The sequence below is a fragment of the Shewanella sp. H8 genome (genome assembly GCF_040285065.1).
Classification (GTDB): domain Bacteria; phylum Pseudomonadota; class Gammaproteobacteria; order Enterobacterales; family Shewanellaceae; genus Shewanella; species Shewanella polaris.
The window spans coordinates 3,863,984-3,921,654 of record NZ_CP157213.1 but is presented as its reverse complement, the minus strand read 5'-3'; the positions used below and the strand labels follow the sequence as shown (position 1 = coordinate 3,921,654).

Below are 57,671 nucleotides of genomic sequence, written 5' to 3'. Positions count from 1 at the left end.
AAATGCTAACGCTTCCGATGGTACATCCTGTACCCCGAAAGCTAGCCTGACATTCATGTCAGGATTCACGCTATTTTCTTCAACGCCCTCTAGTTCAGGGTTGAACCGGTCCATTTTCAAGTCAATAAATCTAACTTGTTTTTGCCCCAAACCTTGTTAGTCATATAATAAACTACGTTGTGTCGCTTCGCCCCTAATCTTTTGCAAAAAGTGATGAGAGGAAAACAACAGTATTTCCCTTTTCGGTTAACTTTTTGAGAATCTTGCTGCCCTTGTAAAATAGCTCTTACAATGTGAACTAGTCTCAAGCTTTAGATCAAAATAGCTTTACACATTCGTTCACTTCAAACGGAGATCTTCGAGTCAGCAGTTTTTTGTATAGCTAAATAAAAAGCCACTCTTGTATACATTTGAATACTCTATTTGAATAGATGTAAGAAAGAAGTCGTGAGTTTGGCTTGCAATCGAGGACAAGGGTTACCAAGGAGATGTTCACTTGTAAGTATTTTGAACAAAAATAGAATACAATGGACTAAAAGAAGACATGTAATTTTAAAATGGAGTTTAAGTTGCTAAAAATCAGATCATTAATCCTCGTGAGTGTGTTTATTGTTATTTCTACATTTCGCCCAGATGCTATTGCTGATCCTAGCCAGTTTGACATTGATAGTATTTTTTCCGAATGGGAACAAGTTGACCAGCCAGGCGGCACTGTAGCAGTTATTAAAGAAGGTAAACTCATTTTCAGTAAAGGATATGGCTTAGCAAATATCGAGCACTCAGTCCCTAATACTCCAACCACCGTTTTTAGAATTGCATCTACCTCAAAACAATTCACAGCAGCGACTATTCTCCTATTAGTTCAGCAACAAAATTTGAATTTAAACGATTCGCTCTACTCTTTCTTTCCAGATTTTCCAGATTATGCAAAAGACATCACCATAAGACATTTGCTCCACCACACTAGTGGGGTTAGAGATTATTTTAACCTTAAAGAGTTAAAAGGTTTTCGAACTGATGATTACTATGATGATGCAGAGGTCATGGGGTGGTTGACCGCTCAACCATCACTTAATTTCAACCCTGGGGAGGAGTTTTTATACAGTAATTCAGGTTATTGGTTACTTGCACAAATAGTGCAAAAGGTAACGGGAGTTTCAATGGCCTCATTCGCTGACAATGAAATCTTTAAGCCTCTGAAGATGCACAATACGCGGTTTCATAATAATCATAACCGTATTGTGAAAAATAAAGCCTATGGATATACCCCCTTCTCTGGACCTGAATTCGAAATTAACATGCCAACATTAGATCTTATTGGTGATGGCGGCATTTTAACTACTGTAGAAGATTTAAAAAAATGGGACGATGAGTTTTATCAACAAAAAGTGTTTGATAAAAACTTTTGGGAAAAAATGACAACCGTTGGAACGCTCAATAACGGTGAGCAACTTGATTATGCTTCTGGGCTTCGTATAAGTGATTATAAAGGGCTTAAACAGATAGACCACGCCGGGTGGTTTGGCGGTTTTAAGTCGAATCTGATTAGATTTCCAGAGCAAAAATTTTCAGTCATTGTCCTAGCGAACAGAGAGGATGCTTATTCAACTGGTTTAGCACGCCAAGTTGCTGATCTATATTTAAATCAGTTCTACAAAAAAGAAGTTGAAAGTGCGCCGCAGTTTATTGAACTTAACGCAGATCAGTTAAAGAATTTTTCTGGTCACTATTGGAGTGAAGATAGAAGTGATTCACGTCATGTGTATATTAAACAGGGAAAGTTAAAGCTATCACCAGCCCCCGAACGAGAATATGATTTAGCCCCTCTTTCCGAAAAGCAGTTCAAGCTAATGGGTGTGTCTGCTAACGTCATTATGACTTTTATGCCTAAAAGTAATCAAATGTCAGTCTCGGTAAATGGTCGGGATCCCTTTATATGTGATGAGTACACACCAGCCAATTACAACGGCGACCAATTAGCCCAATTTACGGGAAATTTTTACAGTGAAGCATTAATGGTCAATTACCACATCAAGATAATTGACGGTGAGCTACAGCTTCATATAGGTAACAGTCTGGTATCTAAGCTTGATGCAGTGCAACAAGATATGCTGGTCAGTCGCAACCTTGGTATCATCCATATAGAAAGAAACACCGAAAGCGTAATTACTGGGTTCAAGATGTCCTCAAATCGAGTTAAACATGTCCAGTATAAAAAAGTGTTGGCTGAATAGTCGAGCTCAATGCTTATAATAGTAAAAGCATCTAATAATCAATTACTTACAGCGCGACCTAAAAGTGCTTTTTTACTTTCAGGAAGAAAGATTGCTAGTACTGAGTAGCCCTATAACCTAGGGTTACTTTTTAAGTAGTGACTTTAAATAGTCTAATTAATGTGGAGATAATCTCAATAGCTTCTTAAGTATTTCAGAACTTAGCCATACTTATCATCATCTGAACTTAAGACTTAAGACTTAAGACTTTAGTGCTTCAGTTCTAACAAGCTTTGGTTAAAGTACGTCTGAGGGGATCAACCTAAGACGTTTCTGTCCAAAAATGAGTTAAACGTCTGGTTTGCAAATGCCTAAATTCAACTCTGAACTTGAGGCCGTTGAAGAAAATGACGTGAGTCCAGACATGGCCTTTCTCGCACATCTGACCGATAAGGATATTGGAAATGTCATTATGATGTCGGGAACATCATTGACCATGTGCTTCAAGGCATTCAGGCATCCTGCCTATAAGAGCTGGCTAGCTTTGGAGGGGAAGGCTCGCCCCATCTGAAGCGTTAGCATTTTCATTCTTTACTATAAAGAGGTGGCCGAAGCCGACTCAATACGCGGCCAAAAGCTGGATTAATTTCCGTCGCAATTTTTTCGCTGCAGTTGTTTGGTTAAACAGCGAAAATGTTGCCGGAACGGCATGGGCTAATTCTTTTATAAAAAGTAAAGAGGGGATTGCTGTTGATCCCCTTTTGGCCTGTGCCGGGTGGAACCTTGCGATCTTAATTCAAACGAAGTTTGATAAATCTGGTGTGGGCGAAGCGCCACGACGTTAGTGGCCGCAGGCCATAAAGTACAAAAAATACAAAAGCACAAAGAATACACCTGGATCCCCGATAAAAGCACTCGAGGATGACGGCGTAGAGCTGGATTCTTCCCGGTAACGTCCTTGAACCGGGTCTTAGCATTGCCGGAATGACGGAGTCAGAGCATGCCTAAATCAGGGAACGACGGTGAACTCAATTATGCCATCGCGGCATTTGTGAATCCTTTCACATCAGACAGCCTTTCTATTTACTCTTCTTGGCTCAAAATAAAATTGCTGATCGCTTTTGAGATCAGATCTTTCTTCATCGTGGTGCGTGACACTTTTTGATCAAACCAAAAGCTCATGGGTTGGTCGAAGCCGATGCCATGCATATAGTTGTATAGTGCTTTGCGCAGCCCTTCGCCGAGCATGTCATGATCGGTACCGGTGGGGTCGGTGAAATCAACATCATTTTCAGCGAACATAATCTCAGGGCGATCGCCAAGCGTGATGCCAAATTGTTCAGGGTTTAAGCCAATAGGACTGTGAATTGTAGCCACAAAACGATGCCAGTAAGCTGATTGGAAACAACCTTGTTGCATCAACTGTCGCACCATTTCTAACGAATCAATGGTTTCTTGCTCGGTTTGAGTGGGAAAGCCATACATCAAATAAGCATGCACCAATATACCTGCGTCACTAAACGCCTTAGTGACTTGGGCGACGCGCTCAACACTCACGCCTTTTTTCATTAGCTTTAATAGACGATCTGAAGCAACCTCAAGGCCGCCGCTAATCGCGATACAACCCGAATCAGCCAGTAACTGACAACGTGCTGGGCTAAAGGTACGCTCAAAGCGAATATTGCCCCACCAGCTGATCACCACGTTACGTTCAATCAATCGTTTGGCGAATGCAAATAAGGTTTTTGGCGGTAAGGCTTCATCAACAAAATGGAAACCGGTTTGCCCGGTTTCGGCGACAAGCGCCTCGATGCGATCGACCAGAACATCTGCGCCTGCGGTATCGTAGCGGTCGATATAATCTAAGCTGACATCGCAAAAGCTGCATTTACGCCAGTAGCATCCGTGGGCGATGGTTAATTTATTCCAGCGGCCGTCACTCCAAATGCGGTGCATTGGGTTGAGCATTTCACATAACGACAGGTATTCGGTTAATGGCAGACCATCGTAAATTGGTGCGCCAACCTCAGATTGGGGAATGTCGTGTAGCTCAGTATTTTGATTAAGATGAACGTAAGGTTCACCGTTTTCATCTTCTGCCAAAAAGTAAGTGCGTACTAACTCTTCAATGTCGCGCTTACCTTCAAAATACTCTAGCAAGGTAATTAGCGGACGTTCGCCGTCGTCTAAACAAATAAAGTCGATAAATTCAAAGACCCGCGGGTCTTTCAGCGCACGTAGTTCGGTATTCACAAAGCCACCACCCATTACGATAGGTAGCTCAGGATTGATGGCTTTACAGGTTTGCGCTATGCGCAAAGCGCCAAGCATATTGCCGGGAAACGGTACGGTTAACGCGACTACGCTAGGCTGGGTTTCTTCTAAATATTGCTCAACCAACTGCTCTAAAATGTCTGAGCTGAAGCTAGGTTCGCCCATTAAGGTGTCGTATAGGTTGTCGAAGCTTGGGTTGGCTGCGGCTAAGCGCTCGCCATAACGGCTGACTTCAAAGTAAGGATCAACCCCTTGGGTGATCACGTTCGACAGATCGTTAATGAATAAAGTGGCGAGGTATTTGGCTTTATCTTGTACGCCTAAATTGCCAAAGGCAGCTTGCAGTACGTCGCCTGACACGGCTTCCATCTGGGCGATAGCTTCAAATGCTGGGCCTTCGGGTAAAAAACGACGCGAGTTAATTCGCATGGCTAGGCTTGGGTCTTTGCCTTGTAAAAAGCGAATGGCAGGTTCAACGGTGCTATGGTAACGTTCAAATTCAGCTAGAAAATCAAACACTACATCAGGCAGCTCATCGTCTTCAAAGTGTTCGAAGTTTTCTTCTACATGTTGACGGATCACCTCCAGCGCGGGCGCTGTCATCATTTCAAGAAACAACTCAATAGCAGGATCTCTCTGAACCGCTTCATAGCCTCGTAAACGTAAAAAACCCGTTAAATAAGCCGTTGCTGGATACGGCGTATTAAGTTGAGTCATTGGAGGTGTCATCAGAAGAACGGTCATAGCCTGCCTTTATCGTAAAGCCAATAGAAATAAGGCTGCATTCTACCAGTAAAAATGGCTCAAATCCCTTTAATTCCGGCTTTCATCAGGCTTGCTGCTTGTCATCATGTTTTCCGGTGTGTGATGACTATTGTCGGGGGGATGTATTTTGTTGAGCAATATTAGTGACTAATTGCTTAACAATGAGCAATGTTGTTCTCATGTCATTATGGGGTTTAGCTCGAGTAGTTATTGCCCTTGGGATAAGGGCGATAACTACTCGTATGACATTGCCGTTAATTGGCCAGAATAGACTTTAGATAGCCAGAGCCAAGTTGGCGCATTTGCTTTTCTCCCCAAGCTACTCTTTGGCGCAGGTATGGGGTTAAATTATTAGGGTTTCGGTTGCGTGGACTCGGCAATAATACCGCTAACCGCGCAGCTTCGTTGTTGGATAGATAACGGGCCGATTTATTATAATAATGCTGGCTAGCCGCTTCTACACCGTAAATGCCTTTACCAAATTCAGCTACGTTTAAGTACACCTCTAAGATACGTTTTTTACCCCAAATAGCTTCGAGGCTCACGGCCAACATGGCTTCTAACCCTTTACGAACAAAACTTCTACCCGGCCAAAGTAACAGATTTTTTGCGGTTTGTTGGCTGATGGTACTGGCACCACGCAGGCCTTCTCCATCGTCGTACTGGTTAAGGGCTTTAGTTATGGAGTTAACATCGACCCCGAAGTGCTGTGGAAACAATTGATCTTCTGCGGCTACTACAGCTAATGGCATGTGCGCTGGCAGCTCATCAATACTTACCCAATGCTGACTTACCGGATAATCGCTTTGCAGCATAAATGACGTAGTGGGTGGCGGCACAAATCTGAGCAACAGCAACAATAGCGTCAGTAAAGCTAAAAAGCGCCATGTTACGTACCAGGTCCAACCGAAAAAACCGCGCTTACGATTTGCCATTCATTGCCTTATGTTAACTTTAAACATCGTTTGTAATGCGTAACAGTAGCGGATATCACAGATTAAAGCGAAACAACCACGCGAGCTTAGACCAAGAATCTAGAACCTAAATCTTAGCCAGTACAACTTGAATCTCTGCCAAGCTGGTTTGCCATTGTAGGTAATCAAGCGTGATGGGATCCGCATGATTATTGGCCACTATTACCAATGATGGAAATCCTTGGATTGGCAGTTTACGGGCAAAGGCTATTTCTTGTTGTAACTGCTGATCAATATTGTCACTGAGTAATTGTTGCTTAAACATCGCGGCATTGATACCTAACGATTCAGCTAATGCACACAGTACCTCAACATCAGATGGGTTTTGTGCCTGTAGGTAATAGGCCTGTTGAATGGCACTGATCATTGCACGTTCTTGACCAAATTGGCGAGCAATAATACAGGCTCGGCAAGCTGGGTAAGTCGAACGTTTTGGCTGACAACGTTGCCAAAAGTCGTGATTAAATTCAGTTCCCAGTTGCTGGGTAATATTTTTCCAGGTTTGTTGTAACATTTGCTGCATCGATTCTGGCATCGGCTCTGCTGAATCGGGAGCTAACCCTCCGACCAAGTACTGTACACTCAATTGCTGTCCAAACTGCTGTTGTAGTTGATCTTGCAATGTATCCCAGGTTGGGCGATAGCCCCAGCACCAGCTACACATTGGATCATGAACATAATACAGTGTCGGCTTAGGTAGGGTTTTCTGAGTTGATTCAGTTGATTCAATTGTCATATAAATTCGCTATTTCATTCATATTCAGTCCGTAGACTATGCCATATAAACAACAAGTGATCATTCTTGATTAACATCAGGGCACTAAACATAAAAATATGGAGCAATGAAATGACAAGGAACAATAGGGCTGTACTGAGCGTGGCGTCGATATTGACGAGTCTATTTTGTTTATCAGCTTGCAATAGCAACGATAGCGATAATACAACGTCGGTAGATATTGATAAAAGTATTAGTGCTCAAGTTGGGCCTAGACCATTGTTTTTAATTGATCAAATGCAAGACAGTGAATTAAAAACTCAATTAGCACTGTGTAAGTCTGGGCCATTTTACAGAACAGATTTTTCGATTGGCCATCGCGGTGCATCGATGCAATTTCCTGAACACACCCAAGAAGCTTATCAAGCTGCTATCGATTCGGGCGCAGGTATTGTTGAATGTGACGTGACGTTTACCGCAGATAAAGAGTTAGTTTGCCGTCACTCGCAATGTGACTTAGCGACTACCACTAATATTTTAACTATTCCTGAACTTGCCAATAAATGTTCAGTGCCTTTTTCACCCGCCGATGCCGCCAATGGCGTTAGCGCGACTGCAACCTGTTGTACCAGCGACATTAGCTTAGCGGAATTTAAAACCTTAAAAGGCAAAATGGATGGATTTAACCCTAACGCGACAACAGTTGCAGAGTTTATGGATGGCACACCCAACTGGCGAACTGACTTGTACGCTGGCAATGGCACATTAATGACTCATGCGGAAAGTATCACGCTGTTTAAAGCGGCAGGGGTGAAGATGACTCCAGAGCTTAAATCAGCCAGTGTTAGCATGCCGTATGATGGTTTTACTCAGCAAGATTACGCGCAAAAGATGTTAGATGAATATGCAGCGGCAGGTGTGGATGCATCGCAGGTATTCCCGCAGTCATTTAATTTAGACGACGTAAAATATTGGATAGCTAATGCGCCTGAATTTGCTGAGCAGGCAGTATATCTTGACGGTCGTGATGGCGAAACTGGATTTGATCCGCAAAATAGCGCCACTTGGTCACCGAGCATGGATACCTTAGTCGCTGATGGCGTAAAAATTATCGCGCCACCGTTATGGATGTTGGTAACCCTAGACGTTAACAATGCCATCGTAGCGTCTGAATATGCCAAAGCGGCCAGTGCCGCAGGACTTAACATAATAACCTGGTCACTTGAGCGTTCAGGTCCACTTAGCGAAGGCGGTGGCGGTTGGTATTATCAAAGTATTGCCGATGCTATTGATAACGAAGGCGACACTTTTGAGCTGTTAGATGTACTGGCTAAAGATGTCGGTGTTATCGGGGTATTTTCAGATTGGCCAGCCACAGTCACTTATTACGCAAACTGCATGGATATATAACAACGCACAATATTTTTCCAGACGATCAGACAAGGAAAAATCAAGCCGTTAAAAAAGGTGCCGACATTGTTGGCACCTTTTTTATGTTAATCACTATACTCAAGTATTAGGCGTATTTATTGTTCACTCAGTGGGTTAAACATTAAACCTATGAGGGCGTTGGTGATGATAAAAGCTAAGGATACTTTTGAGGGTGTTAGCGAAGTCACTGAAATAGTTTGGAAAAAGATATGTTAACGCTGTTATTAGCCTTTAGTCTATATAGATTGCCTAGGATGTCAGTGGTAGTGTAACAACACAATAAAATTCATAATCATATAAAAAATAAGGATATTGTAAATGAAATTAACCAAACGATTTTGCATGATCGGCGCAGCAGCTGTGTTATCTATCAGTACCGCAGTGATGGCAGCACCGACCTTTATTAATATTCTCACTGGTGGCACTAGTGGCGTTTACTATCCTATTGGTGTGGCTTTATCTCAGCTTTACAGTAATGGTATTGAAGGTTCTAAAACATCTGTTCAAGCGACTAAAGCATCGGTGGAAAACCTTAACCTATTACAAGCTGGTCGTGGTGAGTTAGCGCTGGCGTTAGGGGATTCTGTATCGGCTGCATGGAAAGGTGACACAGAGGCTGGTTTTAAAAAGCCGTTAGACAAATTACGTGTTATTGCGGCAACCTATTCTAACTATATTCAAATTGTCGCCAATAAAGATGCCGGTATTAATAGCCTCGCAGATTTAAAAGGCAAACGTATTTCTGTTGGAGCGCCAAAATCAGGAACTGAACTTAACGCGCGTGCCATATTTGCAGCAGCAGGACTCAGTTACGATGATATGGGTAAAGTTGAGTTTTTACCTTATGCCGAATCTGTTGAGCTGATTAAAAACCGCCAATTGGATGCGACTTTACAATCGTCTGGTTTAGGTATGGCAGCCATTCGTGATTTAGCCGCAACAATGGATATCAACTTTGTGGCTATCCCTGCAGATGTTGTCGCTAAAATTAATAATCCTGCTTATCAAGTTGGGGTTATTACAGCTAATACTTATGAAGGCCAAACAGAAGATGTGAGTACTGTTGCGATACAAAACTTATTGGTAAGTCATAGCAAGGTGTCTGATGAAATTGCTTATCAAATGACTAAGCTGATGTTTGAAAACCTGGACCGTTTAGGTACTGCACACTCTGCTGCAAAAGCGATCAGTTTAGACACTGCGGCTAAAAATCTGCCTATCCCATTACACCCTGGTGCAGAACGCTATTACAAAGAAGTGAATGCGCTATAAGTCATAGTATTAAGTTAACAGCGCTTGTTTGGTAAACCCAGCAAGCGCTTTATTTATCTGGTTTTCTCCATATTCATTAGTTTCAACTTTGGGTAATCATTAACGTTATTCAATTGAGGTTATTATTTATTCGTTTACTTTTCTTTTCTCTTTGAGTTGATATTATTTAGCAGTATAAGCGTAGAGGCATACCATGAGCGATCCAACCCAGAACCAGATGAATGAGCCGGAGCAAGGCCTGAGCGCTGATACGCGTAACTGGCCAAAAGCATTGTTTGCTGTGGCACTTATTTTTTCTATTTTCCAAATTACCACAGCGGCATTTCATCCAGTTTCAACCCAAGTGTTACGCGCCGTGCACGTGGGCTTTTTATTATTAGTGGTGTTTATTAGTTATCCAGGTATAGGCAAGAGTCAGCCATGGCAACCTTTGGCATGGATACTCGGTTTAGCCGGTATGGCTACCGCGGTTTATCAGTGGGTATTTGAAGCTGACTTAATTCAACGTTCTGGTGACTTAACCCAAAATGACATGATTATTGGTGTGGTGTTAGTCGCTTTAGTGTTTGAAGCTGCCAGACGAGTGATGGGAATTGCACTGCCGATTATTTGCGGTATGTTTTTAGCCTATGGTTTATTTGGTGAGTATTTACCCGGTGAATTGATGCATCGAGGTTATGGTTTCGACCAAATAGTTAACCAGTTGGCCTTTGGCACCGAAGGCTTATACGGCACACCTACCTACGTATCTGCGACTTATATTTTCTTGTTTATTCTGTTTGGTGCCTTTTTAGAGCAGGCTGGAATGATCCGCTTATTTACCGACTTTGCTATGGGCTTATTTGGCCATAAAGTCGGAGGGCCTGCAAAAGTGTCGGTGGTGTCATCTGCACTCATGGGTACCATTACGGGTTCGGGGGTGGCCAATGTGGTGACAACTGGCCAGTTTACGATTCCATTAATGAAGCGTTTTGGTTATCGCTCTGCTTTTGCGGGTGGGGTAGAAGCCACATCCAGTATGGGCAGCCAAATTATGCCGCCGATTATGGGTGCCGTAGCCTTTATTATGGCTGAAACCATTAACGTTCAATTTATTGAAATTGCTAAAGCGGCGATGATCCCCGCAGTATTGTATTTTTGTTCGGTGTTCTGGATGGTGCATTTAGAGGCTAAACGCGCCAATTTATCTGGCTTACCCAAAGATCAATGTCCTGATCCGTGGGCGGCAATTAAGTTGCGTTGGTACTTACTCATTCCGCTATTTATTTTGATTGGTTTGTTATTTTCCGGTCGTACACCGCTGTTTTCTGGCATGGTTGGTTTAGCACTCACTGCGATTGTGATTTTAGGTTCAGCGATTATCCTTAATCTATCATCAGCCGCAATGCGATTTGCTTTTTGGATAGCGCTAGGGGTCTTATGTGCTGGCTTTTTCCAGTTAGGCATTGGGGTAATGTTTGGCGTTATCGCTATGCTGGTGGTGATTTGTTGGTTTGTTAAAGGTGGTAAAGAAACCCTAACCTTATGTTTGCACGCGTTAGTTGAAGGTGCTCGTCACGCCGTGCCTGTTGGTATTGCGTGTGCATTGGTTGGGGTGATTATTGGGATTGTGTCACTTACGGGTATAGCATCTACGTTTGCAGGTTATATTTTAGCCGTCGGGCAAGATAATTTATTTTTGTCTTTATTGCTGACGATGGTGACGTGTTTGGTATTAGGCATGGGGATCCCAACCATCCCTAATTATATTATTACCAGTTCCATTGCTGCCCCAGCATTATTAGATTTAGGCGTGCCGTTAATCGTGTCGCACATGTTTGTGTTTTATTTTGGCATTATGGCTGACCTTACACCACCAGTAGCATTGGCGTGTTTTGCGGCGGCGCCTATTGCGAAAGAAAAGGGTTTAAAAATAAGTTTATGGGCCATTCGAATTGCCATTGCAGGGTTTATTATTCCGTTTATGGCGGTATACGATCCGGCATTAATGCTTCAAGGTGGTGGCGTACTGGATACCATTTTTGTGGTACTTAAAGCGACGGTTGCGATTGGTATTTGGGGCGTGATATTTACGGGGTATTTATTACAAAACCTTTTTGTGTGGGAGCGTATTTTAGGTTTTATTGCTGGTGGTTGTTTGATTATGGCAACACCGCTAAGTGATGAGTTAGGCTTTAGTTTGGCGCTGGCGTTTATTTTACAGCACGTATGGCGTGCTCGTAAGTTACAACGTTTAGCACAGGGCAAATAATGCTAGGATTATGCTTAGGCCTAGCAGGCACAATATGGGCTCAAGTGCCTGCAGAGCAAATGACATTGTCGTGGACTCATACTATTGAAAAAATTCGTTGGGCGGAAGATTATCGCTTAATTAACGAGGGGTTTATTTTAGAGCAAGCAAGGGTTAAAGGCAGTGGTGCCGGGATGGAAATTCCTGCCGATGCGGTGTTAAAAGACGGCAGCTGGCATTACAAACCGCATTTACCCGTGTTGCCAATGCTAAAGTTAGGCCGCACCCCAGAAGCAGGCGATTATCAGTTATGTGTGTCATCGACTCAGACCGAGCAACTGTGTCATCCAATGAGTTATTGGATTGGCGAGCCAACGGCAAAGCAACCATCAATAGAGCTATGGGGTTGTGATATACCTTAATAATGAACGGTAATGAGACAGATTAATGATTGGTATTAAAGCATAAAAAAGCTGAATCAATTGATTCAGCTTTTTCTTTTTTTCAAGGCGTTCACAACGATTTACTTTGCAAACACATCTTGCAGTGCAGGTACCACTTGTTTTTTACGACTTAGTACGCCGTCTAGCCAAACGCGACCGTTGACAGTCGGTTTACCATAAGCACGCTCAGTTAAGTCTGGTAAATCAGAAACCACTAACATTTCTGAACCTTCTTTCATGATGTCGGTTAGCAGTAATAATACGCTGTGGCGATGACCTTCGACTTTTAATTTAGCAATATCTGCTTCTAAGTCAGCTTTGATGTCGTCAAATACAGACAAATCGATAACTTCTAATTGGCCAATACCGACTAAGTTTCCGTTCATGTTGAAGTCTTTAAAGTCACGCATTACTAGGTCACGCGCAGGCGTGCCTTCAACTGCTGATTTTACTTTAAACATCTCCATACCAAGTGCTTTAAAGTCTTCAATACCAGCAATTTTAGCTAAGGCTTCAACACAGCGAATGTCAGCTGTGGTGCAGGTGGGTGATTTGAAAATAACGGTATCACTTAAAATGGCACACATCATGATACCAGCGATGTTCGCAGGGATTTTTACTTGGTAAAAATCGTACATCATTTTGATGACTGTGTTACTGCAACCTACTGGACGGATCCAACATTCTAGCGGAGTAGAAGTGGTTAAATCGCCTAGTTTATGGTGGTCAACAATGCCCACGATAGTTGCTTGAGCGATATCATCTGGCGCTTGAGTAATTTCTGAATGGTCAACAATATAGACTTCTTCACCCGCGTAACTGGTTTTGTATTCTGGCGCTTCAAAACCAAATTTCTCTAAAATAAATGCGGTTTCTGGTGATAATTCGCCTAAACGGGCCGCTATTGCTGGCTCACCGATTTGGTTTTTTAAATATGCTAATGCTATAGCACCACAAATTGAATCTGAATCAGGGATCTTGTGACCCACTACATACATTGCCATTGAAAGACTCTCCTATAAAGTTGCCCTGATTTTAACAAGGATTGATCTTCATCGCATTAAAAAATACCACTTCAAAGGTTCAACTTACCATATGAGTGTTATCAATGATGATATGTGTCTGTAATTGACAAAAAAAGCCCCGAGCGGAGAGTCTCGGGGTTTTTTCTATTTTACACAGGGTAAGTGTATATTTGTCTTTAGCTTGGGGGCTACAACGCTATTGAATTATCTATTCAGTAGTCTATTGAGTCCATCTTAAACGCTCTATCTTAAGTGCTAATAGCTCTGTATAGGTGTTTATTGTGCTTGAATACCGTGCTCGAATTAACTTTAGTAGGTTTCATTCAAATAGCGATTTTATTGCTCATGAATATTGTTAATGACTTATTGCTAGTGGTTTAGCCTTAGTACTGAATATTTGTCATTGATTAAAATGGCATCGCTATACCCGTACTTTTATCACCACTTTACGAACTTGCTGAGGTTTAGCACTAGTGCCCGGCATATGGATGTCACCAGGAAAAAATAAAGCAAACATGCCCGCTTTTAGAGGAATAAACGCCGCATCATGCCGGTTAGATTCATAGTCGTATTCTGCATAATCATGCTTGTCAAAATAGGGCTTAGAAGGCGTTTGATTAGCTAAGGGCAGATAGCCAAACTCTTCTTCGCCACTCACCACATATTGCACATCAATATATTGTTGATGCACTTCGAATGGCTCTATTTCTTTAGGTTTAGTCTCATAATCATTAACGATAACGAAAATATCTTTACCTTCAAGTGAGTAACTTCCGACTTCAAGCTGGCTAAAGTCTGTGCTCGCGAGATGGGCTAGTGCTTTGGCTAGTCTCGGGCTCAGTTGAGTGTATAAGTGACGATTTGCAAGAGTATCAACAATCATAAAAATTCCGTAAGATAAAAATCATAAAAGCATGCTAGCGTATTAACCCTAAAGCATACCGTTTTACCAAGATAACAGCATTACAAATATAATAAGGATTGTACATTGCCTGCATTACGTTTACTTGCTGGACCAACAGCTTACGAACAACTCGAAGCGAATGGCTTAGACCAATCATTATTTACGCAAATTTTTGCGGCCTCTGGTGGCCCTAAGTGGCTGGCCATCGCAGGCTTAGATAAGTATTTATTCAGTGAATTTTTTCAGGGACGCGAAGACCCACTCTATACCATGGGTGCGTCATCGGGGGCGTGGCGTTTGGCCTGTATGGCGCAACAAGATCCACTCGCGGCTTATGCAAGGTTAGAGCATTTTTATATTCATCAGCGCTACGATAAAAAGCCTTCCCGAGAGCAGGTTAGTGCCCAAGTATTGCAAATTGTGGATGGTATTTTAGGTGAGCAACAAGGTGCGGATATTATTGCTAACCCATTAATTCGTCATCATATGGTGGCTTGTCGTGCCCGCCATTTAAATCGCATTCATGCCAAGTTTGCTTTAATGATGGGCTTGTCGATGGCGGCGATAAGCAATGTGGTAAACCGTAAAAGTTTAGGCTGGCATTTTGAGCGGGTGATATTAAGTCATAAAGACGATGCGTCACCTTTTAGGCGATTGAAAGATTTACCCACTAAACAGGTTAAGTTGACCCAAGACAATATCCGCCATGGTTTATTGGCTAGCGGATCGATCCCGTTATTGCTCGACCCAGTTAACGATCTGCAAGGATCGCCCAAAGGTCAATATTACGATGGGGGAATAACCGATTACCATTTTGATATGCCACTACCAGCCGCGACAGGGTTAAGTTTATATCCACATTTTTATCCTTATATGAGCCCTGGCTGGTTCGATAAATCCTTGTTGTGGCGTAAAGCGAAAGCCAATTACCACAATGGATTAATTTTAGCGCCGAGTAAGCAATTTATTGCCAGCTTACCCTTTGGTAAAATTCCTGATCGTGAAGACTTTAAGCATTTAGATACCGAAAGCCGGATTGCTTATTGGCAGCAAAGTGTACAACAAAGCCAAGTATTAGCCGACGAATTTGCCAATATTGTCGCTTCTGGCACGATAATGGACCGTATTGAACGTTTATAAATTAGCGTAGTAATTGTATGTTTTTTGCTCTTTTTTGAAATGTAGTCGTATAAAATAAGGTCTATTAAATAGAACCTAGTGTAAACAGGCCCTAGTGTAAACAGTATCTAGTGTAAGCAGTGCTGATGTCGGCAATCTGTGTTATTTACATTTTCTCAAGTTGTTGAATTATTAACCACTGCTACACTTGTTTTATTGATTTGACTTTAGCTCAGTAACTTCACCTTTGGTGTCGGAGGCTGTTATGCGAACAAAAGAAGTGGCATTACTTATTCAAGATGCAGTGCTATTACCGGGTGGACGACTTGAAATTAGCGTCGTGACACCCAGTGATTTGTGCGTGGTTGCAGATGTGCTAAAAGGTTACTACGAGTTAGCATTTGCACCTTTAAAAGTGAATAGTGATTTACCTTGTTATATTGCTGCGACTCAATGTAATATCATTGATTTTAATCAGTTAGATAACGGTTGTTTAAGTATTATTATCGAAGGGTCACAACGCCTTAAAATCTTATCGGCGGCAAAAAAACGTAATGGTTGCTGGATAGCTCGCGCGCTACCTTGTCCTAATTGGACCCAAGAACCCATAGTGGGTGAGTTTGAAATAATTAGCGCCGCACTGGAGCAATTTTATCAAGTGAATCCTAATTTACTGGAGTTATATTCACAAACTCATTTAGAAGATGCTGCGTGGGTCAGCCAACGTTGGTTAGAGGTTTTACCTATGTATAATCGTGATAAGCTGATTCTAGTTGAACAACCTAACTGTCATAAAACCATGGATTTTGTGTTGCACTTACTTAAATCCTATGTGGATGTGTAGGTTTTTTTATAAAGAATGCTACCTACCTATACACGCTAATACAGATACATTTATAGGCTAGCCTGATAACATAGTGCTATTGTTTTTTGCATCTCATTTCCTTAATAGCCCTTTTATGCCGAATTTATCAAATCCGCACGATCAATCCTTGTCTTCAACTACCGCTATTGCAGCCCAACCATCGTATGTCGTGTTGCCGCGCGTGAGTGAGTTAGCGGGTAAGCAATACCACACGGTACTTGAATTTTTGATAGAGCATTTTAAACAAATTGATGCCAGTGTTTGGTTGCAACGGATTGAAGCTGGCAAGGTGCATTGGCAAAATGGTGAGTTAATTACTGCAGACAGCATCTATCAAGCCACTGCGCGGGTATATTATTATCGTGAAGTGCTGGCCGAAACGAAAGTACCGTTTGCTGAGCAAGTGCTATATCAAGACAATGACACCATTGTTGTGTATAAACCGCATTTTTTACCTGTAACCCCTGGTGGTAATTACGTTAATGAATGCTTAGTGCATCGATTACGTATCGCAACTCAAATTGATACCGTTGCACCAGCCCATCGGCTCGACAAAGATACTGCTGGGGTAATGTTAATGACAGTAAACCCGCAAACTAGGCATGCCTATCATCAGCTTTTTTTAGATGACAAGATCACCAAGGATTATCAGGCTATTGCTACATTAACGCCGCAGTTGCTGGCTCAATTAGCGGATAACACAGTGATACTGCCAGTGCATTGGACGGTTAAAAATCGGATTGTTGCAGCAAATCCCAGCTTTACTATGCAGGTAGTTGAGGGTGAGGCAAACAGTCATTCCGAAATCAGTTTAGTGGCGGTAAAAGACGGCTTTGGCTTATTTGAATTAAGTCCTATTACCGGTAAAACCCATCAATTACGAGTGCATATGCAAAGTTTAGGTATGCCGATTTTTAATGATCGATTTTATCCTGTGTTACAACCTAAAGGGCCTGACAACTTTGATAAGCCCTTGCAGTTATTGGCTAAACGATTACGTTTTACCGACCCTATTAGTGGTATTTCGCAAGATTTTCAATGCCAGGGGTTGAATTTTTAGTTTGTTATTTATCCCGAATTCAGAACATTTAGCTAATAAAAAACCGCCATCGTTAAAGTCGATGGCGGTTTAGTTTTAATAACTATTTTTCAGTTATTCAGCTTTAGTGTGTTTAACACCTTTGCGATTCTTCATTGGATCACCGTCATAACCAAGGGCTTTCCAGTCTAAACGCTCGCCTTTATTGTGGCAGTCATTACACTGTAGTGCCTTGTCTTTTGGTGACACCATGTGGTTGATACGCCACCACATTTCGGTTTCAACAAAGCCATGCTTACCACTGTATTTGAGTCCTTTTTCTACCATAGTAGGGTTTGCTTCCATTCCCAATTTGGCTGCTAAGTCCCAATCAAACTCAGTCCAGTAACCACCTTCACCATAAACTTTAGGTGTCAGTAAGATATTGAGTTCAGTGTCATAAATTTGCTTACCTGTATGTACTTTAAAAGGATAAATCTTAGCTTTAGGGTCACGAATATCACCTAATGGATAAGTTAATTTTACCGTTTTAGTTGGGTCCATTTTGTCGCCAGGCATGTAAGCATCGGCGCGGCCATTAAACCATGTGTATTGTGGTATAACGTCTTTTTCCCAAATAAAGCTACCTTTCTTTTTATTGTAAGTGTGCTTACCATATTTATCGACCGTGTCAGGAAGATCTTGTCCTGCAGCAGACCAATCCCAACGCATTTTTGTCGGTTCAACTTTAGAGAACGTTGGTATGTGACAAGTTTGGCACGCTACTGTTTGTGAGTGTGTATTGAGCGTTTTATTTTTGTGAGGTGCTGCATCATGGCAGTTTTCACAACCAATGTTGTTTTCGCCTCCAGGTGATACGCCCATCGCATTGCCGGTAATTTGGTGATTTTCAGTGGCATGACAAGTTTGGCACTGGAAATCATTACCATCGGCGTCCATGTGGACATCGGTAGCTTTGTCTGGATAAGACATTGATGAGTCTAAGTCACCATGTTTAACTGCATCACCACCGCCGCCGTAAAAGTGGCAACTGCCGCAATTATCACGTACGGGTGCACCCACATTCTGCGCTACTTTGGTTAAGTTAACTGTGGCGAAAACTTCGCCTGCAGCAGAAGGATCTTTAATGTAAGTTCCTGTTGTGTCGTGGCAGACCAAACAATCCACTTTGGTCATGTCTTTAAAGTCGAATGTAGAATCTTTCCAACCATAACCCGCATGACAACTAGTACAACGTGGTTCATTACCCGCTATTGCAACACAAAAGTTATTGATGCTGTTCTTTTTACCGCGCATCACTGTGCGGCCAGGTAATTTTTGCTCTAATTCCCAAGTCCAATGTGAAGATTTCATAAATTCTTCGGCATGTTCTTTGTGGCATGTTAAGCATTGTGTAGTCACTTCAGGGCCATTGGCAAAAGGCCCTTGCAACGCCTCTTTGTGGTTAAAGGCAGCCTGTGCGCTACTGCTTAATATCAGTAATACAGCCAGTGCTGATGATATTCTCATGATAATAGTCCTTATCCCTGAGCTTGCGCTCAGGGGCACTAAGTTAGAAGTTTAAGTTAGAAATTAACTGTTAGGGTTGCATTGACGTCATAGGCGGTGTCAATCACTGGTAGCATTGAGTACGCTGTACCGGCAATTACATCGTCAACCTTCATCGGTGCACCTACTGGTGAACCACTTCCGGTATATTCATAGTCGTAATACAAGCCCGCTAACTTAATAAACATCTTTGGATTAATATCAAAGATATAATACGCTTCGGCAACATGACCGCGGGTAGCTAACTTACTGCCAATAGGGTCGTCTTGCGCTTGGGTGAAGGGACTCCAGTATTTTGAACCGTAGTTATACTCCAAACCGAATTTACCGTATGGAGCTGGTATTTGCATACCGACATACACGCCGTAACCATCTTTGGTGTCGCTATCCACTGTTTCTTTTGGCACCATAATGATTTCAGTAGCAGTGCTGTTCAGTTCTGCTTCAAATACTGCATCGCTTAACATACCGCCAAACATACCAGCATTACCGTTAGGTTCTGCACGAGTCCAACCTAGTGATGCAAACATTTTTAAATCGTCGTCAGTTTCATAAGCATAACCTAAGCCACCTAAGTAAATATCACCAATCACACCGCTTGGTTGTACGCGGGTAACGAAGTTAAAGTTTTCAAATTTTTGCATGTCTTGATACATGGTTGGGGCAAAGATACTGGCGAGTTGAGTCGGAAATGCCATGGTGCCTGTAAAGCCATCATTGACATCTTTTGCACCAAATAAAGTGAACTGCAAAAAGTGATTACCGTCATTGATAACGTCGATATTAAAACCACCTAAGTGAGTGTCTTTAGTTACGATGTCACCAAACAATTCGCCATTTCCGTATTGTGATTCGAAGCCTTGGCCATAGCAAAAACGTACTGTTTGACCTTCAATACCGGTGATATCCCCTAAGTTGTAACCTAAGGTTAGACCATCGAAGTTGAAATTGACTAAGTGACCTGATGGTGTGCCGCCTCGAAGTTCGTTTTCACGATAATGACTTGGTGGGCCGTACGTTGAAGGGCGACGTCCAATAGAAAGATAAGTGCCGCTGCCGTTAATGTCTTTCCAGTTAAAATAGGCGCGTTCTACTTTTAGTTCATCACCACTGGTGCTACCGCTACTGGTGCCGTCCATGGTGAATGCATTCCATGAGTCAAACACTTTAACTCCAGTAGAATCTCCCCAGCTTTTAAACATGGTTAAGCGTCCGGCAAAGCTGACGTTGTCCCATACTTTGGCATCAATGTTTAGGCGCAAACGAGTAGTATAAAAAATATCATTATCAATATCTTGTTGGGTTTTCTGGCCTAACACCATAGGCATAACACCTTGTAGCTGACCATTTTGAAATGCGGTGGCTAAATCAGGGTTAGCCATCATCATTTGGCCTAACGGTGAGGTAGCACTACTTGGGTCACCAAATACTCCTGACATGGCTTTGGTAGCGAAGTCAGTAAAATTAACATTCATGGCTGGGTTCCAAGTGACATTTTGATAATGTAATGAATGTGCTTTGGTTCTAAAATCACCCGTAATGGCTATTCTGTCTAATGCCGTGTGACGCTCGGTTTTGTCAACGCGTGAATTTAAATATTCTAGATCTTCATTAATAGTCGCGAGTTGTTCTTTAAGATCAGCAATCTTTTGTGCATCGGTATCGGCCGCTAAGCTAGCACCACTCATAAAGAGTGCATTTGCAACGAGTATTGATATGAGTGTTCTCATAGTCTTGCTCCCCCAATTTGCCAAATAATGTACTTAATCTGGCAAATTTTTGTTGTAAGAATCCCTGAGGCGTCGCCCCAATTTTTTTTGGATTGTTATGCTTATGTAACGTTTAGAGCGAAAAGCTCTTAGCTTTCAGGTATTAGCCGCAAGTTGCTGGCTGATCTGAATCGGCTGCATGGTCATATAAAAACTGTTGAATATCTTTCAAGTCTTTTTCTGACAGCGCCTCAAAAACGGCAGGTTTTGCTTTATGTTTATCACGAGAGAAGAAGCGGTCCCATTGGCTCATGGTTTTAGCCATAGGGGTAAGTTCAGGGCCTTCACTATCGGCACTATGGCAAGCTTTACATTCTTTCTTGTAAAGGTGTTTGCCTTTTTTAGGGTTACCACCTTCGGCTGCCATTGCTTGGCTACCTAGTGATAATGCAATAGCGAGTGCGATACCAACTTTAACGTATGTGTTCATCATTTTATCCTCTATAGGGCTTTTTATAGGTGGTGCATTTTGTAATATGTGTTTCTTTCTTTGCTGTGAATAATGTTACCTAAAAGTGAGTAGTGTTAATTTGAAGTAGATCATATTCATGAGAAAAATCTAATTGAAAAAAAGTTAATTGAATCAAATCTAATGGACTTATTGTGATATGGATCATTTTTGTAACAATATGAAGTTTGCTAATTGGATGAAAAGTCTTGCAGTGGATTTATTAATAAGGAGGCGTTATCTGTTGTACTTGGTCTGTGAAATAAGTCTTTAGGAAGGATTTTATTGAGGGAAAGCTTAAAAACTCATAATGAGGCCATGGTTAGCTCATTATGAGTTGGTTAGTTGGTTAGTTGATTAGTTGATTAGTGCGCTAGTTGATTTAATCACTAACACAGTGGCACTAATACTACATAAGACTAGGGTCGCGATGCGGGTTTTATTTTTATCAACGTGGTTAATAAGCAATCCTGATACTAGATAACCCGCAACAATAGAAGGGAATAACATTAACGATAACCATAAATGTTTAGTCTCTACTAAACCGACTATGGCTAAAATAGCTAATGCAATCAGCGAACTCAGTACGAAGAAAGCTGATAATGCCGCTCTAAATTTACTCGGATCTTTGCCTGCAAGTAAAATAGCCATAGGTGGACCGCCAATAGCGGCGATGTTGCCAAATATGCCTGAAAATACACCAGCGATAAATAAACTCATTTTATTGATAGGTGCAGTGATGCGATAGACACTTAATATCACCGCAATAAATACAATTGCAGCAATGATCAGTCCCAATATAGCTTGCGGTGCAAACAGTAATAATCCTGCGCCTAAAAAGCCACCGGGGACCCGCCCAAGCAAGGCGTATTGTAATCCGTTAAATTGTAGGTGATTACGTTCTCTAAATAAGGTCATTGCAGAAATGGCAAACCCCATTGCAATAATGGGTACGGGCACAAGTTCGGGATCAACGATATATAATAGTGGACTGGCAACAACAGCTAACCCAAAACCAATTAAGCTTTGGGTTAATGCGCCTAAAAAAACGATAACTGATGCCAGTATCAAGGTGCTTGGATCGATAAATGACATCATAAGTTCTCTATAAAAACATACTGCTTCTTAGTGGGGCAGTTTCAAAGTTTGTGAGCGAGTCACCAATCAATGAACTATTCGAGTTCTTCCCACTCGATCCCCATATCATCCATTATCTTTTTCGCTTCACTTGGAATACTGTCAGGTTCATCTTTAGACAAATCACAGTCATAAGGTAATGGTTGACCTGTATATGCATGCAAAAATGCTTCGCATAGCAGTTCACTGTTAGTTGCATGACGCAGATTGTTGATCTGACGCCTGGTGCGCTCATCTGTTAGTATTTTTAATACTTTTAGCGGTATTGAAACTGTAATCTTTTTTACTTGTTCATTTTTTTTGCCATGTTCGGCATATGGGCTAATATATTCGCCATTCCATTCTGTCATTAACTTACCCTTAACGATAAATACGGTGCGGATTTTAAACCGTTACAAACTCTAGTCAAATTATTGCGACTATTTAATCACGATGCAAATAGATTTCTTGATGTTTAGACGTCTATGCGTCTATTTTTGTTGACGGATGAACAACTCTTCGGTAAATTTGGACGTCTAGACATCTACTTGTGTGTTTGTGACATTTTAGGAAGTAATTATGACAAAGCATAAAAGCGCCACATTGGCCGTTCGCCAAGGTATTGAAACAGACACACAACATGGTGCAATTGTACCTCCCATTTATTTATCGACTAATTATTCATTCGATGGTCATAATAATCCTCGTGAGTTTGATTATAGTCGTTCAGGTAATCCTACTCGGTGTATTTTGGGGGAGGCGCTCGCCAAACTTGAACAAGGTGCTACTGGCGTGGTGACCTGTACCGGTATGGCTGCCATTACGTTAGTCACCAGCTTACTTGGTCCTGATGATTTATTGGTTGTACCTCATGATTGTTATGGTGGTAGTTACCGTTTATTTACTAACTTGGCCCAAAAAGGTCAATTTAAGGTATTGGTTGTCGATCAAACTGACGCTGATGCGTTAAACCAAGCTATTGCCCAGAAACCTAAAATGGTGTGGTTAGAAACTCCGTCTAATCCATTACTGCGTGTAATTGATATCGAAGCTGTCAGCCGTGCTTGTCATGATGTTGGTGCGTTAGTGGCAGTCGATAACACCTTTTTGTCACCAATATTACAGCAACCCTTATTATTGGGTGCAGATATTGTGATCCACTCAACCACCAAATACATCAATGGCCATAGTGATGTTGTTGGCGGTGCTGTTGTGGCAAAAGATGCCAAGTTAGGTGAATTATTGCATTGGTGGTCAAACACCCTCGGGTTGACAGGTTCTGCGTTTGATAGTTATTTAACCCTGCGTGGATTGCGTACGCTTGCAGTGCGAATTCGCGAGCATCAGCGTAATGCGCAAAAGATTGTTGAATTACTTTGTGCCAGCGATGTGGTTACCAAGGTTTACTATCCGGGTTTAAAAGACCACCCCGGTCACGAAATTGCGGCAAAACAACAAAAAGGTTTTGGCGCTATGTTAAGTTTTGAATTGCAAGGGGGCGAAGCTGAAGTTGTGGCCTTTTTACAGGGGTTGTCTTTGTTCAGTATTGCTGAAAGTTTAGGCGGAGTGGAAAGTTTAGTCGCCGTTCCGGCCACTATGACTCATAGAGCAATGGACCCACAAGCACGGCAAGAGGCTGGTATTAAAGAGACTTTATTGAGACTATCTGTTGGTATTGAAGACGCAGAAGATCTTCTTACTGATCTTAAAGCAGGTTTAGCTGCCGTGGCAGCAATTAAATAAGCTTAATTTGAGTTAATGGTAGCTGCGGTTTGAGTGAAATAACGTAAAATAGCACAATATGCAGTTGTAGCATGATTCAAATGCAAAAAGAGTTCATTGCTCCACTATTCATTGCATAAAGTGTTCAAATGCAAAAAGAAGCAGTCGCAATAAAAGTCGTAGTTGTTTAAGGAGTCAGTAATGGCGCGAAGTCATTTACATAAGTTTGGTGGTTCTAGTTTAGCGGATGCAGATTGCTATCGCCGTGTTGCACATATTTTGCTTACCCACGGTCAAAGCGATGATCTTGTTGTAGTGTCAGCAGCCGGTAAAACCACTAACTTCTTATACAAATTGCTGAGCCTTCGTGACAGTGGTCAATTGTGGCAAGAAGAGCTACACGTATTGATTAGTTATCAGCAGACGTTAATTGAGCAATTACTGTCAAATGAACAAGCTCGTGATTTACGTGAACGTTTGTCGACCGATAGATCTCAACTAGTCAGTTTGTTGTCTTTAGAGCAACATAATGATTACCAATTAAACCATGTAGTGAGTTTTGGTGAACGTTGGTCCGCTCGCCTCATGGCTGCATTGTTACGAGAAATGGGCGTAGCAGCCAGTAATGTTGATGCCTGTTCTATTTTAGTTGCTGATGAAGGTGCTATTCCTAATATTTTAGTGGCGCAATCGCGTGAGAAAGTGCAAACCTTATTAGCTCGACATCCACAAGAACGTTTAGTGATAACGGGCTTTATTTGCGCGAATAGTCATGGTGATACTTTATTGCTTGGCCGTAATGGTTCTGATTTTAGTGCCACATTAATTGCCAGTTTAGCCGACATTGAACGGGTGACTATTTGGACCGATGTAGAAGGTGTTTTTAATGCCGACCCAAATAAAATCAATGATGCTAAATTGCTTAAAAGTATGTCGCTAGCAGAAGCTGATCGCTTAGCGCGCTTAGGCTCACCCGTATTGCATTCACGTACATTACAACCATTATTCAATACCGACGTTAGCCTTGCTGTGCGCTCAAGCTATGCCTCGCATACCGACTTTACCCTTATTGCTCCGCAGAGTTCATCCGCCAGCGCACCAGTGGTAACCAACTTAAATGAAGTGGTGTTGATCGGTTTTAAAATGGGTGCCGCTCTTGCGCCTTTACTGAATATATTTCATGAGGCAGGGCTAACGCCTTTAGCCTATTGGGAACTAGCCCAGCATAAATTTGAATTAGCGTTTACCCTCGAAAGCCAAAAGCAATTACTGACATTATTGGCTCTGCACGGCAATGAATTATTGATTGATGACGTTACAGTACAAACCGACTTGGGTTTAGTGGCATTAGTCAGTGCCGATGCGCATCACTTTCGACGTAGTTTTGCCCGCTTATTAAGTCGTGATGCTAAGCCTGTTTATCAGGATGCGCTTAGCTTAGTGACCTTAGTGCCACAAGCACAGGTCAGTTTACTGACTCAAAAGGTGCATCGTCGTTGTGCTGGACCAAGAATGCGCATTGGAGTGTTACTTTTAGGTGTGGGTAATATTGGTGCCGCATGGATAGACTTATTTAAACGCGCAAGACCTACATTAGATGTAGAGTTAGAAGCCTCTGTTGAACTGATCGGTGTGGTAGGTTCGCAAAAAGCATTAATTTCCAATGACGCGATTGACCTCGATAACTGGCAGCAAGATTACCAAGCTAATGCCATAGAATGGGATTATGACAAGTTATTTGAACAGCTGGCACAATTATCTTGTGACGAAATAGTCGCGTTAGATATCAGTGCTAGTGCCACATTAACCCTGCAATACCCTCAGTTATTTGCTCGTGGTATTCACGTGGTGAGTGCCAATAAGTTAGCGGGCTCTGGGCCATTACCTTTTTACCGTGAACTCAAGCAGCAATTGAGTAATCGGCGTTTATTTTGGCGCTATAACGCCAGTTGCGGCGCAGGCTTGCCGATACAACATGCGTTGAACGACTTACGAAACAGTGGCGATTCTATTGAAGCGGTAGGCGGAATATTTTCTGGCACCTTATGTTGGTTGTTTGAACACTATGATGGGACTAAACCGTTTTCTGAATTGGTATTAGAGGCACGCAGTTTAGGCATTACCGAACCCGATCCTCGTGATGATTTATCCGGGCGTGATATGCAACGTAAACTGCTTATTTTAGCCCGTGAGATAGGCTTGGAGGTTGAGTTAAACGATATTGGCCTTATCTCGTTAGTGCCTAAAGCGTTAGCCGAGTTATCTCTAGAAGACTTCTTACCTCGTATTAGCGAATTAGATGATGATTTATTACAACAATATGTGGCTGCTGCCGAGCAAAACAAGGTGCTGCGTTATGTGGCTTCGCTGGATAAAGTGGAAGGTAAAATGCAAGCGGAAGTGAGTTTGCAGTGGGTTGATAACAATCATCCTTATGCTAATTTAACCCCGGGCGATAATGTGTTTGTTATTCGCAGTGCGTTTTATCAAGGCAACCCATTGATTATTCGTGGCCCAGGCGCTGGGCGTGAGGTGACTGCTGCTGCGGTACAGTCGGATTTAGTGCATATTTGTAAAGACTTACTTCAAGAGTAAGATGATTGAAAGACCATGTTATATGGTCTTTTTTGTTGTTTATGGCCAACGGCCACAATAGCTTAAGATCGCAAGGTTCCACCCTGCACTGGCCAAAAGGGGATCAACAGCAATCCCCTCTTGGATCACCCCTGCCGTTCCGGCAACATTTTCTGGGAAGCGAAAAGGTTGCGATGGAAATAGATCCAGCGTTTGACCTCATTTTAGTGTTCTTCAGCCTTATTCTAAAATGCTAACGCTTCCGATGAGGCGTCCCTTCCCCTCGAAAGCTAGCTGGCCGTCCATGGCCAGCTCACGTCATTTTCTTCAACGGCCTCAATGTAATGAACTCTGAAAACACGAGATAAGCTATCATCAGAATAAACAATTAACATATAAGTTATATCAATGGTTATCTAAATGATAATTGTTCATTGAACAAAGCCAGAAGCTATTCATGGCTTGTAAAGTGCATGAAATACATACAAACTAAATGTTATAAAAAAGGGGAGGGGTAATGCTATATAAGTACTTGGATCCAGACCGAATCAGTATTTTAGAATCTAGCCTTATCCGGTTTACGCAACCTACTGACTTTAATGATCCTTTTGAGTTTAAACCGGTTATTTCTACTTTGGCTTCAAAAGCTGAAATGGATCAGTATGTTGACCAGTATATGGATGAAATACTCCAAGCTGAGCTTAAAAAATATCCACCTGAAGTCAGAACTTTAATTCCTCTTAAACAATTAAAGTTGATTACACGTCAACTCTATAGTCAAAATTTGCCTGAAATTGAAAAAAAACTAGTTGAAATGGGAAGTGTTACCACTCAATTATTCAGTGATAAATCAAATGAGTTGATAGGGGTACTTTCGTTAGCAGAGAATAATAGTAATTTATTAATGTGGTCCCATTATGCTAGGTCTCATAAAGGCTTTTGTGTTGGCTTTGATAAAAAATCGGATTTTTTTAATCGTACAAGAAGCATAAAGGATGAGTTTTATTATTTACGCAAAGTTGAGTATCGCAAAGACAGACCAATAAGCCGCTTAACACAGTTGAGTAGTGTTGAACTGCTATTGATTAAATCCGAAGAGTGGCAATATGAGCAAGAATGGCGAATGTGCGCCGCATTAACTGACTCAAGCCTCACTATTGACGAAAGTCCGTTTCCTATCCATCTTTTTGAATTCCCTAAAACAGCAGTGAAACAAGTCATTTTGGGCGCATGTATGAGTCAAAATAATAAAGATAAATTGCTGGGAATTATAAAAACAAACAAAGAATATAACCATGTTATTGTTAAGCAGGCGATTATATCTTCACAGCAATTCAAGATTGAGTTTATTGATTTATAGCTAATCAAGTCTGCGAGACAATTGTATGCTGGCTCTTGTCACTTTGACTTTTTTTAGCTTGCATTTACTTGCCCTTATTTAGGAAATTGAATTAGTCTGTTTTTTTAAACACAACTATTTTTTCTGGACAGAATGGATATCGAATGAAAAGGCCAACAAAGGAGCAAATTCGAGACTTACCCATTTATGAAGGTATTAGTCTAGAAAATATCATCGTTGTCATAAACAAAGCTGATGCTATCAGTGCCATAGCAGAGTTAAGAACACACTTTTGTTTAGGGTTTGACACAGAGAGTAAACCTTGTTTCATAAAAGGTGAGGTAAGTGATGGACCTCATCTAATTCAGATCGCCACAAAATCTAAAGTATTCTTATTTCCTACAAAATTTTATGAACATTTTACAGCAATCGCAGACATATTATCTGACCCAACAATAAAGAAAGTGGGTTTTGGATTGAAAGAAGATAAAAAAAGTCTCTTTAGAAAATTTGGAATTAAATTAGTCAATACGGAAGAACTCTCTGCAACAGTAATGCGTTTTATGCAAGTTAAACAACGTGTTGGCGCAAGGGTTGCGGTGGCAATGTTTTTTGAACGACGACTATCGAAGAGCGCCCAACAATCAAATTGGTCAATATTCCCTCTACACGAACATCAGAAAAAATACGCAGCAAATGATGCTCATACGTCATTATTAATCGAACTTGAAATAGAAAGGCTGAGCCATTAACTCCTCTAAAAAGATTGATTTTTCACCAATCAATAGCCAGTATTAATTATTTGGTTAAGTGAGCATGGTTGCTTACGATTAGTTTACTTCTGATAAGCTGGCTAAATTGGCTCTGTGCTTCACCACTCATTTTTTAAAACCTACTGCTTCATTCCTAGTTGATTGATCTCAAACCTTTCTGTTTTGCTGAGTTTGTCTAATTGACTCAGGCCAAGCGGTTGTCTGTTAAAAGCTACTTTTTTACTAATTTTGATTCAAATTATAAACCATGATAATAAAAATTAATTATTGATTTGATAATTTATGATAATTTTTATTTATATTTTGTTAGCCGTAAGATGGTTCCATCGAAACAAATGATGAATCAGTCAATAGTATTTTTGGAGTTAGTTATGAAAATGAATCACGTAGGTTTAATGGTTGGCGATATGGATACAGCGGTTGAGTTTTACACTAAAGCGCTGGGTTTAAGAGTTGTAATGGGTAACACTAAGGTTCAAGAAGAGCGTGAGACTGCTATTGGCAGAATGTGTGTGGCTGTATTTGGTGAAGGTTTTAAAGGCTTTAACATTGCCCACCTAGTGACGAGTGATGGCATTGGTGTTGAAATGTTTGAAATGAAAGAGCGCCAAGAACGTCATGAAGTTGATTTCACACGTCTTGGTATCTTCCACTTTTGTTTGCAAACAGATGACTTTGAAGGGGCCATTGCGCGTACTGAACAATATGGCGGTAAAGTGCGTATGGATATTATGCGCTACCATCCAGAAGACGACAGCAATCTAGCGCAAATGGTGTACTTGGAAGACCCATTTGGCAACTTGTTTGAGCTATACTCACACACTTATGAAGAAACTTACGCTACTGATTACGAGTAAGTTTATCTGGTTACACATTAATTGAAAGCTACCTAAATGGTAGCTTTTTATGTCTGGCGATACATTTTCTAGGTTGCTTTGCGTGACCTTTCAGCTTTAGACACTCAGTTCACTTTAGCCCATTAAACACCTTAGAAAGCTTAGTCAAGTAACGCTTAGCTTCCAGTCAGTCGCATACGAAATCCCCGTTGTTAGCTCTATGGTTTATTGCTCGGTTGTTTGGTCACGATTTGCCGATACACGTTGGTGTATCCGTAATTCAATTGATTGGTTGTGCACTCAAATGAATACGATGAATAATTTACTAGATGCATAGTGGTTCAAGGGATTTTGCTGGTTATTTAGCACTATCTTTATTGTTTGTTGTTTAGGCGTAGACTTAAATTAGTCTATTGGTGGTTTTTTAGCTTGACTTAGGATGCAGTTAAACTAGTATATGGACATATAGACGTCCAAACGGCTAAATCGCTTAAGTTAAGTGAGTTAAATTAGTTGATTGGTATAGACTCCGAAGTTTTACAGAAGTTGAAGGAATACATTATGGCTTTTCATCATGCGCAACATGCCCAGTCGTTAAATCAGAGCTTGTCTGAGCTGAATGATATTAATGTGTCTTTTGAGTTTTTCCCGCCTTCAACTCCAGCAATGGAAGAGATCTTGTGGAATTCTGTTCGTCGTTTAGAGCCATTAAACCCTAAATTTGTCTCAGTGACTTATGGTGCCAACTCAGGAGTGCGAGATCGTACTCATAGCGTGATTGAACGTATCCAGAAGGAAACCAATCTAGTTGCTGCGCCGCATTTAACCTTGGTTGATGCCAGTGATGAAGAGTTAGTTGAACTGGCAAAGCATTATTGGAATTCAGGCGTAAGAGACATAGTGGCTTTACGTGGTGACTTACCTGATGGCAGCCCAAAGCCGACTCGGTTTGCTAATGATTTAGTTCGTTTATTACGCTCAGTTGCCGACTTTGATATTTCGGTTGCGGCTTATCCTGAAGTACATCCCGATGCGCGTAATGCTCAAGCGGATTTAATCAACTTAAAGAAAAAGATTGATGCGGGAGCTAATCGCGCCATTACCCAGTTTTTCTTTGATGTTGAATCATACTTACGTTTTCGTGATCGCTGCGTGACAGCAGGCATTGATGTTGAGATTATTCCGGGGATTTTACCCGTGACTAACTTTAAGCAGACTAAACGTTTTGCTGACATGACCAATGTGGCTATTCCGCATTGGTTACATCGCCAGTTTGAAGGTTTAGATGATGACCCCGCGACACGTCAGTTAGTGGGCGCAAACGTTGCTATTGATATGGTGAAAGTATTGTCCCGTGAAGGCGTTAAAGATTTCCATTTTTACACCCTTAACCGTGCAGAATTAACCTATGCGATTTGCCATACTTTAGGTGTGCGTCCAAAGTAAAAAACACCAAATAGTTACCACCTAAAAAAACCATTAATGAATATTTTAATGGTTTTTTTGTTTAACGATTCGACGTTTTGGGTATTCTTTTTTGAACATTTTAGGTCTATGGTGGTAGAACAATAATTAATCAATAAAGAGGTGTGATGATGAAAACATCCTTTTATATGCTCAGTGTATTGGCAGGCCTAACAATGTGTAATGTTATGGCAGCTGAAGCCGCAGAAATATCTCCCCCACAACAAGCTACTCCAGCCGCCGCTCAGCTATGTACATCCTGTCATGGTGCTCAAGGTCAAGGCATTGGTATTACCGGCCCTCGTTTAGCGGGGCTATCAGTCGAGTATATCAATAATCAACTTAAGTTATTTCACGTAGGTAAACGTCAAAACCCTACCATGTCAGCAATGGCTGCTACGGTTCAGGGAGACAATATTGCTGTGGTTTCACAATATTTTAGTCAACAGCCAGTTGCAGATATTCCGCTACAATTTCGTGGTGACAAGGTTGCCATTAGCGATCCTTTCGAAGCATTAGCCTTTCAAGGTGATTGGTCGCGTACCATTCCAGCTTGTACTAGTTGCCATGGTCCATCCGGAGTAGGTGCTGGTCAATTCCCTCGTTTAGCGGGCCAAGAAGTCAGTTACCTTAAAACCCAATTATTATCATGGCAAAATGGTACTCGAAAAGGCGATATTGATAACATGATGGGCAATATAGCGGTGAAATTAACGGCTGCCGAAATTGATGGTTTATCTCAGTTTTTTGCCAATATAAAATAAGGACATAGCGATGAAATTATTATCGATAGTGAGCATTGGTATCCTGTGTAGCTTGCCCTTACAGGCCAATGAATTATTAACTGACATTTCGCCTAAGCCTGCTACGGTAAAATCGTCTGACTCTTCAACAACACTCCCCGATCGTCAAGCTGCGTTGCCCTCAGTCGAGAAAAAAACAACTGATGAATATTTACAACCTGCGTCATTAACTGATATTCCCGCGGGCGCGTTTGGCGATAAAGTTCGTTTAGGTTATCAACTGTTTGTGAATACTCAACAACTTCGAGATAAGTATGTTGGCAATGATCTTAATTGTGTCAATTGTCATATGAATGCCGGAATGAAAGCGAATGCATCGCCTTTATGGGCTGCATATTTTGCTTATCCTGCTTATCGCAAGAAAAACGATAAAGTAAATTCTTTTCAGGAGCGGATTCAAGGCTGTTTTACTTATTCGATGAATGGTAAAGCGCCAGCATCAGGCTCACCTGAGTTAGTGGCAATATCTGCGTATTCATACTGGTTAGGCATGAGTGGATTAATGACGCAATATAATGTTGCAGGTCCAGTGCCTGAATTGTCAGATGTTGAGTTAGTTAAAGGTGCAAAGCGAGATGATTTTCCTATGCCTGCAGCCATCGCCAAACATCAAGATATTACAGCATTAAGTCAGCTTCCTGGACGTGGTTATCCGAAAACTCCGCAACCAGAATTAGCGTATTCACCAGTTCGTGGTATGACCGTGTATCAAACACATTGCCAAGTGTGTCATGGTGAAGATGGCGAGGGACAAATGATTGCTGGTGTCGCCGCATTACCACCATTATGGGGACCACAAAGTTTTAATTGGGGGGCGGGAATGCACCGAGTGAATACCGCTACTGACTTTATCTATGAAAATATGCCGTTTGGTAAAAGTATCCAGCTCACTGTTCAGCAAGCTTGGGATGTCGCGGCATACATTAATTCGTTTGATCGCCCGCAAGATCCTCGTTTTGAAGGTGATGTCAGCAAAACACAGGCAACCTATCATAAGCATCAAGGGTATTATGGTCAGTCTGTAGCGGGTAAACCTATTTTAGGTTCTGAGTCTTATCCGGTTTTTCCGCTTAAAAATACTGTTAAACAGTGATGTTTTTTCTATAAAAGTAATGTGATTAAAAATACCCATCGAGTTATTGCTTAATGGGTATTTTTTTAAGATTATTTGGTTTTTATTACAATATAGAGCTTATTTAAGATGGTGAAGAATGTCGGATCTCGGAGTTAAATTCGGGATTATCTTTATATATTAACTTTGTCTTTTATTTACCATCTGTTAATTAGAGTAAATTTAGTGACGATATTGACTCATCTATTTATTTTATTAGAGGCTAGGCTATGACACTACTAATCTCCACAGCACAAACTTGTCCACTCTGCCAACAAGCGAATGATTGTGCCATGGTACAAGGATTAGACATAAGTGCATGCTGGTGTGCTAAGCAACCATTGCACATGCCATCAGTTATTGCACAGAACAAAACCATAAATTTTTTGGCAGGCTTTCCCGACAACCAATGTATCTGCCAGTCATGTATGCTGAAATTGATGCAACAATCCGATATAGATTCCGTCGAAATATATATGCCATAACTAAGGGCCTAAATTAGAACCATAGCCATCATTTATTAGGGAAGTTTCTATGCCTGCGAAAGTCATCAATTTCAACGATAAGTTTACGCAGTTCAGCGATCATTGGTCTCCTCGTGTTATTGCGGAAATGAATGATTATCAATTTAAATTGGTCAAGGTTGAGGGTGAGTTTGTTTGGCATGATCATCCCGACACAGACGAAGTGTTTATTGTCATTGAAGGAACCTTAACAATAGCTTTTCGTGATAAGGAGGTTACGCTGCGAACAGGTGAAATGGTGGTTATTCCTAAAGGTGTTGAGCATAAACCAATGGCGAATGAGCAATGTAACATTATGATTATTGAACCTCGAGGTGTGGTCAATACCGGCGAGATTGGTAGCGACCTCACTGCATTAAATGATCAGTGGATATAGTGGTGACTGATACGATTATTGGAGACGGGCTTTGACTAACATGATTGCAATTTAGCGTGACTGCTTGTTGGTACTTAAGCGTGTTGTTTTATAGGACATTACTGTTAATTCTATGTTAATTTTTTATTGTTAGCCTGTCGTTAGTCGGTATACTGAGAATATTGGTTTTTGGCAAGTAAGCCTAAAGCACGAGTAGATACCTTATCTATACCAGAGGATAGTAATGTTAAGAAAAATTCTTGTTGTCGTGGTCGCTATTATTGCGATCCCTTTTGTTGTGGCTCTTTTTGTTCAAAATGACTATTCAGTCACCCGCACTATTACCATAGATAAACCCGTTACTGAGGTTTTTGATTATATTAAACATCTAAAAAATCAAGATAACTTTAGCAAGTGGGCACTAATGGATCCCGACATGGTGAAAACCTATCGTGGTACCGATGCGACAGTGGGGTTTGTATCTGCATGGGCAAGTGAAAATCCCGAGGTAGGTGTAGGCGAGCAAGAAATTATCGCCATAGATGAAGGCAAACGGATCGACTTTGAATTACGGTTTATTTCACCTTTTGAAGCGAATGAACCTGCTTATATGACCACAGCAACAATTAACTCTAATCAAACAAAAGTGGATTGGGGTTTTAGCGGTCATTTTGACTACCCTGCAAATTTAATGTTTCTCTTTTTCGACTTTGAAACCATGATAGGTGCTGACTTACAGCAAGGTTTGGATACGTTAAAAGTAGTATTAGAAAAGTAGTCTATTTTACGTTGGCGAGGATAATTTATCGAGGAAATGAATTATTAGGTCTTAGCTTGTCTTGCCATGATTGACTTAATCGGGGTAACCTAAAAATTAAATAGTTGCAATGGAGTTGGGCTGTTGCAGCTGTAATAAAAATAACCAAAATTATAATAATAACTAAACATTTAATAATAACTTCGACATTAGTCATTACTCATTATGAGGTTTTACATGGAAGCAGTCACAAATTTTGTCAGCATGATCAACAGTATAGTGTGGGGCGTCCCCATGTTGGTTATGATTCTAGGCGTCGGACTGTTTCTGTCCGTTGGCTTAAAGTTCATGCCTATTTTAAAGCTAAATAGAGGCTTTAAATTATTATGGTCGGGTCGTCAGGTTAATGATGAAACAGAAAAAGGTGATGTCAGTCCGTTTAATGCCTTAATGACATCGTTATCAGCGACCATAGGTACGGGTAACATTGCAGGTGTGGCGACAGCGATTTTTATTGGTGGTCCAGGAGCGCTATTTTGGATGTGGTGTACTGCATTAGTCGGTATGGCAACCAAATTTTCCGAAGCTGTACTGGCAGTGAGATTTCGAGAAAACGATGCTAACGGTAATCATGTTGGCGGCCCGATGTATTATATCAAAAATGGCTTAGGCAGTAAGTGGGCATGGTTAGGCACTGCATTTGCAATTTTTGGTTCGATTGCTGGTTTCGGTATTGGTAATACCGTGCAAGCTAACTCAGTTGCTGATGCTATGAGCAGTAACTTTGGGGTACCCAATTGGGTGACTGGCGTGGTGTTGATGGTGTTGGTTGGCGCGGTGTTAATGGGCGGGATTAAGCGTATTGCTGAAGTGGCTGGTAAATTAGTGCCATTGATGACAGTGTTTTATATTACCGCGGGTTTAGCTGTATTGATTGTTAATGCCGCACAAGTACCTGCTGCTTTTATGTTGATTATTGAAAGTGCCTTTAATCCAGTTGCAGCCCAAGGTGGTTTTGCTGGTGCGGCGGTTTGGGCTGCAATTCGTTTTGGTGTGGCTCGTGGGGTGTTTTCAAATGAAGCGGGTTTGGGTAGCGCGCCCATTGCTCACGCTGCCGCGCAAACTAATAATCCGGTTAAGCAAGGTTTAGTGGCCATGTTAGGTACGTTTATTGACACGCTTATCGTCTGTTCTATTACTGGTTTGGCTATTGTGGTTTCCGGTGCGTGGACCTCTGGCGAAAACGGCGCGTCATTAACCTCTCTGGCGTTTTCTCATGCTTTACCTATGGGTAATTACATTGTGGCCATAGCATTAGCCGTGTTCGCCTTTACCACTATTTTAGGTTGGAGTTTTTACAGTGAAAAGTGTGTTCAGTATTTATTAGGTGATAAAGCTGTAAAACCATTCCGTCTTATTTGGACCTTGGTTGTGCCTATTGGCGCAGTGAGCTCATTAGAATTTATTTGGTTATTAGCCGACACATTGAATGCGATGATGGCGATTCCAAACTTAATTGCCTTAGTGCTATTAAGCCCAGTGGTCTTTAGCTTAACCCGTGAGTATTTTATTAAGCAGCGGGCATTAAAAGTCAAAGCTTAATTCTGGAAGTAGCTTACTAGTCTAGTAAGCAGTAACGATGTTAAGCATGTTCATCTATATAGATGAACATGCTTTTTAATTTCAAGAGATTAATCCGTTTATTATTCTATTTACCAATGATGATGAATGCCAATATGGGTCCAATCATCAAGCTTACGACGTTTGTTATTTTTAACCTATTGGGTCCCGATAGTCTATTCGAAGTTGTTATCAAACTCTGAATCTTCAAATAAATCGACCGCAAAGGTTGGGGTAACATGTTTGAATTGGCGAGCAAAATGACGCTGCACGCCTTTAAGATCGATATTGCCAATCCCTGATGCAAAGCCAAACCAAGCATAAAGACCGCTAATATCTGCAAACATTGGAGGCAAATATTTGGGTTGAGCAATAATGCCTTCTTGGCAGGCCTGATACAGTACAGGAATATCTTCAATGGCTAATTTTCCGAGAAATAGCATTGGGATTAGCTCAGGTAACCCAGTGCTGATGGCACTACGAATAAAGTTAATGTTTTCTACATAACCGCGCACATAAGAAATGTCTTTGGTAAAAAAGCTACCTCCACCCACCATGCCACCACGAAATACTCGTTGAGTAACACGATAGCTTTCTTTTGAGCTGAGATTAAGGTTTCTAAAGTAGCGATAGACTTCAATAAAATCGGCACCTTGTTCAGCCATATCAACCGCGGATACTCGGTCGCTAATACGCCGAGCACGTCCTGGATTAGAGCTTAAGGTGAGCATTTCCATTAACACTGCTAATCCTTCTTGTGAAGCGGTCACTCGTGGTGAGCCAACACTCAGCCAAGTTGCATGGGGTTGGGCACGACCATTGAGTGTGGTGCCCACATGGACCCAACCTTCATGTACTTCATAGACGTTAAGATCGGATTCACTGAACATGGCACGGGTGTTAATTTTGACAGTATCTCCACCTACGGCGGCGTCTGACACAATACCATCGCTTAACTTCACGTGAATTTCATCGTTATGAAAATACTTCACTAAGCGCTCGCTGAGTACATTTACCGCTTCTGGAGCGGTGATAATCTTAGGATGACGGTGACTCATGTGGCGCGCTGCGGGCAATGAAAATATATGACTTAAGCGATCGCCAAGTTGGCGTAGTGTATGACGATCACCGTGTAATTTGTGGCTTGCACTGCCGTAAAGTTCTTGGCTGAGTTGACCAAACATGGGGTTACCGCGATTGTGGAGCATGTCTATCACGATCCGATATTGATCAATGTTTGCCAGTAGAATTTTAGCTAATTTATCGCGTTTACCTAAGCCTCGCTCAATGGCACTTTTTAAGCTTAGTAGGTCGGTTTGGGTTTGCTGTGGGTTAAATGATAAAGGAATAGATTGATAAAAGTCATTACTAATACTGGGAAGCTGTTTGTTCTGCTTTGCTAAAAAATCCTCTTCAATTTGCCTAGGCCACTTTATCGAGTCTAGGATTTTAATCGGAGCTTGAATACGGATTAATTCATCAGAAAAACGACGAATATCTTGTTGATAACGCGATAAAGAGTCAGACATTGTTTTCCCTAATCTAGATAATGTTGTCAGCAGCACTGGCATTCATGTTAGCAGATGTTGAGCATAAAACAGCAATGAAAAAATGCAGTGTTATAAGCACTTTTTTAGTGCAACCCATCACTTTACATCGCAATTCTTCATAAGTATTTTATTTAAGTGACTTAAAATGTTGACTTATTTTCTTGGCATTAAAACTGCTTTGTCTAAAGTAGGTATATTTGAAAGGAGCATTTATGGCAGCGATGAGCTATTTAAGTGTGATTGAGCGTTATCATGAATATGAACACTTAGTGCATGAATTATTAGAATCTATTTTGATTGGTGTGGGTGATATTAATTTATTCGAGCAACCTATTTCAGCAAAAGTTTTTGAAGACATGGCAATAAGCTATCCTTTTGTGGAGCTCATTTATTTGCTTGATGAACAAGGAACTCAGGTTTGTCCAAATATCAGCGTTGTTAATCAACAAGTAAAGTTATTAGCCTGTGGTCATCATGCAGATCGAAGTCAGCGACCTTATTTTACTCAATTAACTGCACTCGATAAAGTCCACATTACTCGACCGTATTTGTCTAATTCCGGTGGGGGCTTGTGTTTGTCTGCATCGCAAATGATTAAATCGACCTCTGGGCAAGTTGTTATTGTGGTTATTGATGTCAACCTAACCCGATTGATCGAGTTTATGATGGGTGACAGTGCTAGGCGTAAAATGTCTCCCTTTTTTAAAAGTATTTATGCTGTAATTGTCATCTGCCTTTTTGTGTTAGTGAGCGTATTAATGTCGACCGTCATTCGTGATATTTATACTTTATTTAGCCAAATAACCGAGACTCCTAATCCGCTACAGCCGTTTGGTATTATCATTTTTCTTACGCTAGCATTAGCGATTTTTGATTTGGGCAAAACCATTTTGGAAGAAGAGGTGCTAATGCATAAAGATATCTTCCGTCACAGTTCGACCCGTAGAACTATTACTCGATTTATTTCGACTATCTTGATTGCGATTTCAATTGAAGCTCTTTTAACCATGTTTAAAGCATCGCTTGGAGAGAAACAATACATTGAACCGGCAATTTTAATGATGTTAGCCGTGGTGGGATTATTAGTGGGTTTGGGGGTATATGTTTATTTAGGCGCTAAAGCAGAGCTACTGCTCACGCAAGCACAAGTAGGTAAGCACACTCGAATAGGACAAGGTAAAAGCGAGTAACAGTGACTTAAAACGCTTAACAATCACTTTAGACAACTGATTTTAACTAGACAGGGATAAACGATATGTTCGTTTATCCCTATTTTTAGAAAAAGTCGTCGTCGCCAATTGCTTTACGTAATTGAGCTTGCTCGAGAAAGTCTTCTAATCTTCGTTTTACTTGACGTTTATGTAGTAATGTTTCTGCGGATTTAACGTTTCTAGGCGCTGTCATCGCGTCAATTTCTGTGTCATCAGGCACTCTATCTGTAAGATTAGCCATAACGAAACCCTCATGTTGAATAAAAACGTGGAATTAATTCAATGAGCATTTTTTAACTAAAAACTGATCAATTGGAAAGCAAAATATTTTGTCTCTATTGGACAGCTATTTTTACCTTTCTACTTTAGCTTAGCAGTAAATATATTTCTTGCTAGTAAAGCCGTAAACCCGTGACTTAGAGTGTGTTTGGTATCAAATATCATTGATGTTTTGATGTGGTGAACGTTATAAATTCAGATAAAAAATGCCACCTTTCAAATAGGTGGCATTAATAAAGTTATATCTAACTTGAGGTTGTGTTAATTGTTATAGACTAAATCCATATGAATAGCCTAAAACAATTTTTGCATCACTGTCTGGTAAGTCTGTGTCAGACGCCATAAATGATACGGTACCCAAATCTGTTTCAGCGCTTAATGTAACGTTGTAGTCTGCATAAGTATCACCAAATAAATCTTCTACAACATCACCTTGTGAATAACCATAATGTAGTGCAAGGCTAAGTTTTTCTGTTAACGGAAAGCTGGCGTTGGCTTGAATATAGTTCCAGTCTGTTTCGTCACTTGCACCAGAGACATCAGAGTCAGCATTGATTACTTGAGAATAACCAACATCCAACCATTTCCATCCAAGTACTAACGCAACTTCACCAAAATCAATGCTGCCACCTGCATCTGGGTAAGCATAATAAAGATAGCTAATGTCGTAAGTGAAATCTTCATTAAAATTACCACCGTAACCACCATAAAGGTCTAATTCGTAGCTAGTCTCGTCACCGAAATCGACATTAGATGCCCAAGTACCCGCATAAAAACCAGATTCATGAGCATAATCAATACCACCTTGAATGGCTGCTTCATTACTGGTTTGCGTAGTACCACGCCATAAATAGTTTGATGTCGCGCCAATATTGCCAGTGACTTCTGCAAGGGCTGAGGCACTTAGTAGTAAGCCGGTTGATAATGCAATTGCTTGATATAGTGATTTTTTCATCTTCATCCCTTAACGTTTTATTATCACTGAACATTCATTTATAAAATGAACTCAATGTTAGTTTGTTTGGAGAATAATTAGCGAAACTCATGCCAGTTTGGTTTTTTCTTAATAATTAAGTGCTTATATATATCTAGAACATTTTGTTATGGTTTTGTTGCCGCTTTATGATGCATGGCTGCACTTTTTTTGTGCAACAGTAATGTATGCTGAGATATTGGCTTAAGAGACGGTCAGGCTTTTATTGGCTTGATACACTTAAGGTAAAGTTATTGTTAATTTAAGTGTCAGAAGAAGATTAAAATACAGATATAAAAAAACCTCCACAGAGGAGGTTTTTATCAAAAAAGATTATGCGCAATAATTAGTTAACGCTATCTTTTAGGGTTTTACCCGCTTTAAACTTAGGCACTGTCGCTGCTGCGATTTGGATTTCTTTGCCAGTTTGCGGATTACGGCCAGTACGTGCAGCACGTTGAGTGGTTTCAAATGAACCAAAACCAACGATAGAAATTTTGTCACCGTTTTTCATGGCTTCAGTTACCGTTTCTTCAAAAGATTTTAGTGCGCGGCCAGCTTCAGCTTTGGTTAGTTCTGCATTTTCTGCGATTTTTGCAATTAATTCACTTTTGTTCATATTGATATTCTCTGCTTTCCATAGAAGTGTTTTTAACATGATTAACATGCCACAAGCCATGCAGGTTTAAAAGCACTTTATCTTATAAATTCAGTATCAGTACTAGTTTTAAAGCAAAAACAGTACAAATATTGCCTTTATTAGTGCTTTATTTACTCTTCTAATAGTTGGTAAAGAATTTTCTTTACTAACTGTGGTTCGAAAGGTTTATCACATAAGGCGTTAACCCCCGCACTAAATACATTACTTAGGTGGGTGTCGTTAGCTTCAGAAGAAACCATCAAAATAGGAATATGCGATTGCTGACTATGATTTCGGATATATTGAGTTAATGCTAATCCATCTACCGACGGCATGTTGTAGTCGGTAATCACTAAATCGTACATGTTTTCTTTCATCAGGTTTATCGCTTGTTCACCATCAACAGCTTCTGTAATCAGTTGCATCCCTAAATTGCTAATAGTGCGTTTAATCACATTACGTGCCATGCGGCTATCGTCAACAACTAATACTCTAATGTTATGCACGTCAAAATGGCTTAAATCCATTTCGTCATTGCTGAGGAAGTCAATTGTTGAGTTAAGTGCCGTGGCTAAGTGATCGGCATTAAATGGCTTAGGTAAAATAGCAACAACGCCAGATTGCCTGAATATTTCGAGTTGTTCACGACGGCATTCACTAGACACTAGCATAAATTGAATGTCGCTTAATGAGGGTGTGCTTTTGATGTACTGCAGTAGCTCTGTCGCTTCACCATCTACAAAATGCAACGCACTGGCAATTAAGTCAGGTTTATGGCGTTGAATTATTTGTTTTGCTTCAGCAATCGTTGCGGCAGTTTGGATGCTTGTTACACCTTCTTGCTGAAGACGAGTAATAATAATTTTACGTTGAGTTTCAGAAGGCTCAAGTAATAAGATTGATAATTCACTTGGAGATAAACTAGTCATAATTCTCGTTCCACAGATGTGTTGATTTTTTTGTTATCTAAATGTTGCACATTGTCAGATTATACACTAAAAAATACTTTAAAAATCACATACCGACCGCGTAATAGTGGCATATGTTTATTTTTCAATAAGATAATCTCTAGTGGCGCTCGATAACCCTACCCACCATTGAAATACCACCAGGCTTAGCAGCAATAACCATAACGGGAACAGTGGAATGTTATAACCCTGAAAGACAAGTTTGACGTCATCAGGAGTGATTTGATAGGCAATCATGGCTGTTGTAGTGATGGCGGCAAACCCAAGAGTTTGTAATCCTGCATAGCTGAGTAATAACACTTTTGTCCATGGGGCACGTTTAACTAAACCAATTAAGGCAGGTATAACCCCCAGCGTGATTAAATCAAACGCTTGAAAGGTGCTTGCTCGCCAAATTGCAATAACGGAGACTACAACATAGAGTGATATAAGAAGCATCACTCTAATTGGCATATTGGGATCAGTGTTTTGATTCATATTGGTCATCGAGCCGGATAATTTGAGGTAGAATATCTCACAAAATCGAATGATGGGTATATTTTGATGACAGAAACACATTTTTGGACGTTAGTGACACGTGATAAGCCCGAGCAGTCTTCTGCTGAGCTTGAATTGCGTTTACGTGAAACATTGCAAACTTTAGACGATGAGGCACTCAAAGCATTTGATAAAATGCTAGGCCAACAATTACGCCGCAGTTATTTATGGTCGATTTGGGGGGCGGCATACATTGTTACAGGCTGCGATTCCGATTATGGTTTTGCTGAGTTTAGATGTTTTTTATTGTCACTAGGTCAACAATGGTACGACAAAATTATTGCCAACCCTGATTGTTTGGGTGAGTTAGAACAATGGCCGTTAGTGGATGATTACGCTTACCCATTTGTGGAAGACTATGATTTGATTGCTGGTAAAATTTACGAAGACCGCACCGGACACGAACTGCCATTCGTACCCTCAGGGCTAAACTCGCCAGTTGGCAAAAAATTTAGCACCAAACCGAAGGTGATGCGCCAAACTTATCCATTACTGAGCGCACGGTTTCCTTTTTAGTTGTATGAAACATATACTACTGGGAGGGTTAAGCGTTGTTTTAGCTTCAGAGCGTTATAATCATTACATAGGATGTAGTACTGATGATTATTTTTTATTTTACGACAATGTATTTCGCGGCATGAAAAATTGCTCGAACAACTAGTCACTACCGACATCACGGTTTGATTAGGTAGCACTGCAGGTATTTTAAACCCTTTGGAGGTGTATTATGAACGTAAAATATTTACTGTTAGCGTCAATCTTTTTTTGTTGTGTAGCCAATGCAGAGGAAGAGGTAACAGCTAATCCTGTTATCGAAGTTGGGGTGGTTAAAATTGAATGGCAAAACCCAAAAGATTTCAGTGATATCAAGACCTCTAATGAACTCCAATCACGTTTTGAAACTCGGTTATTTGAAACTTTAACCAATAATATTAACAAACAAGCTGAAAAAATCTTAAAACCAAATCAAAAACTGGAAATGATTGTGACCAACTTTGATTTGGCAGGTGATATGCGTCCGACCTTTGGTGCTACACCAAGCGATCTTCGTGTGGTTAAAGATCTCTACCCACCCAGAGCGACATTTAGTTATACCATTACTGAGAACGGCAACGTTATTATTGCCGGGGACGAAAAAATAACCGACATGAGTTTTATGTACAACACTCGTCGTTTAAACAATAAACCGTTTCAATATGAAACGACTTTGTTTGATGATTGGTTGAACAAGACCATAGCGCCTAAATTATAAAATCGCGTCTAATACCAATCCTTATTAGAATATGATCTATTTTAGGCTGCGTCACTAGGCCCAGTACAATGAAAATGACTGTAGGTGTAGTCTTCTACATCAAAGTCATTTGAAACAGTAATGGGGGTTGTGACACCGCCCCGAAGGGCGAATTTATCAGAGTGGTCTTCTTTGTTAGCCTTTCTTAACGTACGACTGCATGGATGCAGGAGGTAGAGCAACGCAGGAGCAGTTGCCGAGAACGACTATGTCTTCAAAAGGCTGCCTCGAATACCTCACTGATAATTTTCGCTAAAAGAGCAAATTCTAATGCGGGTTGGTATAAATTATTAATTAGTGTTTTATTTTTCGTCAAGTAGGTAAAACCCATTCAACGCAAGTTTTGCCTGTTTTTTTGCTTGAGAACTCAGGGTTGATAATTGGTATTCTGTTGCTTGTTGTTTCACTTGTGGTGGTAAAGAATGCCGATGGAAAACAACCCAAAGGATACTGCTTTTATAGACTCTTTTTCGATAATACTGTCAAGTTCGCTTACGAGCTGTATAGCCGTAATTTATTGTTTTAGTTAGACCAATTATCCAGCAATATTACGTTCGGTATTGTTGCTACAAAGAAACAAGTCTATGACGAAATAATGACAAGATTATGCCATATTAAGCAAAGCCCTCATCTTCAAGTATTGGAGGGCTGAGCATGTCATTATTTGGCAAGTTTAAATATTTGCAGGGTTTGCAGTAATGTTGCTAGCTTTTTAACAAAGGCTTCAAGTGTTTCTGGGGCAACATGAGTGCTGTTTTGCATTTCATCGAATTCTGCTACTAGTTCCTGAACATAAGGTAGAAAGCGGTTGCTCTGTTGAGTAAAACCTTGTTCTTCAGTAAAAATCGCGACAAATTTCCCGTGACCCGCTTTACGCAGTTCATCTAGGCGAGCGTCTGAATCAATGGCTTGTCTATAGGCTATTTGCAGGTTTTCTTTTATTTGTAGAAAAACATTAGTGTACGGCATAATTGCCTCATAGTGCATGTATTAAGAATAAGGCTAATTATAAGGAGCTGTTATGCCGGCAACAAGGAAAAGTCCGCTTATTTTCAATATCAGTTTGATTTATCGTCATTTACAACGTGATTGCTACGGGTTAGTGGCACTTGCATTGTGTTTTGTCTCCGCCCCTGCAGCAGCTGTTGACTCTCCAGTATTTTATAAAATTCAATATCAGCAACAGCAGGCTTATTTATTAGGTTCCATACACATTGGTCGTCAAGATTTTTACCCATTAGCGCAGCATATTGAATCAGCATTTACACAATCGGACGCATTGGTGGTTGAAGCTGATGTTAGCCAAGGTGATACTGGCGCATTATTGCAGCAATATGGAGGTTTATCTGCTCATATTGCCGCAGACGTAGATGCGACTAGAGGTATTTTTTGTCAAAGTAATCAGGCCTTGTGTCAAACGTTAGCACCTTATGCACCTTGGTTGCAGTCAGCGCAAATTAGTATAGGCCGTTTTGCGCAATTAGGTTACAGCGCCGAGCAAGGGGTGGATGCTTATTTTATGGCAAATCGCGGTGATAAAGCTTTGATTGAACTTGAGAGTATTCAGTTTCAGTTTGAATTGATTTCGTCATTTTCAACGGCGACTCAGTTACAAATGCTCGACGAATCGATAAATGCGAGCGATGCTGAAATGCTAGATTTAATCTATGCATGGCGACAAGGGGATGACAGTGCGCTGGCGACTATTATGGAAGCACAAGCAGGCGACACTGATGAATTACTTGAAAAGTTACTTTGGCAACGTAATCAAACCATGACACACAAAATCATCCAGTTGTTACAAAATAAAACCCAAAAGCAATTATTTATAGTTGTAGGAGCGGGCCATATTGTGGGTCGACAAGCCATTCCTGATTTACTGATACAACAAGGTGCAACTGTCACTCGTTGTACCATCTTGCAGTGCTAATGTCGGTTTGCTTAGGTGTAGTCTTGGTTTAACAACTTGATTTTTAGTGATAATTTATCACCCGTGTCAGCAATGCATATTGTGATTTGCAAGATATTATCTGTGCTAGAGACGTGTTGTGAAAATATGGCTCGCGGAATCCACTCTTCGTTGCAACGTAATTATTCTTAGTAGAAACATAATTATTGTGCAAAATTTTTTGATTGAAATTATCAACATTTCTATGTTGCATCATATTGGCTAGGAAAGTTAAGTTAGCTGTTTTATATCAGTTGCCGGGATAGTTGCGTCGAGCAATGATGTGCTGGTTTAAGCAATCTCATTGGTAACGACATACTGTTTTAAACGTATTCAACAATTAGCGGTTTAGCAATACCAAGACTCTAAGGTATAATGATCTACTAACCGTTTTGCAGCACATGCTTTTTGCTGCCTATTTAAGGTACAACATTGTGAGCCACGACTACGCTATCGAATTAAAAGCGATGCCTTCGCTTTTGTCTTTGTATCGCAAAATCCTGTTTGGGCGTAAACCGGGATGGGATCATCAACCGCTTCCTAATATTTATGTACAAGCACCAAATGTGATCTTGTCTCAAGATAAAATTCGCCAATATGCTGAAGTGTGTGGTTTCGAATACGATGGTGTAGTGTTGCCGCCAACGTATTTGTATGTCTGGGCATTTCGTTTACATGCAATGATATTTATACATAAAGCAGTTACTTTTCCGTTGCTTGGAATGATCCACTTAAAAAATAGTATCAGTGTATTTCGCCCCGTGAGAGCGGATGAAACCTTGACTGTACAATGTGAGCTTGCTGCAAGCCGCACCACTGATGCCGGACTTGAGTTTGAGTTAGTCTCTAAAGTGTTTGTCGGCGAAGAATTGGTGTGGCAAGCGCTATCAACTTACTTATATCGCATTGGGTCAGCTGGACGTCGAACTCGTCCACCTAAAGCCTCTGAGATGGCATGGGAAAACGTACAGCAATGGCGTTTAACTGATGATTTAGGTCGTCGTTATGCTAAAGCATCGGGTGATTATAACTTAATTCACTTACACCCTTTATTGTCAAAACGCTTTGGTTTTGATCGAGTGTTGGCGCATGGTATGTGGTCTAAGGCGCGTGCATTATCTCACTTAATGCCGTCTATCGGTGAGAGACCTTTTCAAGTGGATGTCGAATTTAAGCTGCCGGTATTTATGCCGTCTGAAGTGACATTTGCATTCGAAAGCATTGAAAATGGTAAGCGTTTTGAAATGCGTGATGTTAAAGGTCGTAGACCACATTTACAGGGCAACATGACTTACTTATAAGCATACTACCCTCAGTTCTGGAATCAATAACCTTTATTTCGCCATCAGCTTAGTGCCGACTGACAATAGGCATATTGACGCGTTAATATACCTATTGGGTAAAACATATGACAAGCTTGATATTGTAGACTTGAATTAACTCTATTTTTAATGAGTGACTCTATCTCATTTAGAATGAAAATGAGTTAAATTGCAGTGACAGAACAGCTCAGGTTAGTTACCTGAGCTTTTTTTATGGCTGTTTAAGGTACCGCATGGCCCATTGCTGCTTGCCAAATACTAAACCATTGTTGGCGGTCTAAGTGGATGTTGGCTGAATTTACTGCGCTGGTTATGCGTTCTAGATTACCACTGCCGATAATAGGCGCAGGGCAACTAGGATGCATACGAATCCAAGCGTAGATTACTTGGCTAATGTCTTCTGTTCCGACTTTTTGTGCGACATCGTGTAAGGTGTTGCGAATGCGCAGTGCTTGAGGTGTGTTCGAGGACAATAATTCCCCACCTCCCAAACAAGACCATGCCATAGGTGTTATATGGTGTTGTTGACATTGGTCGAGCACTCCATCATGCAAGCTTTGCATGGCCAAAGGCGATATTTCAACTTGATTTGTGATCAGCGGAGCTTGGAGTCGTGATTGTAATAAATTAAATTGGTTAGTGGTAAAGTTAGATACACCAAAATGGCTGACTTTACCTTGGGCATGCAATAGCTCAAAAGCTTCTGCTATCTCGTCTGCGTTCATCAATGGATCGGGACGATGAATCAGTAGCACATCTAAATATTCGGTTTTTAATTTGGTGAGAGAATTTTCAACACTTTGAATAATGTTTATTTTACTGGTGTCATAATGATTGACGTAGCGACCATCATAGCCATTAAATTCTGGTTTAATACCACACTTACTGATTAGCTGCATTTGTTGACGTAATTGCGGTTTTAGCGCTAAAGCTTCACCAAATAGGGTTTCACATTGATACACCCCATAAATATCGGCATGATCCATGCTGGTTACACCAAGTTCAAGATAATGCTCTATTAAGCCAAGGCGTTGTTGTAATGACATATTCCAAGAATCAATCCGCCAAAAGCCGGCTATAAAATCTGAAAATATAAATGCAGGTGAAGTCATGATTAGTTACTTATTATCGAAGGTCATAATACTTTAGCAGATAAGAAAAGCTAAGCCAGATAACATACGAATGCATCTGACTTAACTCGATAACCCCTTGAATTATTTTTGGTAAATATGCACATCGCGTTGCGGGAATGGAATACTAATACCTTCAGCATCAAAGCGCATTTTAACTGAACGAGTGATATCCCAATAGACTTCCCAATAATCATCTGGATTAACCCAAGGTCTGACAACAAAGTCGACAGACGATTCGCCTAATGTATGTAGTTTTACAATGGGCTGAGGTTCTGCATGTACTTTTGGATGTTGCTCAACAATACTTTGTAAAATTGTTTCAGCATGTTCAATATTGTCGCTGTAACTAATGCCAAAAATCATATCAACTCGTCGCTGGTGTTCAGCGGTGATGTTGTTGATGGTATCACCCCAAATCTTATTGTTTGGTACGATAAGGCGTTGGTTATCTAATGTTTTAATGGTGGTTGATACAAGACTCATGTGGCTGACTCGGCCAGTCACTCCTGCAGCATTAATCAAATTGCCCACATCAAATGGACGATAGACTAAGATCATCATTCCCGATGCGAAATTTGACAAAGTATCTTGTAGCGCAAAACCAATAATGACACCAGCAATACCAAAACCAGCAAGTAGCGGGCCGAGTTCAAAACCGAGCTGCGACAATGCGATTAACAAACCTACAGCAAAAACAATTTTAGCGGACAACGAGATGAAAAAATCTTGCAGTAGTTGGCTAAATTGTAATTTTGATGCTCTTACTGTTTTCGAGATAATTTTAGTGGCAACTTTTGCGGCTAAACTGGTGACAAATAGGATTAACAAAAACACCAGAATTTTAAATGTCAGGCTAGGGCCATTATTGATGGTTTGATCTTTAAGCGTTTTCCCCCAACCTTGTAGCAAATTAGACGCAACGCTGAAATTCAATACATCTTGAGTAATATCACCCGATACACTAAACAATGTTTGTTTAAACTGCGATACATCTTGGTCTAGTGTTTCGAGTATTCCAGCAGAAACCGCTAAACTCGAGCTGCTTTGCTCCAAGCGCTCTTTTAATGCTACAACCTGGGATTTTTGTTCAGCGCTAATATCTGCTCCAGCACTTTCGGCTTCAGCAACGGCTTTTTGTAACTCATCTTGAGTGTAATGCACAAAACTATTGAATTGGTCGGCTCGTTTGAGCATAAATTCAGTCAGTTTTTGCTTCTGGACACTGACATCCATACTCAGATTTTCAGCCCATTGCAGCGTGGTAAATTGCGCCTTGAGATAATGATCGCGTTCAACTTCACGTTGTGAGATAGCTAAGATAATCTTATTGCTATCTTCTTGGCTTACGCCAAGACGCATGTTCATAATTTGCTGGTCTAAGTAGTGGCTAACATTTCCCAAAAATGTCATTCGGTTTTGCACTAAGTTCTTTAGGTATTGCTTATCAGCATCAGGTGAGGCAATTAATTGGCCAATTTTATCACCTAATTCAGATGACTTGTTCTTAATGCGATATTCAGTAAATGTACGAAGCTCACCTTTCTCCTTTAACAATAATTGAGTCTCTTGCTCGATAGTATGTTGCAAGCGAGTAATTTGCTTTTGAGTCTCTGTTAGCTCATTACTAACAATAATCGGGTCCACAGAATCTTGTTCAGCATGAAGTGATGGCGATATAAATGTCGCGGTAACTAATATTAAGGTAAGTAAAATTCGGAGCATGTAAGGCCATCCTGTAGTCCTAAGTTGGGCATATGATAGTGGAAAACCCCTGTAAGCACCAAATACAGCAATCTGTAGGGTAATTTGTTACACTTGTCGTCATTACGGAACCGAGGAAATAACCATGTCGCTGCAATGTGCCCATTGCTATAAATCTTTTTCAATTGCCAAGGTGGCTGATAGTCGCGGTAAAGGTTTGTCAGTAGAAGTGCAATGCCCTCATTGTGCAGCGTGGCTTGGACATAATAAATTTCTATCATTTGCCAAAATGATTGGGTTTTATGGTGGTGTAACCGCCGCAGCAATAGGTTACTTTGCTGAGGATGTGACGTTTATTACCACTCCTGTGGTTATATTAGCCGTTATAATGATTGGTTTATCGCACATTATGGATCATTTACAGCTTGTAGAATCCCCTGAAAATGATCCAACTACAGAAACTAACGTTAAATAACTATTGTTACTTAACTTCAATAACTTGGCCTGCTAGTGACGTTTCAACGTAGTAAATCCCGCCTAGTACGACAATAGCAACGATGATCATCACTAAAATAACCCCGATATTTTCACGAATAAATTGTGGCATGTTTTACGTCCTGTACTGATGGAACACTAATGTTGTATAGACTAATGTTGCCATAATATAAATGACAACTTAAGCCTAGCTTAAAACGAGTTTAATTGATTGTCATGTATGCGTTGTTCTTAATTCATTTTAATGTTTCATAAAAAATTCATGAATTGTCACAATCTATTGATTGCATTTCAGCTACGGTCTTTTACACTTATGCTCACTTTTATTAACTTACTGGAATAGTGTACTTGAAAGCCCGCATCCAAATAAGACAAACGATAGCAATCTGGCTAAGTGCCATTTTGATTGTATTGTCTATTGCTGCGTCTGCGCATTCTGTACGACATCTTAATGATGGTGTACAAAATCATTGTGCCCTGTGCTTTCATCAACACCAGCTTAATAAAACGATTCATTCTTCCAATATTGTGTTTGTTGTTACTAAACAAACCTTTGAGCGTCAGCAATATACGCTGCCTTTTTCACTTAGCGTATTTAAAGCTTATTACCAAAGTCGTGCCCCTCCTTTATCTCGTTAGTCCAACACATTAATTAATTATTTTTCCGTTATCTGTTGGTTGATATCAACCTCAGGTAAACGGCTACTTGTTGTATTTTGGAGATATCATGTCTGCGTTAAACACACGTGTTTCGTTATTGGCACTGGCTTGTGCTGTAAGTTCGTATTCTGCAATGGCGGAAGATTCTAGTTTAACTAATCCCAGCATTAGTGCGGTACTCGATGGTTATTATCAAACAGGCGATCGCCCTATGGCTGAAAGAGAAGAGGGTTTTGGCTTAGGCGAAACAGAATTGGCATTAAGTGCCAATATTGATGAAATGTTTTACGGTAAAGTCACTGCAGTTATTGAGTTGGAGGATGGTGAGACAGAATTGAATTTGGAAGAAGCCTTTATCCAAACCCTGGCGTTACCAAATGGGCTTTCTGTTCGTGCTGGCCGGTTTTTATCTGATATTGGTTATTTAAATAATCAACATAAACATACTGATTCGTTTACTGAGCGACCTGCGGTATACCGTGCATTTTTAGGTAATCACTATTTTGATGATGGTATCCGCTTAAGCTATGTTGCACCAACAGATCTTTATTGGACTATGGGTGTTGAAGCGTTTGGTGGGGATAGCTTACGTGCTGCAGATGAACACGGTGAGCGTGATTTTGATGATGTTGGCGTGTATACCGCGTTAACCAAGATTGGTGGTGATATTGGTATTGAGAGTTCTTGGCAACTCGGGTTCAGCTATTTACGTAATGAAAATGGTTTAGCATATGCCGAAGAGCACGAAGATGAAGAAGAAACTGCTGATGAACATGCTGAACACAGTCACAGCGCATCATACACAGGCGAAAATACTTACATTGCTGACTTTGTTTATAAGTGGGCCCCTAATGGTAACTACAAATATCAAAACCTTACCTTAAGTGGTGAATACTTTAGAGTGACAGATATTTTTGGCGAAGAACCTGGGCACGTTGATGAAGTCGATGACATAGATGATCATGAAATTAGTGATGATTATCATGAAGGTTGGTACTTAAGCAGTGTGTATCAATTCTCTCCTAGCTGGTCTGCAGGGTTGCGTTATGGCCAAATAGATACGTTTGAGATCCATGAAGATCACCTTGATCCTCAAAAGTTAAAAGAAACCGAATTCAGCCTTGCTTGGCACAGCAGCCATTTCTCGACAGTGCGCTTGCAATACACTCATCAAACCGGAACCAATTTTGATGGTTTTGAAGATGATAATATTTTCACTTTACAATATGTTATGTCATTAGGAGCTCACGGTGCGCATCAATTCTAAATTGCTTTTAGCAGTGACTTCAATGTCGTTGCTGTTTACCGCGACAGCCAAAGCGGAACTGAATGTATTTGCCTGTGAACCTGAATATGCCGCATTAGCGCAAACCTTAGCAGCTGATGCGAGAGTGTATTCGGCAACTACAGCGATGCAAGATCCACATCAAGTGCAAGCACGACCTAGTTTGATTGCTAAAATGCGTCAAGCAGATTTGGTTGTCTGTGCTGGGGCTGATTTAGAAATCGGTTGGTTACCTATGCTACAAATGAAGTCGTCTAACCCTAAGGTTAATTCGACCGATAAAGGACTGTTTTTTGCGGCCGACCAAATCGATACGCTAGACAAGCTAAGCCATGTCGATCGTTCAATGGGTGATGTGCATGCAAAAGGTAACCCTCATATTCATTTAGACCCACAACGTATGTTAAAAGTGGCCAAAGCCCTGACATTGAAACTGACCGAGATTGATCCAAACAATAGTGGTGAGTATCAACAGGCTTTAGCTGATTTTAGCCAACGCTGGGAAGCTAAAATTCCTCAGTGGCAAGCAGAGGCGAAAGGCTTAGCGGGTAAAAAGGTCATCGCTTATCATTCTAGTTTCCGTTATTTATTTAATTGGATTGGAATTGAACAAGTGGCAGATCTTGAGCCAAAACCAGGTTTAGCACCAACCAGTAGTCATTTAGCATCATTACTTACACGCGCTGAAAAAGGTGATGTGATGGCGGTGATAGTGGCGTCATATCAAGATGAACGCGGTGCTAAATGGCTTGGCGAACGTGCAAATTTACCAGTATTAGTTTTACCTATGTCAGTGGGTGGCAACGAACAGAGTAAAGACTTATTTAGTCTATACGATAGCTTGCTTAGCTTGTTGAATGGAGTGAAATAATCCTATGTTTGATGTCGAGCTATTGTCGATTTTGCTTCCAGCATTAGCGGCAGGGTTATTGGTGTTATCAACCCATGTGTTGTTAGGCCGACAAGTCCTTAAACGTGGCATTATCTTTATTGATTTAGCCATTGCTCAAGTTGCTGCGTTAGGAGCGATAGTTTCGCACATTGATCATAGGGTAGACAATTTACCGTATGCCCACGTGTGGATGCCAGCATTATTTGCATTGGCCGGTGCAGGCGTTATTGCTTGGATGGCAAAGCGATTAGTGGGTGAACTTGAAGCCTTTATTGGTTGTTTTTATGTACTCAGTGCAGTAGCTGCAATGCTATTGTTAGCCAATGATCCTCATGGTGCTGAGTTATTAAAGCAATTAATGTCTGGTCAAATATTATGGGTAAGTTGGTCTCAATTGGTATTACCTGCAGTCGTTTCTGCTGCAATTATTGGGATCATTGTCTTTAGACCAAGTGTGTTAGATGGCGGAGGTTTTTACTTCTTATTTGCATTAGTCATTACTTTGTCGGTAGAGCTTGTTGGAGTGTATTTAGTGTTTAGCACCCTAATTTTACCGGCTTTGGCATTAAACAAATATCAAGGAAAAGCTAAGCTTGCTTGGGGTTATGGGGTAGGAGTGGTTGGTTATATCGCTGGGTTAGTGTTATCTGCTAGCTTTGATTTGCCCAGTGGTGCTGCCATCGTAGCAACATTAGCGCTAAGTGCTTTGTTATTCAGAGTGTTACTTAAACTGCGCTCATCTGCTTCAGCTTATCAATCTACTAATCACTAAGCTGTCACATAAACTATGTTATTCTGCCCCATATCATAGGGGCAGAATATTTCAGCGTACATATGTAAACAAAACGTTGAGTCCATAGACCTGCATCGTTATACTATCGCCAATTTTATTGCAGGAGTATGCTGTGCTGCTTATCGCTCGTTCAATCATTCTCGCCGTGCTTTTGTTTTTACTCTTTGTATTTTCAATTGTTTTTTGCCTTATACGCCCAATGCATCGTAACAATGTACACGTGATTGCCAATATCTTTGGTTCTGTTGCACCAATATTAGGCATTAAGGTCATTAAACGTGTTCATCCGGTAAGTACTTCGTCGGAGCCTTGCATTTATCTTGCGAATCATCAGAATAATTTTGATTTATTTACTCATACGTCAGTAGTACCAAAAGCGACGGTTAGTTTAGGTAAAAAGAGCCTAGCGTGGATGCCGTTATTTGGTCAAATTTATTGGTTATCTGGCAACATTCTTATTGATCGTAAAAATCGTCACAGTGCCTTTGATACAATGGCTAAAACCGTAGAGAAAATGAAAAATAAAGGACTGTCGGTATGGATATTTCCTGAAGGAACTCGTTCTCGCGGTCGCGGATTGTTACCGTTTAAAGTGGGGGCATTTCATACTGCAATAGCCGCTCAAGCTCCGATAGTACCTGTATTAGCTTCGTGTCAGAGCCACATTAATCTTAATCGTTGGAACAACGGTGTAGTGATTGTGGAGATGATGGAACCGATCCCAACAGCTGGCTTAGATAAAAATGATGTGAAAGCCTTAAACAATAAGGTACATCAATTGATGTCGGCCCGTTTGGTTGAGTTAAATAAAGAAGCTGAAGCGTTAACCCTGAAAGCTCGAACATAACCACTAATCACTAAACATCCTAGCAAGCTCGCAACTTGTGTCAGTTTGGGTATAATTGATTAAATTTTTATGAGTCCTATTTACGGAGTTATCCATGTCTGTTGAGCGTCAGTTAAAAGAGCAATTTGCTGAGAATCTCGAAATTGTTGATGCCTTACTTGCTGATGGTTCAGAGCCTGATGCGGAATATACTTTTGAACATCATTTTTCGGCGACTAATTTTGATCGCTTAGAAAAAGCAGCTGTTGATGCATTTAAGCTCGGTTTTGAAGTGAACGATGCTGAAGAAATGGAGCTTGAAGATGGCTCGATTATTTTCTGCTTTGATGCCATTGCTCAGCATAAGTTAGAAGCTCCTTTATTGGATAAAGCCTGTGAACAGTTGATTTTATTAGCCTCCAAGCAAAAAGTCGATTATGACGGTTGGGGAACTTATTTTGTCGGTGACGATGTTGAAGGCGAAGAAGATGATGAAGATGCTGATGATGAAGATGATACATTTCACTAATTCATAGGCAGTCTAATACCATAAAAAAACGCTCATCAATGATGAGCGTTTTTTTATGGTCGATAGAATGTGCTTGGTCGCCGGTTATTGATGAATAACGCTTTTGTTACGGCCTTCTTGCTTAGCGATATATAGTGCTTTATCTGCACCAGATAACCAAGTAGAGATATTGTCTATTTGGGAGTCTAAATCGTTAATTCCAATGCTTACAGTGACTTTTATAAGGCGATTTTCGAATGAGACTTCAGATGCTTCAATACGTTTTCTCAACCGCTCAGTAAAGTTAAGCGCATCTTCTGCTGTTGTTTTTGATAATACTACGCCAAATTCTTCACCGCCATAACGGCCAGCAAAGTCGGTGTCGCGCAATGCTTGCTTTAATAAATAGGCTGTATGTTGAATGACTTTATCACCTGCAGAGTGACCATATTTATCGTTGATAACTTTAAAGTTATCAATATCAATCATCACCAATGATGCGGTATCACCATAACGAGCATAGCGATCAAACTCTTTTTCCATGCAATCTTGCCAATGGCGACGATTATATAACTGGGTTAACGCATCTGTTTGGCTGAGCAGCTCTAGTTGTTCGTTAGCGGCTTTTAGTTGTAGTTTGTTGACGGCTATATCAGTCACATCGTACACAATAATACTAATATGAGTGATTTTACCCGTTAGCGAGGCTAATGGTAATAAGGTGATATTTTGATACATATAATCGGCTCGACCCGTTACTGGTCGATAATTTTTAAACTGGAACACGTATGGACGTTGCTCCCAACTAATAAAAGTACGGTTTTTAAGTAAAAAAACCGATTCCATTTTTTGTTTTAACCATTTAGCAGGTAAGTCTGGAAACTTTTCAAACAGATTATCACCTTTAATTGAATTGGGTGACACACCACTGTGGTTTTCCATAAAACCATTCCAAAGTTGGATATTATAGTCGCTATCAATCACGACTAAGCCCACTTCTATGGTTTGTACCATATCGATTAGCCAGTGTAGTTCGTTCATCGCACTTTGGTCATTTGACATAAAGGGTTATCCAACGTTAGTCGAGTAAGTAGCCAAGCTTGTAATTCAGCGTTGCAATAGATTCTTCAGTAAACAGCAGCAAAAGATCACATTGAATATTGTAATCCTCTATTCGATAGTTAATTTCCATCGCGAGTGTGCGTTGCCATTTTGCTGAGTTGTCGTGAATGAGTTCATTGACACTACAGTGTCTGCCCAGCACGACCGGGTGAGATTGACTGAATTTCATATCGAGTTGTTCAGAAATACCATTTAAAAATGCACCAATGAGCACATTACCTGTGTCCATCATCACTTCTATTTCAGTATTATTGTCTTCTGGATTTTCTAATCCCATTAGTTTTGCCATATCCTCAAAACTAGAGTCATGGAACAGTAATAACGCTTCACCAGCGATACCCGCACCAATAAATCCTTGGCAAAGTCCTGAGACTGTTGAATTTCGTTCAGTGGCTTTTAGGGCCATGGTCAATTCACTGACTTCAAGTACATTAACGTTGGGAATAGGTAATAGTACAAATACATCAAGGAGTTTAGCGAGTAAATCAGCTGCTCTGCCCATTGCGACGTTGGCGATTTCTTGGCATGCGTCACGCATATCAACTCTCATCATTGGAGTGTCGTTTACTTTATTACCCTGAGTAAGGGTTAAAATGCCGTACTCTTGCAAAATATGACTGATAGCATCTGCACTCACTGGTTTTTGAATAAAATCCAGAGCACCTAAAGCTTTGACTCGTTCGTGGGCTTTAATTTGAATATCGCCAGACACGACAATAATTAATGCGGGCAAATCTTGTTGCTGTACAGCTTGGAGGACCTCATAACCATCCATAACGGGCATATTGAGATCAAGGAAGACAATCTCTCCTTTACCAGCACGAATAACATCAAGCCCTTCAGCACCATTGGTGGCGTAGCTGATTTCAACATCCCAATCTTTGGGGAGAGTTCTTGCCATTTGTTTTCTGGCGAGTGCTGAATCGTCGCATATTAATATTGGAATGGTCATTGTTGCTAGTCTTCCTTATTTTGCCTTTAAGAAAACACACTCATTAATGCAACCGCGAGTGGTACTAGGCGGATAGTAATGATAAGACTTTTTACAGCGATTTTTGTTTGTTAGTACATTATACGTATTTGCTTACAATATTGGTAACTTGGTTTTTGATCACTTTGTTTTCTACATTTTAGTCATGTGTAAATGTCTTGATACTGATCTAACCATTTGTGAAAAATCAGTAAGTCAAGGTCGTTATATTAATAATAGGTAATATATGAGGCTAACACCCAATTATATTTTGTTCAAAAATTAGATAACAAAATTTTGACCTATAACGATTTTTTGTCGTGTTATGTCTGTTAGACAGAGAATGTAGATATGTTAGTCTACATTCTGGACAGACCAGTAGCGGGTGTATCATGGAAACAGAATTAATCAAGTTCACTGTAGACAATGGTATTGCCCATGTTTGCTTAAATCGACCGAGTAAAATAAACGCACTTAATGTTGAGATGTTTACCGAGATAGATCGGGTGATTAAGCAAATTCATGTGAATAAGCACATT

General features: G+C 40.7%; 55 protein-coding genes (1 of these 55 cut by a window edge). 33 read left to right on the top strand and 22 right to left on the bottom strand.

Going from position 1 to position 57,671, the window contains the following annotated elements:
* Window positions 1-569 precede the first annotated feature (569 nt).
* The gene (locus ABIS04_RS17085; protein ID WP_350431825.1) at window positions 570-2,234 is read left to right on the top strand and encodes a serine hydrolase domain-containing protein; all 1,665 of its coding nucleotides are present in this window, start codon (window positions 570-572) and stop codon (window positions 2,232-2,234) included.
* Between the two features lie 1,062 nt (window positions 2,235-3,296).
* On the opposite strand, the gene ABIS04_RS17080 is transcribed toward ABIS04_RS17085, so the two are convergent.
* From ABIS04_RS17080 to ABIS04_RS17070, 3 genes are all read right to left on the bottom strand, one after another.
* On the bottom strand, window positions 3,297-5,231 hold the full coding sequence (locus ABIS04_RS17080; protein ID WP_350431824.1) for a B12-binding domain-containing radical SAM protein: 1,935 nt from the start codon (window positions 5,229-5,231) through the stop codon (window positions 3,297-3,299).
* Between the two features lie 275 nt (window positions 5,232-5,506).
* Window positions 5,507-6,187 carry a monofunctional biosynthetic peptidoglycan transglycosylase gene (mtgA, locus tag ABIS04_RS17075; protein ID WP_350431823.1) on the bottom strand — a complete coding sequence of 227 codons (681 nt, stop codon included), beginning with the start codon at window positions 6,185-6,187 and terminating at the stop codon, window positions 5,507-5,509.
* Window positions 6,188-6,293: 106 nt separating this feature from the next.
* Window positions 6,294-6,962: a DsbA family protein gene (locus tag ABIS04_RS17070; RefSeq protein ID WP_350431822.1), complete on the bottom strand. Its 669-nt coding sequence runs from the start codon at window positions 6,960-6,962 to the stop codon at window positions 6,294-6,296.
* A gap of 111 nt (window positions 6,963-7,073) precedes the next feature.
* On the opposite strand from ABIS04_RS17070, the gene ABIS04_RS17065 reads away from it, so the two are divergent.
* The 4 genes from ABIS04_RS17065 (at window position 7,074) to ABIS04_RS17050 (ending at window position 12,296) form a co-directional block, all read left to right on the top strand.
* Window positions 7,074-8,351, top strand: coding sequence for a glycerophosphodiester phosphodiesterase family protein (locus tag ABIS04_RS17065; RefSeq protein WP_350431821.1), 1,278 nt, complete (start codon window positions 7,074-7,076; stop codon window positions 8,349-8,351).
* Between the two features lie 339 nt (window positions 8,352-8,690).
* Entirely contained in the window at window positions 8,691-9,644 is a 954-nt protein-coding gene (locus ABIS04_RS17060) for a TAXI family TRAP transporter solute-binding subunit (RefSeq protein ID WP_350431820.1), read from the top strand.
* A 217-nt stretch (window positions 9,645-9,861) separates the two neighbouring features.
* Window positions 9,862-11,895, top strand: coding sequence for a TRAP transporter permease (locus ABIS04_RS17055; RefSeq protein WP_350433467.1), 2,034 nt, complete (start codon window positions 9,862-9,864; stop codon window positions 11,893-11,895).
* Window positions 11,895-12,296 carry a DUF1850 domain-containing protein gene (locus ABIS04_RS17050; RefSeq protein WP_350431819.1) on the top strand — a complete coding sequence of 134 codons (402 nt, stop codon included), beginning with the start codon at window positions 11,895-11,897 and terminating at the stop codon, window positions 12,294-12,296. Before ABIS04_RS17055 ends, ABIS04_RS17050 begins: the two co-directional genes overlap by 1 nt.
* A gap of 101 nt (window positions 12,297-12,397) precedes the next feature.
* Here the strand turns inward: ABIS04_RS17050 and ABIS04_RS17045 are convergent, their stop codons facing one another.
* Together ABIS04_RS17045 and ABIS04_RS17040 are read right to left on the bottom strand one after the other, a co-directional pair.
* A complete protein-coding gene (locus tag ABIS04_RS17045; RefSeq protein WP_140235198.1) occupies window positions 12,398-13,321 on the bottom strand; it encodes a manganese-dependent inorganic pyrophosphatase in 924 nt (307 codons plus the stop codon).
* Window positions 13,322-13,763: 442 nt separating this feature from the next.
* A complete protein-coding gene (locus tag ABIS04_RS17040; protein ID WP_137225085.1) occupies window positions 13,764-14,225 on the bottom strand; it encodes a YhcH/YjgK/YiaL family protein in 462 nt (153 codons plus the stop codon).
* A 105-nt stretch (window positions 14,226-14,330) separates the two neighbouring features.
* Between ABIS04_RS17040 and ABIS04_RS17035 the strand changes: the two genes are divergently transcribed.
* The 3 genes from ABIS04_RS17035 (at window position 14,331) to ABIS04_RS17025 (ending at window position 17,290) form a co-directional block, all read left to right on the top strand.
* Window positions 14,331-15,386, top strand: coding sequence for an alpha/beta hydrolase (locus tag ABIS04_RS17035; RefSeq protein ID WP_140235196.1), 1,056 nt, complete (start codon window positions 14,331-14,333; stop codon window positions 15,384-15,386).
* Between the two features lie 244 nt (window positions 15,387-15,630).
* Window positions 15,631-16,209: an LON peptidase substrate-binding domain-containing protein gene (locus ABIS04_RS17030; protein ID WP_350431818.1), complete on the top strand. Its 579-nt coding sequence runs from the start codon at window positions 15,631-15,633 to the stop codon at window positions 16,207-16,209.
* A 115-nt stretch (window positions 16,210-16,324) separates the two neighbouring features.
* Window positions 16,325-17,290, top strand: coding sequence for a pseudouridine synthase (locus ABIS04_RS17025; protein ID WP_350431817.1), 966 nt, complete (start codon window positions 16,325-16,327; stop codon window positions 17,288-17,290).
* 93 nt (window positions 17,291-17,383) lie between these two features.
* Here ABIS04_RS17025 and ABIS04_RS17020 read toward each other — a convergent pair whose 3' ends face one another.
* The 5 genes from ABIS04_RS17020 to metJ all read right to left on the bottom strand — a co-directional run bounded on the left by ABIS04_RS17020 (window position 17,384) and on the right by metJ (window position 22,521).
* The gene (locus ABIS04_RS17020) at window positions 17,384-18,778 is read right to left on the bottom strand and encodes a tetrathionate reductase family octaheme c-type cytochrome (protein ID WP_350431816.1); all 1,395 of its coding nucleotides are present in this window, start codon (window positions 18,776-18,778) and stop codon (window positions 17,384-17,386) included.
* A 56-nt stretch (window positions 18,779-18,834) separates the two neighbouring features.
* The gene (locus tag ABIS04_RS17015; protein WP_350431815.1) at window positions 18,835-20,547 is read right to left on the bottom strand and encodes a DUF3373 domain-containing protein; all 1,713 of its coding nucleotides are present in this window, start codon (window positions 20,545-20,547) and stop codon (window positions 18,835-18,837) included.
* Between the two features lie 142 nt (window positions 20,548-20,689).
* Window positions 20,690-21,019 carry a cytochrome c gene (locus ABIS04_RS17010; protein WP_137225104.1) on the bottom strand — a complete coding sequence of 110 codons (330 nt, stop codon included), beginning with the start codon at window positions 21,017-21,019 and terminating at the stop codon, window positions 20,690-20,692.
* Window positions 21,020-21,391: 372 nt separating this feature from the next.
* A complete protein-coding gene (locus ABIS04_RS17005; protein ID WP_350431814.1) occupies window positions 21,392-22,132 on the bottom strand; it encodes a sulfite exporter TauE/SafE family protein in 741 nt (246 codons plus the stop codon).
* 74 nt (window positions 22,133-22,206) lie between these two features.
* Window positions 22,207-22,521 (bottom strand): met regulon transcriptional regulator MetJ, encoded by a 315-nt coding sequence (metJ, locus tag ABIS04_RS17000; RefSeq protein WP_350431813.1) that lies wholly within the window; start codon window positions 22,519-22,521, stop codon window positions 22,207-22,209.
* 208 nt (window positions 22,522-22,729) lie between these two features.
* Here metJ and metB point away from each other — a divergent pair, with 208 nt between their 5' ends.
* The 12 genes from metB to ABIS04_RS16940 all read left to right on the top strand — a co-directional run bounded on the left by metB (window position 22,730) and on the right by ABIS04_RS16940 (window position 36,010).
* On the top strand, window positions 22,730-23,893 hold the full coding sequence (metB, locus tag ABIS04_RS16995; protein ID WP_350431812.1) for a cystathionine gamma-synthase: 1,164 nt from the start codon (window positions 22,730-22,732) through the stop codon (window positions 23,891-23,893).
* 180 nt (window positions 23,894-24,073) lie between these two features.
* On the top strand, window positions 24,074-26,467 hold the full coding sequence (locus ABIS04_RS16990) for a bifunctional aspartate kinase/homoserine dehydrogenase II (protein WP_350431811.1): 2,394 nt from the start codon (window positions 24,074-24,076) through the stop codon (window positions 26,465-26,467).
* A gap of 496 nt (window positions 26,468-26,963) precedes the next feature.
* Window positions 26,964-27,806 (top strand): DUF2971 domain-containing protein, encoded by an 843-nt coding sequence (locus ABIS04_RS16985; RefSeq protein WP_350431810.1) that lies wholly within the window; start codon window positions 26,964-26,966, stop codon window positions 27,804-27,806.
* 143 nt (window positions 27,807-27,949) lie between these two features.
* Entirely contained in the window at window positions 27,950-28,537 is a 588-nt protein-coding gene (locus ABIS04_RS16980) for a 3'-5' exonuclease (RefSeq protein WP_350431809.1), read from the top strand.
* 392 nt (window positions 28,538-28,929) lie between these two features.
* Window positions 28,930-29,415: a VOC family protein gene (locus ABIS04_RS16975; protein ID WP_137225114.1), complete on the top strand. Its 486-nt coding sequence runs from the start codon at window positions 28,930-28,932 to the stop codon at window positions 29,413-29,415.
* A 540-nt stretch (window positions 29,416-29,955) separates the two neighbouring features.
* The gene (gene metF / locus ABIS04_RS16970) at window positions 29,956-30,840 is read left to right on the top strand and encodes a methylenetetrahydrofolate reductase (RefSeq protein WP_137225116.1); all 885 of its coding nucleotides are present in this window, start codon (window positions 29,956-29,958) and stop codon (window positions 30,838-30,840) included.
* A 149-nt stretch (window positions 30,841-30,989) separates the two neighbouring features.
* Entirely contained in the window at window positions 30,990-31,622 is a 633-nt protein-coding gene (locus ABIS04_RS16965) for a c-type cytochrome (RefSeq protein ID WP_350433466.1), read from the top strand.
* A gap of 10 nt (window positions 31,623-31,632) precedes the next feature.
* Window positions 31,633-32,754: a c-type cytochrome gene (locus tag ABIS04_RS16960; protein WP_350431808.1), complete on the top strand. Its 1,122-nt coding sequence runs from the start codon at window positions 31,633-31,635 to the stop codon at window positions 32,752-32,754.
* A gap of 248 nt (window positions 32,755-33,002) precedes the next feature.
* The gene (locus ABIS04_RS16955) at window positions 33,003-33,257 is read left to right on the top strand and encodes a cysteine-rich CWC family protein (protein WP_137225120.1); all 255 of its coding nucleotides are present in this window, start codon (window positions 33,003-33,005) and stop codon (window positions 33,255-33,257) included.
* 49 nt (window positions 33,258-33,306) lie between these two features.
* Window positions 33,307-33,672 carry a cupin domain-containing protein gene (locus ABIS04_RS16950; protein ID WP_140235190.1) on the top strand — a complete coding sequence of 122 codons (366 nt, stop codon included), beginning with the start codon at window positions 33,307-33,309 and terminating at the stop codon, window positions 33,670-33,672.
* Between the two features lie 223 nt (window positions 33,673-33,895).
* Entirely contained in the window at window positions 33,896-34,429 is a 534-nt protein-coding gene (locus tag ABIS04_RS16945) for an SRPBCC family protein (RefSeq protein WP_350431807.1), read from the top strand.
* A gap of 216 nt (window positions 34,430-34,645) precedes the next feature.
* Window positions 34,646-36,010, top strand: coding sequence for a sodium:alanine symporter family protein (locus ABIS04_RS16940; RefSeq protein WP_140235188.1), 1,365 nt, complete (start codon window positions 34,646-34,648; stop codon window positions 36,008-36,010).
* A 194-nt stretch (window positions 36,011-36,204) separates the two neighbouring features.
* On the opposite strand, the gene ABIS04_RS16935 is transcribed toward ABIS04_RS16940, so the two are convergent.
* On the bottom strand, window positions 36,205-37,557 hold the full coding sequence (locus tag ABIS04_RS16935; RefSeq protein ID WP_350431805.1) for a flavohemoglobin expression-modulating QEGLA motif protein: 1,353 nt from the start codon (window positions 37,555-37,557) through the stop codon (window positions 36,205-36,207).
* Window positions 37,558-37,790: 233 nt separating this feature from the next.
* Between ABIS04_RS16935 and ABIS04_RS16930 the strand changes: the two genes are divergently transcribed.
* Window positions 37,791-38,768, top strand: a complete 978-nt coding sequence (locus ABIS04_RS16930) for a PDC sensor domain-containing protein (RefSeq protein WP_350431804.1) — start codon at window positions 37,791-37,793, stop codon at window positions 38,766-38,768.
* 85 nt (window positions 38,769-38,853) lie between these two features.
* Here the strand turns inward: ABIS04_RS16930 and ABIS04_RS16925 are convergent, their stop codons facing one another.
* The 5 genes from ABIS04_RS16925 to ABIS04_RS16905 form a co-directional block, all read right to left on the bottom strand.
* Complete coding sequence (locus ABIS04_RS16925; protein ID WP_167496055.1) at window positions 38,854-39,030, bottom strand: PA3496 family putative envelope integrity protein; 177 nt, start codon at window positions 39,028-39,030, stop codon at window positions 38,854-38,856.
* A 306-nt stretch (window positions 39,031-39,336) separates the two neighbouring features.
* Window positions 39,337-40,023: a TorF family putative porin gene (locus tag ABIS04_RS16920; RefSeq protein ID WP_137225135.1), complete on the bottom strand. Its 687-nt coding sequence runs from the start codon at window positions 40,021-40,023 to the stop codon at window positions 39,337-39,339.
* 364 nt (window positions 40,024-40,387) lie between these two features.
* On the bottom strand, window positions 40,388-40,660 hold the full coding sequence (locus ABIS04_RS16915; RefSeq protein WP_137227398.1) for an HU family DNA-binding protein: 273 nt from the start codon (window positions 40,658-40,660) through the stop codon (window positions 40,388-40,390).
* Window positions 40,661-40,812: 152 nt separating this feature from the next.
* The gene (locus ABIS04_RS16910; RefSeq protein ID WP_140235186.1) at window positions 40,813-41,610 is read right to left on the bottom strand and encodes a response regulator; all 798 of its coding nucleotides are present in this window, start codon (window positions 41,608-41,610) and stop codon (window positions 40,813-40,815) included.
* Window positions 41,611-41,727: 117 nt separating this feature from the next.
* Window positions 41,728-42,126: a hypothetical protein gene (locus ABIS04_RS16905; protein ID WP_240778387.1), complete on the bottom strand. Its 399-nt coding sequence runs from the start codon at window positions 42,124-42,126 to the stop codon at window positions 41,728-41,730.
* Window positions 42,127-42,192: 66 nt separating this feature from the next.
* On the opposite strand from ABIS04_RS16905, the gene ABIS04_RS16900 reads away from it, so the two are divergent.
* Window positions 42,193-42,702: a DUF4240 domain-containing protein gene (locus ABIS04_RS16900; protein ID WP_137225141.1), complete on the top strand. Its 510-nt coding sequence runs from the start codon at window positions 42,193-42,195 to the stop codon at window positions 42,700-42,702.
* A gap of 211 nt (window positions 42,703-42,913) precedes the next feature.
* Window positions 42,914-43,438, top strand: a complete 525-nt coding sequence (locus ABIS04_RS16895) for a DUF3016 domain-containing protein (RefSeq protein WP_137225143.1) — start codon at window positions 42,914-42,916, stop codon at window positions 43,436-43,438.
* 699 nt (window positions 43,439-44,137) lie between these two features.
* On the opposite strand, the gene ABIS04_RS16890 is transcribed toward ABIS04_RS16895, so the two are convergent.
* The gene (locus ABIS04_RS16890; protein WP_137225145.1) at window positions 44,138-44,446 is read right to left on the bottom strand and encodes a prephenate dehydrogenase; all 309 of its coding nucleotides are present in this window, start codon (window positions 44,444-44,446) and stop codon (window positions 44,138-44,140) included.
* Between the two features lie 52 nt (window positions 44,447-44,498).
* Between ABIS04_RS16890 and ABIS04_RS16885 the strand changes: the two genes are divergently transcribed.
* Together ABIS04_RS16885 and ABIS04_RS16880 are read left to right on the top strand one after the other, a co-directional pair.
* Window positions 44,499-45,407 carry a TraB/GumN family protein gene (locus tag ABIS04_RS16885; RefSeq protein WP_137225147.1) on the top strand — a complete coding sequence of 303 codons (909 nt, stop codon included), beginning with the start codon at window positions 44,499-44,501 and terminating at the stop codon, window positions 45,405-45,407.
* A gap of 485 nt (window positions 45,408-45,892) precedes the next feature.
* A complete protein-coding gene (locus tag ABIS04_RS16880; RefSeq protein ID WP_137227399.1) occupies window positions 45,893-46,726 on the top strand; it encodes a MaoC/PaaZ C-terminal domain-containing protein in 834 nt (277 codons plus the stop codon).
* Window positions 46,727-46,968: 242 nt separating this feature from the next.
* Here ABIS04_RS16880 and ABIS04_RS16875 read toward each other — a convergent pair whose 3' ends face one another.
* Both ABIS04_RS16875 and ABIS04_RS16870 read right to left on the bottom strand, forming a co-directional pair.
* Window positions 46,969-47,859, bottom strand: a complete 891-nt coding sequence (locus ABIS04_RS16875) for an aldo/keto reductase (RefSeq protein ID WP_350431802.1) — start codon at window positions 47,857-47,859, stop codon at window positions 46,969-46,971.
* 102 nt (window positions 47,860-47,961) lie between these two features.
* Window positions 47,962-49,602, bottom strand: a complete 1,641-nt coding sequence (locus ABIS04_RS16870) for a mechanosensitive ion channel family protein (RefSeq protein ID WP_350431801.1) — start codon at window positions 49,600-49,602, stop codon at window positions 47,962-47,964.
* Between the two features lie 124 nt (window positions 49,603-49,726).
* Between ABIS04_RS16870 and ABIS04_RS16865 the strand changes: the two genes are divergently transcribed.
* Window positions 49,727-50,056 (top strand): hypothetical protein, encoded by a 330-nt coding sequence (locus tag ABIS04_RS16865; protein WP_140235182.1) that lies wholly within the window; start codon window positions 49,727-49,729, stop codon window positions 50,054-50,056.
* 6 nt (window positions 50,057-50,062) lie between these two features.
* On the opposite strand, the gene ABIS04_RS16860 is transcribed toward ABIS04_RS16865, so the two are convergent.
* The gene (locus ABIS04_RS16860; RefSeq protein WP_276611785.1) at window positions 50,063-50,188 is read right to left on the bottom strand and encodes a hypothetical protein; all 126 of its coding nucleotides are present in this window, start codon (window positions 50,186-50,188) and stop codon (window positions 50,063-50,065) included.
* Between the two features lie 236 nt (window positions 50,189-50,424).
* Between ABIS04_RS16860 and ABIS04_RS16855 the strand changes: the two genes are divergently transcribed.
* The 6 genes from ABIS04_RS16855 (at window position 50,425) to rraB (ending at window position 55,061) form a co-directional block, all read left to right on the top strand.
* The gene (locus ABIS04_RS16855; RefSeq protein ID WP_140235181.1) at window positions 50,425-50,715 is read left to right on the top strand and encodes an ABC-type zinc uptake system zinc chaperone; all 291 of its coding nucleotides are present in this window, start codon (window positions 50,425-50,427) and stop codon (window positions 50,713-50,715) included.
* An 88-nt stretch (window positions 50,716-50,803) separates the two neighbouring features.
* Complete coding sequence (locus tag ABIS04_RS16850; RefSeq protein ID WP_350431799.1) at window positions 50,804-52,003, top strand: hypothetical protein; 1,200 nt, start codon at window positions 50,804-50,806, stop codon at window positions 52,001-52,003.
* Complete coding sequence (locus tag ABIS04_RS16845) at window positions 51,987-52,892, top strand: metal ABC transporter solute-binding protein, Zn/Mn family (RefSeq protein ID WP_350431798.1); 906 nt, start codon at window positions 51,987-51,989, stop codon at window positions 52,890-52,892. Before ABIS04_RS16850 ends, ABIS04_RS16845 begins: the two co-directional genes overlap by 17 nt.
* Window positions 52,893-52,896: 4 nt before the next feature.
* Window positions 52,897-53,685: a metal ABC transporter permease gene (locus ABIS04_RS16840; RefSeq protein ID WP_137225159.1), complete on the top strand. Its 789-nt coding sequence runs from the start codon at window positions 52,897-52,899 to the stop codon at window positions 53,683-53,685.
* 133 nt (window positions 53,686-53,818) lie between these two features.
* Window positions 53,819-54,553: a 1-acylglycerol-3-phosphate O-acyltransferase gene (locus ABIS04_RS16835; protein ID WP_137225160.1), complete on the top strand. Its 735-nt coding sequence runs from the start codon at window positions 53,819-53,821 to the stop codon at window positions 54,551-54,553.
* 94 nt (window positions 54,554-54,647) lie between these two features.
* A complete protein-coding gene (gene rraB, locus ABIS04_RS16830; RefSeq protein ID WP_350431797.1) occupies window positions 54,648-55,061 on the top strand; it encodes a ribonuclease E inhibitor RraB in 414 nt (137 codons plus the stop codon).
* Window positions 55,062-55,145: 84 nt separating this feature from the next.
* Here the strand turns inward: rraB and ABIS04_RS16825 are convergent, their stop codons facing one another.
* Together ABIS04_RS16825 and ABIS04_RS16820 are read right to left on the bottom strand one after the other, a co-directional pair.
* Window positions 55,146-56,102 (bottom strand): sensor domain-containing diguanylate cyclase, encoded by a 957-nt coding sequence (locus ABIS04_RS16825; protein ID WP_350431796.1) that lies wholly within the window; start codon window positions 56,100-56,102, stop codon window positions 55,146-55,148.
* A 16-nt stretch (window positions 56,103-56,118) separates the two neighbouring features.
* Window positions 56,119-57,114 (bottom strand): response regulator, encoded by a 996-nt coding sequence (locus ABIS04_RS16820; RefSeq protein ID WP_137225166.1) that lies wholly within the window; start codon window positions 57,112-57,114, stop codon window positions 56,119-56,121.
* A 410-nt stretch (window positions 57,115-57,524) separates the two neighbouring features.
* Here ABIS04_RS16820 and ABIS04_RS16815 point away from each other — a divergent pair, with 410 nt between their 5' ends.
* Window positions 57,525-57,671 carry the beginning of a crotonase/enoyl-CoA hydratase family protein gene (locus ABIS04_RS16815; protein ID WP_350431795.1) on the top strand. 660 nt of this gene lie beyond the right edge of the window, so 147 of the gene's 807 nt are visible here — the first part of the coding sequence; its start codon is at window positions 57,525-57,527; the stop codon falls past the right edge of the window.

Excerpts from the sequence above, each read along its gene's own strand:
- ABIS04_RS17055 (WP_350433467.1), top strand. The coding sequence starts at position 9,862 with ATGAATGAGCCGGAGCAAGGCCTGAGCGCTGATACGCGTAACTGGCCA.
- metB (WP_350431812.1), top strand. The coding sequence starts at position 22,730 with ATGACAAAGCATAAAAGCGCCACATTGGCCGTTCGCCAAGGTATTGAA.
- ABIS04_RS17065 (WP_350431821.1), top strand. The coding sequence starts at position 7,074 with ATGACAAGGAACAATAGGGCTGTACTGAGCGTGGCGTCGATATTGACG.
- ABIS04_RS16940 (WP_140235188.1), top strand. The coding sequence starts at position 34,646 with ATGGAAGCAGTCACAAATTTTGTCAGCATGATCAACAGTATAGTGTGG.
- ABIS04_RS17060 (WP_350431820.1), top strand. The coding sequence starts at position 8,691 with ATGAAATTAACCAAACGATTTTGCATGATCGGCGCAGCAGCTGTGTTA.
- metJ (WP_350431813.1), bottom strand. The coding sequence starts at position 22,521 with ATGACAGAATGGAATGGCGAATATATTAGCCCATATGCCGAACATGGC.
- ABIS04_RS16850 (WP_350431799.1), top strand. The coding sequence starts at position 50,804 with ATGTCTGCGTTAAACACACGTGTTTCGTTATTGGCACTGGCTTGTGCT.
- ABIS04_RS16905 (WP_240778387.1), bottom strand. The coding sequence starts at position 42,126 with ATGAATCAAAACACTGATCCCAATATGCCAATTAGAGTGATGCTTCTT.
- metF (WP_137225116.1), top strand. The coding sequence starts at position 29,956 with ATGGCTTTTCATCATGCGCAACATGCCCAGTCGTTAAATCAGAGCTTG.
- ABIS04_RS16880 (WP_137227399.1), top strand. The coding sequence starts at position 45,893 with ATGCCTTCGCTTTTGTCTTTGTATCGCAAAATCCTGTTTGGGCGTAAA.
- ABIS04_RS16990 (WP_350431811.1), top strand. The coding sequence starts at position 24,074 with ATGGCGCGAAGTCATTTACATAAGTTTGGTGGTTCTAGTTTAGCGGAT.
- ABIS04_RS16955 (WP_137225120.1), top strand. The coding sequence starts at position 33,003 with ATGACACTACTAATCTCCACAGCACAAACTTGTCCACTCTGCCAACAA.
- ABIS04_RS17010 (WP_137225104.1), bottom strand. The coding sequence starts at position 21,019 with ATGATGAACACATACGTTAAAGTTGGTATCGCACTCGCTATTGCATTA.
- ABIS04_RS16975 (WP_137225114.1), top strand. The coding sequence starts at position 28,930 with ATGAAAATGAATCACGTAGGTTTAATGGTTGGCGATATGGATACAGCG.
- ABIS04_RS16825 (WP_350431796.1), bottom strand. The coding sequence starts at position 56,102 with ATGTCAAATGACCAAAGTGCGATGAACGAACTACACTGGCTAATCGAT.
- rraB (WP_350431797.1), top strand. The coding sequence starts at position 54,648 with ATGTCTGTTGAGCGTCAGTTAAAAGAGCAATTTGCTGAGAATCTCGAA.
- ABIS04_RS16950 (WP_140235190.1), top strand. The coding sequence starts at position 33,307 with ATGCCTGCGAAAGTCATCAATTTCAACGATAAGTTTACGCAGTTCAGC.
- ABIS04_RS16935 (WP_350431805.1), bottom strand. The coding sequence starts at position 37,557 with ATGTCTGACTCTTTATCGCGTTATCAACAAGATATTCGTCGTTTTTCT.
- ABIS04_RS17070 (WP_350431822.1), bottom strand. The coding sequence starts at position 6,962 with ATGACAATTGAATCAACTGAATCAACTCAGAAAACCCTACCTAAGCCG.
- ABIS04_RS16860 (WP_276611785.1), bottom strand. The coding sequence starts at position 50,188 with ATGCCACAATTTATTCGTGAAAATATCGGGGTTATTTTAGTGATGATC.
- ABIS04_RS17080 (WP_350431824.1), bottom strand. The coding sequence starts at position 5,231 with ATGACCGTTCTTCTGATGACACCTCCAATGACTCAACTTAATACGCCG.
- ABIS04_RS16920 (WP_137225135.1), bottom strand. The coding sequence starts at position 40,023 with ATGAAAAAATCACTATATCAAGCAATTGCATTATCAACCGGCTTACTA.
- mtgA (WP_350431823.1), bottom strand. The coding sequence starts at position 6,187 with ATGGCAAATCGTAAGCGCGGTTTTTTCGGTTGGACCTGGTACGTAACA.
- ABIS04_RS17040 (WP_137225085.1), bottom strand. The coding sequence starts at position 14,225 with ATGATTGTTGATACTCTTGCAAATCGTCACTTATACACTCAACTGAGC.
- ABIS04_RS17005 (WP_350431814.1), bottom strand. The coding sequence starts at position 22,132 with ATGATGTCATTTATCGATCCAAGCACCTTGATACTGGCATCAGTTATC.
- ABIS04_RS17020 (WP_350431816.1), bottom strand. The coding sequence starts at position 18,778 with ATGAGAATATCATCAGCACTGGCTGTATTACTGATATTAAGCAGTAGC.
- ABIS04_RS17025 (WP_350431817.1), top strand. The coding sequence starts at position 16,325 with ATGCCGAATTTATCAAATCCGCACGATCAATCCTTGTCTTCAACTACC.
- ABIS04_RS16890 (WP_137225145.1), bottom strand. The coding sequence starts at position 44,446 with ATGCCGTACACTAATGTTTTTCTACAAATAAAAGAAAACCTGCAAATA.
- ABIS04_RS17030 (WP_350431818.1), top strand. The coding sequence starts at position 15,631 with ATGCGAACAAAAGAAGTGGCATTACTTATTCAAGATGCAGTGCTATTA.
- ABIS04_RS17045 (WP_140235198.1), bottom strand. The coding sequence starts at position 13,321 with ATGGCAATGTATGTAGTGGGTCACAAGATCCCTGATTCAGATTCAATT.
- ABIS04_RS16865 (WP_140235182.1), top strand. The coding sequence starts at position 49,727 with ATGTCGCTGCAATGTGCCCATTGCTATAAATCTTTTTCAATTGCCAAG.
- ABIS04_RS16925 (WP_167496055.1), bottom strand. The coding sequence starts at position 39,030 with ATGGCTAATCTTACAGATAGAGTGCCTGATGACACAGAAATTGACGCG.
- ABIS04_RS16945 (WP_350431807.1), top strand. The coding sequence starts at position 33,896 with ATGTTAAGAAAAATTCTTGTTGTCGTGGTCGCTATTATTGCGATCCCT.
- ABIS04_RS16870 (WP_350431801.1), bottom strand. The coding sequence starts at position 49,602 with ATGCTCCGAATTTTACTTACCTTAATATTAGTTACCGCGACATTTATA.
- ABIS04_RS16885 (WP_137225147.1), top strand. The coding sequence starts at position 44,499 with ATGCCGGCAACAAGGAAAAGTCCGCTTATTTTCAATATCAGTTTGATT.
- ABIS04_RS16820 (WP_137225166.1), bottom strand. The coding sequence starts at position 57,114 with ATGACCATTCCAATATTAATATGCGACGATTCAGCACTCGCCAGAAAA.
- ABIS04_RS16895 (WP_137225143.1), top strand. The coding sequence starts at position 42,914 with ATGAACGTAAAATATTTACTGTTAGCGTCAATCTTTTTTTGTTGTGTA.
- ABIS04_RS16985 (WP_350431810.1), top strand. The coding sequence starts at position 26,964 with ATGCTATATAAGTACTTGGATCCAGACCGAATCAGTATTTTAGAATCT.
- ABIS04_RS16960 (WP_350431808.1), top strand. The coding sequence starts at position 31,633 with ATGAAATTATTATCGATAGTGAGCATTGGTATCCTGTGTAGCTTGCCC.
- ABIS04_RS16915 (WP_137227398.1), bottom strand. The coding sequence starts at position 40,660 with ATGAACAAAAGTGAATTAATTGCAAAAATCGCAGAAAATGCAGAACTA.
- ABIS04_RS16965 (WP_350433466.1), top strand. The coding sequence starts at position 30,990 with ATGAAAACATCCTTTTATATGCTCAGTGTATTGGCAGGCCTAACAATG.
- ABIS04_RS16910 (WP_140235186.1), bottom strand. The coding sequence starts at position 41,610 with ATGACTAGTTTATCTCCAAGTGAATTATCAATCTTATTACTTGAGCCT.
- ABIS04_RS16875 (WP_350431802.1), bottom strand. The coding sequence starts at position 47,859 with ATGACTTCACCTGCATTTATATTTTCAGATTTTATAGCCGGCTTTTGG.
- ABIS04_RS16980 (WP_350431809.1), top strand. The coding sequence starts at position 27,950 with ATGAAAAGGCCAACAAAGGAGCAAATTCGAGACTTACCCATTTATGAA.
- ABIS04_RS16930 (WP_350431804.1), top strand. The coding sequence starts at position 37,791 with ATGGCAGCGATGAGCTATTTAAGTGTGATTGAGCGTTATCATGAATAT.
- ABIS04_RS16900 (WP_137225141.1), top strand. The coding sequence starts at position 42,193 with ATGACAGAAACACATTTTTGGACGTTAGTGACACGTGATAAGCCCGAG.
- ABIS04_RS16840 (WP_137225159.1), top strand. The coding sequence starts at position 52,897 with ATGTTTGATGTCGAGCTATTGTCGATTTTGCTTCCAGCATTAGCGGCA.
- ABIS04_RS17015 (WP_350431815.1), bottom strand. The coding sequence starts at position 20,547 with ATGAGAACACTCATATCAATACTCGTTGCAAATGCACTCTTTATGAGT.
- ABIS04_RS17050 (WP_350431819.1), top strand. The coding sequence starts at position 11,895 with ATGCTAGGATTATGCTTAGGCCTAGCAGGCACAATATGGGCTCAAGTG.